The organism is Pseudomonas abieticivorans (assembly GCF_023509015.1).
GTDB classification, from domain to species: domain Bacteria; phylum Pseudomonadota; class Gammaproteobacteria; order Pseudomonadales; family Pseudomonadaceae; genus Aquipseudomonas; species Aquipseudomonas abieticivorans.
Genome location: NZ_CP094975.1, coordinates 1540725 through 1596010, shown reverse-complemented (window position 1 = coordinate 1596010; position 55286 = coordinate 1540725). Strand labels below are relative to the sequence as shown.

Below are 55286 nucleotides of genomic sequence, written 5' to 3'. Positions count from 1 at the left end.
ACCTGTTCTGGACCACGGTGCTCAGCGTGATCATCGGCTTTATCCTGGCGTCGGCCTTCTCGGCCATCGTGGTGTTCGCGCAAGAGTTGGTACCGGGTAACGTCGGCATGATCGCCGGGGTGTTCTTCGGTCTGATGTTCGGCTTTGGCGGTATTGGTGCCGCGCTGCTGGGGCACCTGGCGGACATTCACGGTATCGAATACGTGTACACGCTGTGTTCGTTCCTGCCGCTGTTCGGGATACTGACGGTTTTGTTGCCCAATACAAAAAAGGCTTGAACCGGTAGGCCCGCCTGATGCGGGCCTTTTCAATTCCCGTTACACCTCTTCGATAGTCGCAGGCCTGCGGCAGCCCTACCATCGACCTTCCCCTGACTCACACCATGGAAGGTCTGATCATGTTGAAGCGGCTCTCTCTGACAGGCGTCGGCCCGGCAGCCACGTTCGGCCCGGTGGATTTCGCGCCCAGGCTTAATTTCATCACCGGCGACAACGGCCTGGGCAAAAGCTTTTTACTAGACGCTGCCTGGTACGTGTTGACCCGCACCTGGGCGCGGGATGTACCGATCGTGCCGCGGGTGAACACGGCTGATTGCCTGATCACCTATGGCCTGGAGGGCCAACCGGAACGCATGATTCGTTGCCACGCCGGGCGCTGGAGCGCCGGGCAGGACCCGCAAGCGGACCCTGCCGTGGTTATTTATGCCGGGAACGATGGCAGCTTTTCTGCGTGGGACCCACAACGCAATGCGGCGGCCGATACCTCAGCGCCCGATCAGGAAGCCATCCACGCCTTTCACTTCAGTGCAGAACAGGTCTGGCAGGGCGCGCGCTCTGCCCGTGGCACCAACCTGTGCAATGGCCTGATCCACGACTGGGTGCGTTGGCAGCAAGCCGGCAGCCGGCCTTTCGAGGAACTGGTGCGGGTGCTGGGGGCGCTGTCACCCTCGGAGCATGAGCAACTGACCCCCGGCGAGCCCTGTTACCTCGGCCCCCTGGATGAAACCCAATACCCCACGTTGCGCCAGGCATATGGTGAGGTCCCGCTCAACCAAGCCTCGGCCGGTATGCGCCGCATCGCGGCACTGGCCTACATGCTGGTCTGGACCTGGAACGCGCATTTGCGGGCTTGTCGCCTGCGCTCGGTGTCGCCTGCCAGCCACGTGGTGTTTTTGATGGACGAAATCGAATGCCACCTGCACCCACAGTGGCAGCGGCGCATCGTGCCAGCGTTGCTCGCGGTGGTGAGGGCCATGACCGGTTCGCAGGTGGCGGTTCAAATCATTTTGGCGACCCATTCGCCGTTGGTGATGGCTTCGGCCGAGCCCGACTTTGAAGAGGGCCTGGATGCGGTGTTTACGGTGCAACTGGAACAGGGCCGGGCGAAAGTCGAGCAGGCCATCTGGGCCAAGCAAGGCGACGTGGTGAACTGGCTGGTGTGCGATGTGTTCGGGTTGGACCAGGCCCGCTCGCTCGAAGCCGAACAGGCTATCGCCGCGGCCGACGCCTGGATGCTGGGCGAGTACGAGCAATTGCCGCCAGGCTTGGACAGCCGTGAGGCCATCCACGATGAGTTGCTGCGGGTATTACCCAGTGGCGACCACTTCTGGCCCTGCTGGATCGTATCTGCCGGCGAGCACGTCTTATGATCCCGGTCACCGCAACCGAAGAGCCGCCTGATTTCGACCAGCGCTGCCGCCAGCGCGGCAACGCCTGGCTGGACCAAAACCCAGACGCGCGACGGCCCAAGGACCTCTGGTCGCCCTTCAGGCCGCGCCTGGCCGATAGTTTCAACAACCGTTGTGCCTTCGCCGCCATGTACATCCCCAGCGGCACGGTGGACCATTTCCTCAGTTGCGACGAAGACCGTACGCGGGCTTATGAATGGTCGAATTTTCGCTATGTGGATAACTGGATCAACAGCGCCAAGGGCAACAAGAAAGTGGCCGACATCCTCGACCCATTCGACATGCAGCCAGGCTGGTTCGAGATTTCGCTACCGTCGCTCCAGTTGGTACTGACTGATCGCATACCGGCCAAATATCGGGAGCGGGCCGAGAAGACCTTGCATACCCTGCCGATTCACGATGACGAGCGACTGCTGCGGGTGCGCCGACAATGGTTGCGCCTGTACGAAGAGGGGCGGCTGAGCCTGGACGGGTTGCGAGAGATGGCGCCGCTGATTGCCGAGGCAGTGGAGCGGCGCAGTATACCCGGTGTTGAACAGTGATCTTTTCACGGATGAATCCGCTCCTAACGGGTATCGAATGCCTCTTTGTAGGAGCGGATTGATCCGCGAAAGGCACAGCGCCAATATCACTGAAGCAACGGCGAAGGGCATCGTTTGAACCACTGGCTGGCCTGTTCATAGGCATGGGCGATCTGCAGCACGGCCATGTCCGCATGGTGCTTGCCAATGATCTGCAGGCCCATCGGCAACCCCTGTGCATTGAAGCCTACCTGCACGTTGGCCACCGGGCAGCCCGACAGCGTACCGGGGATCACCACTTCCATCCAACGGTGATAGGTGTCCATGCTCACGCCGTTCACCGACTGTGGCCAGGCTAGGCTTTTGTCGAACGGGAATACCTGGGCGCTGGGCAGCAGCAGGTAATCGTAACGTTCAAACAGGCGGCTGATGGCGCGGTACCACTCGGTGCGTGTCACCGACGCCTGGTACACATCGCTGGCGCTCAAGCGCAGGCCGTTTTCCACTTCCCAGCAAGCTTCGGGTTTTAACCGTGAGCGTTTATCCGGGTCGTTGTAATGCCGCCCCAAAGAACCCGCCACCATCCAATGGCGCAGCGTGCGCCAGCAGTCCCACAGGCGCTGCGGGGCGAAGTCGCAGGCCGCCTGTTCGACCGTGCAGCCCAGGCTTTCGAAGTGGGCGAAGGCTTTTTCACACAGTTCGAGAATGCCGCCTTCCATGGGCAGGTAGCCATTGAAATCGCCCAGCCAACCGATGCGGCTGCCTTTGAAGTCACGTGCCAGTTCGCCGGCAAAACCTGCCCCGGACTCGGCGATAGACAGCGGGGCGCGGGCATCGAAGCCGGCTTGCACCGAGAGCAGCAAGGCGGCATCGCGAACGCTGCGGGCCATGGGCCCTTCGTAGCCGAGTTGGTCGACGAACAGGTCGGCACTGTCGTCAAACGGCACGCGGCCTTGGGATGGTCTGAAACCAAATATGTTGTTGAACGCGGCCGGGTTGCGCAGTGAGCCCATCATGTCGCTGCCATCGGCCACGGGCACCAAATGCATGGCCAATGCAGCGGCGGCGCCACCGCTGCTGCCGCCTGCGGTCTTGCTCGGGTCGTAGGCGCAACCGGTGGCGCCGAACACCGGGTTGTAGGTGTGCGAGCCCAGGCCGAACTCCGGGGTGTTGCTTTTGCCGATGATGATCGCGCCGGCTTTTTTCAGGCGTTCGACCATGATTCCGTCATGGTCCGGGATAAAGTCTTTGTACAGCGGCGAGCCCAAGGTGGTGCGAATGCCACGGGTCAGCGACAAGTCTTTCACCGCGTGGGGCAGGCCATGCATCCAGCCATGGTAGATGCCCCGGGTCAATTCGGCGTCGCGAGCGTCGGCCTGGGCCAGCAGGTCATCGGCCGGTTGCAGGCTGATCAACGCGTTCACCCGTGGGTTGAAGCGTTCGATATGGGCCAAGTAGGTGTGCATCACTTCGCGGCAGGACACTTCACGCAAGCGAATTTTTTCGGCGAGTTCATGGGCCTGCAGCAGTACCAGTTCGCTGACATTATTGTGGGTGGTCATGACGTCAAACCTTTACAGCCAAAAGAAACGCCCGGCATGAGCGCCGGGCGCATGAGTCAACGCATCAGGCTGGTCCACAGCCGGTCGGCCAGGCGGATCGCGCCTTCGCCGCAGGTCTGGCTGAACACCACCTTGGTGCCGGTGGGAATGTGCAGCTCAGGTGCGTCTTTCAGGCTTGGGTCCAGGAACGGCTCCACGCCTTTGATCGGGCTCTGGTGCTTGAGAAAGTTCTGGGTCAGCGCGGCGTTTTCCGGCTGGCTCAGGAAGGCGATGAATTTTTTCGCGTTGTCCGGGTTTTTGCTGCCCTTGGGGATGACCATGTTATCCACCCAGGCCATCACGCCTTCCTTGGGGTAGAGGTAGGCCAGGCTTGGCTTCATTTCCCGGGCGCGCAGCGATGAACCACCCCAGAACATCGACATGTCGATTTCGCCCGATGCCAGGTTCTCGCGGATCGAACCGGCCTTGGAGCTGAAGGTCTTGACGTAGGGCTTCTGCGCCTTGAGCAAGGTCAGCACCTGTTGCATCTGCTTGGGGTCTTCACTGCACAGCGGGATACCCAGGTACAGGCTGGCGGTGTCGATTACTTCGCTGGTGGAGTCGAACATGTTGATCCGCCCTTGCAGCTCCGCCGGCGGGTGGTACAGCACGTCATAGCTGTCCAGCGGGCCCTTGTAACGCTCGGTGTTCAGCACCACGCTGGTGGTGCCCCAGATAAAGGGCACCGAGTAGGCGCCTTGCGGGTCCCAGGTCGGCTTTTGCAGGTTATCCACGACGTTGGCGTAGTACGGCTGGCTCACGGGATCAAAGCGCTCCAGCAGGTTTTCCTTGATCAGGATGGGCACGAACTGGTGCGAGGGAATGGCCACGTCATAACCGCCGCCGCCTTGCTTGAGCTTGGCCAGCAGGGTTTCGTTGGAGTCATAGGAGTCGACGGTCACCTTGATGCCGGATTCTTTCTCGAACTTGTTGAGAATGTCCGGCGAAAAGTAGCCGCTCCAGCTCACTACGTTCAATTGTTCGGCGGCCTGCGCGGCACCTGCCACGCTTAATGCCAGTGAAAGCCCTATGGTGCTCATCAACGTCTTCATGCGGTAAATCCCCAGGGTTGAACAAAGGCTCAGGCTTTCTGTTTGCCGAGCAGGAAGGAAAGCGTGACGAACAACACCGACACGCCAAGGATCAGCGTGGAAACGGCGTTCACGTCGGGCGTGACACCCATGCGCAGCAGGCCAAAGATAAAGATCGGCAGGGTGGTGGTGCCGGCCTGGGACACCATCATCGAAATCACGAAGTTATCCAGCGACACGATGAAGGCCAGCATCAGCCCGGAAAAAATCCCCGGCATCAGCAGCGGCAGGGTGACCTTGCGAAAGACCCGCCACGGCGAGGCGTACAGGTCGGCTGCAGCCTGCTCCAGCGACAGGTCCATGTCGTTTAACCGAGCGCGAATCGGCAGGTAGGCGAAGGGAATGCAGAACACTGTGTGGGCGATGATCAGGTTGCCGTAGCCCAATGACACGCCCAAGGTGGAGAACAGCGCCAAGGTGGCGACGCCGACCACGATTTCCGGCAGTACCAGTGGCAGCATGATCGCGCCCATGGACAGCTGCATGCCGCGGAACTTGGCACCCCGCGAGGTGCCCAGCGCCGCCAGGGTGGCGATGGCGGTGGCGATCATGCTGGCGCACACCGCGATCAGCAGGCTGTTGCCGGCGGCCTGGCGCAGGGCCTGGTTGGCGAAGGCGGCGCGGTACCAGTCCAGGCTGAAGCCGGTCCACACGGTGGCCGATTGGTTGGCGTTGAAGGAGTACACCACCAGCACCACGATGGGCGCGTACAGGTACAGGTAGAACAGAAAGCTGAAGCCGCCAAAACCGGGGAAGTCCTGCACGCTGCGCCGGCCACGGGTTAATAGACTCAACATTACAGACCTCCTCGGGCCAGGCGCTGGCGCTCGGCGCGCAGTGCATACAAGGTCAACACCAGCATCACCGCCGCCATCAGCACCAGCGACAAGGCCGCACCGAACGGCCAGTTACGGGCATCGCTGAACTGGCGGAAGATCAGGTTGCCGAGCATCATCTTGGTCCCGCCACCGAGCAGCTCCGGGGCAATCATGGCGCCCAGGCAGGGCACGAAAGTGAGGATCGCACCGGCCATGATGCCGGGCTTGGCGATGGGCAAAACCACTTTGGTCAGGGTGCGCCAGCGCCCGGCGTACAGGTCTTGCGCGGCCTCCAGCAGGCGGATGTCCATCTTTTCCAGGGTGGCGTAGATGGGCAGCACCACGAAAGGCGCGTAGGTGTAGACCAGCCCCAGCAGCACCGCGCCGTCGGTGTACAGCAGCGGCAAGGGTTGCTGGATCAGGCCCAGGCCCATCAGGCCGTTGTTGATGACGCCGGTGTTGCGCAGCAGCAGAATCCAGGCGTAAGTGCGGATCAGCAGGTTGGCCCAGAACGGCACCGTGATCAGGAAGATCAGCAGGCCGCGGCGCCGCGCCGGCTGCATCGCCAGCCACACCGCTACCGGAAAGCCGATCAGCAGGGTAATCAACGTGGTCAGCCCGGCGATGCCGATCGAGCGCAGGGCGATCATCAGGTAGGAGTCGGCGAAGGCCAAACTGTCATCCATCTGCCGCTCGAACAGCAGCGAGGTGTAGGCCTCGGTGCTGAATACCTTGTTCACCCCACCGTAGGGGTTGGCCTCCATCAGCGAATAGCCGATCACGATCACAATCGGCACGATCAGGAACAGGCCGATGGCGAGCAGTGCCGGCGAAACTCCCAGGAACTGCTTGAACGCCTTGCGCCGCTCCAGCACGCCGGGGCGCGCCAAGGTAATGACTTCATTCATGGTGGGTCCCCTGGGTCAGTCGAGCAGCACGCTGGCGCTGTCCTTGTCCAACAGCAGGCCTGCGCGGCAACCGGCGGGGAAACGCTGGCGCTGCCCGGCATTGTTGGGCGAGCGTACGGTCAGGCGGCTGCCGTCGTTGAGTTGCACCTGGTATTGCAGGTCGGTGCCCAGGTAAATCTGGTTTTCCACGGTGCATTGGATGGCGCCGTGGTAGGGCAATTCGGTCAATTGCAGGCGTTCGGGGCGGATCGACAGGTTGACTCTGGTACCTACGCCAGCGCCTTCGGGCATCTGCGCCTGCAGGGGTTCGCCGCCTGGGCCCTTATACAGCGCATGGCCGTTACCCACGTGGCTGACAGTGGCTTCGATGAAGTTGGTTTCGCCAATGAAGTCGGCGACGAAGCGGTTGCGCGGGCGTTCGTAGATGTCGTCGGGGCTGCCCACTTGCTGCACTTGGCCATTGGCCAACACCGCGATACGGTCGGACATGGTCAGGGCTTCTTCCTGGTCATGGGTGACGAAGATAAAGGTGATGCCGGTCTTGGCCTGGATCGCCTTGAGTTCCTCGCGCATGGCCTGGCGCAGCTTCAAGTCCAGCGCGGACAGGGGTTCGTCCAGCAGCAACACCTTGGGGTGGGGGGCCAAGGCCCTGGCCAGTGCCACACGCTGTTGCTGGCCGCCGGACAACTGCGCGGGGCGGCGCTCGGCAAAGCGCTCCATTTGCACCATGGCCAGCATCTCGCGAACCCGCTCGGCGATTTGCGCCTTGCTCAGGGTTCGTCCCATGGGCTGCGACTCCAGGCCGAAGGCCAGGTTTTGCGCGATGCTCATGTGCGGGAACAGGGCATAGTGCTGGAACACCGTGTTGACCGGGCGCTGATAAGGCGGCAGGTTTGCAATGTTTTCGCCATACAGCTGGATCTCGCCAGCGGTGGGGAACTCGAAGCCTGCGATCATCCGCAACAGGGTGGTCTTGCCACAGCCCGAGGGGCCGAGCAGGGTAAAGAACTCGTTGTCGTGGATGTCCAGGTTGACGTGCTTGAGGGCAACGGGACCGGTTTGCGGATCACCATAGACCTTGCGGACCGAGCGGATGGAAACAGCCGGCATTTGACGCGAATGCAGGGCGTTCATGCAGTACCTCCGATTCCCCCATCGTTTTTGCGAGATTCCGGTCAGCCGGAGTCGCATCTAAACGACGGAATATTATTGTTCTGGCAGGATTCGAGAATGATGAAGCGGGTGCTGGGCGGCTTTTGTTTTTCTGCTTTGGCTCGATTATCAAACAGCGATTGCAGGGGAGAAAGATCAATTTTAACATAGCAGCTGTTAAATAATTTAACAGCAAGGTGAGGTGATCCGACCCATGTCCAACCTGCGTTTGCCCCCCCTCAATGCGATCCGTGCCTTTGACGCAGCTGCGCGGTTGGGCAGCTATGTCGAGGCGGCCAAGGCCTTGCACGTTACCCAGCCGGCCGTGGGCCGGCATGTGAAGCTGCTGGAAGAATGGCTCGGCATTCAACTGTTCGAGCGCACTTCGCGTGGCGTGACGCTGACGCCGTCTGGGCGCAAGTACCACCAGAAGATCGCCCGTGCCTTGCAGCAGATCATCGACGCCGGGCAAGAACTGCAGCCGGGCAGCGCCGAGCGCTGGCTGCGCATCATGGCGGTGCCGGGCTTTGCCAAGCGCTGGCTGACTCCAAGGCTTGAGTCCATACGCCACTTGCGCCCTGGGCTGAAAGTGGCGATCGAACCCAACTCCACCTTTACCGAGGTCGACAGCAAGGCCGCTGACCTGGGCATCGGCTATGGCGTCGAGGGCCAGTACCCGCATGTGCGGGCCACGCTGATTCGGCCGCGGGTATTTCCAATTTGTTCGCCGGCGTATCTGGCCAGCATCGAACCCATCCTGCAGCCCCTGGACCTGATCAAGCACAACCTGATTCATTACGACGATGGCGAGTGGTGGAACATGTGGTTCAACGCCTTGGGCATCGATTCGCAGCTCAGTACCGACGTGCTTTACGTCAGTAATGACCATGCGTTGTCGGTGGCCGAAAGCGGGCAGGGCATTGCCCTGGCGAACGAGGTGTTGGTGCGCGACGAATTGAAGGCTGGCACGCTGGTGCGCGCGGTAGATGTTGAGGTGGCGTTGGAGAGTTATCAGTTGATCACGCCGGCAGGTGAGTCCACGGCGGACATTGACTGGTTTGCGCAGTGGTTGGCCGATGCCTTGCGCGATGAGTTTCCCGAGGCGGTTTGATGGCGGTGAGTCAGGGGTGTCGGTGTCGCGTTTTTCGCGGATGAATCCGCTCCTGTAGGAGCGGATTCATCCGCGAAGCCGTCGCCGCCTATCTATCAGTTAAGCGGGAAACGGTAATTCAGCGAGTAGGATTGAATCCCATCATTGGGCTCCTTGATCCCGGCGTTGGAGTAGTGCGTCGCGCGAATGGACACTTCCTGGCCACCGGCAAAGCGCAAGCCTGCGCCGATGCGGTCTTCGAAGTTGAAGGCCGTGCCCAGTTGATCGTCGTCTACCCGCAGGCTGGAAAACACTGAAACGCCGATGCCGGCTTCAATGAATGGCTTGACCGAGTCGCCCGCGAACTCATAAACGAATACCGGCGCAAACGAAAGCGTGTTGCTGTTGGAGCCCTTGCTGCTGTCCCAGTAGGTATAGGCCCCGTCCCAATACCCTGTCAGGCGGCCGGTGCTGGTTTGCCACCAGCTCTTGTCCCAGTTCGACTGCAAGCCCAACCGATACGTCATGGTGGAACCATCGGTGTGCCCTACCGACACCGACGCATCAAGCGCCTGTGCCGTCATGCTTTGCCCCAGGGTGAAGGCCGCAAGCGCGGCCAAACAGAACAGCTTCTTCATAAGAAACATCCTATTTCGAATGCAATTTTTAGTGTTGTGAGTCGCTCGTCAGACGAAACAATAGAAATCGGCAGATCGTTGTAAGTTCAGTGGTACGTAGCGATTTTTATCGATTTTTGTTACCGGCTGAAGCTTCGCACAATGTCAGACGGTTTCCATAGTGTCGGTAGGATGTTTCTGAAGTGTTCCGGGCTGGCGCTGGTCCAGAACTGGGCTTGCCGGGCAGGGCCGTTGGCCAGCAATTGATCCTTTTCCAACAGCCGCTGCAGCTGCCGGGCCACGGCGGCGCCTGTATCAATCAGGATAATCGTGGGCGGGATCATCTGGCTGAGCAGGGGCTTGAGGAACGGGTAATGGGTGCACCCCAGGATGAGTGTGTCGCAACCTGCGTCGAGCAAGGGCTGTACGTAGCCCGCCAACAGTTCGCGCAACACGGGGCTGTGCAGGTCGCCGGCTTCGATCAATTCCACAAGGCCCGGGCAGGGCTGGGTGATCACCTTCACATCATTGGCGAAACGGTCGAGCAGGGCGGCGAACTTGGCGCTTTGCAGGGTGCCCGTGGTTGCCAATACCCCGACCACGCCGCTGCGGGTGGCGGCGGCGGCTGGCTTGACTGCAGGTTCCATACCGACGATGGGCCAGAGGGGGTGACGTTCGCGCAGGTCGGCCACGGCGGCGACGGTGGCGGTGTTGCACGCCAGTACCAGGGCCTTGGCGCCCTGCTCAAGGAAGAAATCGGCCACCTGGGCGCAGCGTTCGCGGATGAACGCCGGAGATTTTTCGCCGTAGGGGATATGGCCGCAATCGGCGACGTACAACAGGGACTCGGCCGGCAACAGGCGGCTTATTTCGCCCAGCACCGACAAGCCGCCGACGCCGGAATCGAAGACGCCGATCGGCGCCTCGCGGCCTTCAGCCATGGGCACTGCCACACACCGCGCAGCCCGGGTCGCGCTTGACCCGCAGCTCGCGAAAGCGCGTGCCCAGGGCGTCGATCAGCAGCAGGCGGCCCACCAACGGTTCGCCGAATTGGGCCAGCAGTTTCAGCGCTTCCAAGGCTTGCAGGCTACCCACCAGGCCCACCAATGGGCCCACCACGCCAGCTTCGCTGCAGGTCAGCTCGGCTTCGCTGCCATGCCCATACAGGCAGTGGTAGCAGGGGCTTTCCGGGCGGCGCGGGTCGAATACCGACAGTTGGCCTTCGAGGCGAATCGCCGCGCCGCTGACCAAAGGTTTGCCGGCCGCCACGCAGGCAGCATTGACTGCCTCACGGGTGCCGAAGTTGTCTGAGCAGTCCAGCACCAGGTCGACCGCCGCCACAGCCGCCGCCAATGAGTCTTCGTCCAACGCCGCGCGGTGGGCCACCAAGGTGACCTCGGGATTGATCGCGCCCAGGCGCTGGAGCGCCGAGTCAACCTTGCTCAGGCCGACGGTAGTGGAGTCATGCAGCACCTGGCGTTGCAGGTTGGTCAGGTCGACCGTATCGAAGTCGGCCAGGTGCAACTCGCCCACGCCGGCCGCTGCCAGGTACAACGCCACCGGCGAGCCAAGGCCGCCCAGGCCGACGATCAGCGCGCGGCTGTTTTTCAGGCGTAACTGTCCGTCGATGTCGATTTGCGACAGCAACACCTGGCGGCTGTAGCGCAGCAGCTCCTGATCGCTCAGCACGACAGGCGGCCCAGGCTGATGCGTTCGTGGCCACTGAGGTCGTCACGGCTTTCGATTTGTTCGAAGTCGTGCTTGGCCAGCAGTTCGCGCACCGCGAAGGCCTGGTCGAAGCCGTGCTCCAGCAGCAGCCAGCCGCCCGGGGTCAGGTGCTGGGGGGCTTGGGCGATGATCAGGCGCAGGTCGTCCAGGCCGTCCTTGCCCGCCACCAGGGCGCTGGCCGGCTCGAAGCGCACATCGCCGGCGGCCAAGTGTGGGTCGGCGTCGGCAATGTACGGGGGGTTGCTGATGATCAGTTGGTAGCGCTCGCCCTGCAGCGCGTCGAACCAGTGGCTGGCCAGCACCCGGGCGTTGTCCAGGTGCAGGCGCTGGCGGTTGCGCTCGGCCAGGGCCACGGCCTCCTCGATACGGTCCACGGCCGTGACCTGCCAGTACGGCCGCTCGCTGGCCAATGCCAGGGCGATCGCGCCGGTACCGGTGCCCAGGTCCAGCACTTGGGCGGTGTCCACGGGCAACAGTTCCAGGGCGGTTTCTACCAGCAGTTCGGTTTCTGGCCGTGGGATCAGGGTGTGCGGCGCCACCTCCAGGTCCAGCTTCCAGAAACCTTGCTGGCCGAGGATGTACGCCACCGGCTCACCGGCGCGGCGGCGGCCCAGGTAGTCGGAAAAGGTCGCGGCCGCTTCGCTGGTTACGATGCGCTCGGGCCAGGTGTGCAGATAGCTGCGCGACTTGCCCAAGGCCGCCGCCAACAGCAGTTCGATGTCCAGGCGGGCGGTTGGCGAGTCGGGAAGCTCGGCGCCACGGAGCAGGCTGGCAATAATCGTCATTTACTCACCCAATGCCGCAAGTTGGTCTGCCTGATACTCGGCCAGCAACGGCTCGATCACCGAGTCGACGCTGCCCGCAAGGATTTCGTCCAGCGAATACAGGGTCAGGTTGACGCGATGGTCGGTCACTCGGCCCTGGGGGAAGTTATAGGTGCGGATACGTTCGGAGCGATCACCGGAACCCACCAGCAGCTTGCGCTCGCTGGCGATGGCATTGGCCGCAGCGCTGGTTTGCATGTCATTGAGCTTGGCTGACAGCCAGGACATCGCGCGGGCACGGTTCTTGTGCTGCGAGCGTTCCTCCTGGCACTCCACCACGATGCCGGTGGGCAAGTGGGTGATGCGAATCGCCGAGTCGGTCTTGTTCACGTGCTGGCCACCGGCACCCGAGGAGCGGTAGGTGTCCACGCGCAGGTCGGCCGGGTTGATCTCGATCGCCACTTGCTCGTCTGGCTCGGGCAATACCGCCACGGTGCAGGCCGAGGTGTGGATGCGGCCCTGGGATTCGGTTTCCGGCACGCGCTGTACGCGGTGGGCACCGGACTCGAACTTCAGCTTGGCGTAGACGTTATCGCCTTCGACGCGGGCAATGACCTCCTTGTAGCCGCCATGCTCACCCTCGTTCTCCGAGAGGATTTCGACGCGCCAGCCACGGCGCTCGGCATAGCGCGAATACATGCGAAACAGATCGCCGGAAAAGATCGCCGCCTCGTCGCCGCCGGTGCCCGCACGGATCTCCAGGAACACATTGCGGCCGTCGTTGGGGTCCTTGGGCAGCAACATGCGCTGCAAGCGGCTTTCCAGTTCGACGGTCTGCTCCTTGCCTTCGCGCACTTCCTCGGCCGCCATTTCGCGCATGTCCGGGTCGCTGTCCTTGAGCAGCGCCTGGGCGCCCTCCAGGTCAGCCTGCACCTTGCGCCACTCTTTATAGGTGGCGACGATGGGCTCCAGCTCCGCGTATTCGCGCGAATAGGTGCGGAAACGGGTTTGCTCGGAAATGACCTCGGCATCGCCCAGCAGGGCGGTCAATTCCTCGAAGCGGTCCTGGATCATGTCCAGTTTATTGAGCAGTGACGCTTTCATTGCGGGGGTTTATCCGTGGGGCCCTCACCGAGGGCAAAGAGTTCCTGGGCCATGGCCAGCGCATCGTGGCGGCCTTCGGCAGACAGCTTTTTAAGCTGCACGCTTGGCGCGTGCATCAACTTGTTGGTCAGGCCACGGGCCAGTTGCAACAATACCTCTTCGGCGTTGCCGCCGTTGGCCAGCAGGCGCTGGGCCTTTTGCAATTCTTCATCACGTAGGCGTTCGCTTTGCTGGCGATAGGCCCTGAGCACATCGACGGCGGCCAGTTCACGCAGGCGGGCCATGAAGTCATCGGCACCCACGCTGACCATCTGCTCGGCAGCCTGGGCCGCGCCCTGGCGGCTCTTGAGGTTTTCAGCCACGACTTCGTGAAGGTCGTCGACACTATAAAGGTAAACGTCGTCCAACTCGCCGACTTCCGGTTCGATATCGCGCGGCACGGCGATGTCGACCATGAAAATCGGTTTGTGCTTGCGCAGCTTCAGGGCGCTTTCCACCGCGCCCTTGCCCAGGATCGGCAATTGGCTGGCGGTGGAACTGATCACGATGTCGCTGTTGACCAGTTCCTGTGGGATGTCGGACAACAGCACCGCGTGGGCACCGAATTGCGCAGCCAGGAGGCTGGCGCGCTCCAGGGTGCGGTTGGCGACCACGATGCGCTTCACGCCCTGCTCATGCAGGTGGCGGGCGACCAGGGTGATGGTTTCGCCGGCGCCGATCAACAGGGCGGTGCTGCGCTGCAGGTCACTGAAAATCTGTTTGGCCAGGCTCACGGCGGCGAAGGCCACCGACACCGGGTTTTCGCCGATGGCCGTGTCGGTGCGCACTTGCTTGGCTGCGCTGAAGGTAGCCTGGAACAGCCGCCCCAGCAGCGGGCCAATGGTGCCGGCCTCGCGCGCCACGGCATAAGCGGACTTCATTTGCCCCAGGATCTGCGGCTCGCCCAGCACCAGTGAATCCAGCCCCGAGGCCACGCGCATCATGTGCCGCACCGCGGCGTCGTCCTGATGCACGTACGCACTGGCGCGCAATTCGTCTACGTTCAGCTGGTGATAATCGGCCAGCCAGCGCAATACCTCATCGGCAGCCAGGCTGTCCTGTTCGATGTACAGCTCGCTACGGTTGCAGGTAGAGAGGATCGCAGCTTCGCGGCTGTCGGTCAGGCGGCAGAGCTGCTGCAAGGCGTCGACCAGCTGCTCAGGGGTAAAGGCCACGCGTTCGCGCACGTCTACCGAGGCAGTCTTATGGTTGATTCCGAGGGCGAGGAAGGCCATTCAAGGTCGCTGATCATATCGAGGAGCCGACAATTGTCCTACTTCGCTTCACTGAGAACAACCACCGCTCTCTATTGTCCTAATAGTCTGTGCCTAGAAGTGGCCTTCCTTATGGGTTTGCCATACGGCTTGTGTCATGATGATCCGACCGCAGGTAAGTCGCCAAATCCCCAATATGAATAGATCCTCCGCGTTGTTCCTCGCATTTGTCATGCTCAACGGCTGCCAGTCCTGGTCTCCGACCCGGCACGACGGGGCTGCTCCCGTTGCCGACAGCACGCCTGCGCCGGTTGCCAAGCCGCAGGTGTACAAGTCGTTCAGTGAAGAAACCGTGTTCAACTTGCTGACGGCGGAGCTGGCGGGCCAGCGCAACCGCTTCGACATTGCCCTGGATAACTACGTCGCGGAGGCCAACAAAACCCAAGACCCGGGGGTTTCCGAGCGCGCCTATCGTATTGCCGAATATGTCGGCGCCGACCAGGTAGCCCTGGATACCTCGCTGTTGTGGGCCAAAAACGCCCCGACCGACCTCGACGCCCAGCGCGCCGCCGCCATCCAGTTAGCGCGCAATGGCCGTTACGACGAGTCGATGGTCTATATGGAGAAGGTGCTCCAAGGCCAGGGCGACACGCATTTCGACTTCCTGGCGCTGTCGGCCGCCGACACCGACCCCGAAACCCGCAAGGGTTTGCTGCAAGGGTTCGAGCGCCTGCTGAAAAAATACCCGGGTAATGGCCAGCTGATTTTCGGCAAGGCCTTGCTCATGCAACAAGATGGCGACGGCAAGGGCGCGCTGACGCTTCTGGAAGACAACCCCCCGCAAGATGGCGAAATCGCCCCGATCCTGTTGCGCGCGCGTCTGCTGCAAAGCCTGGATCGCGGCAAGGAAGCCATCCCGCTGCTGGAAAAGAACATTCGCCAGTACCCGGATGACAAGCGCCTGCGCCTGACCTACGCCCGCACCCTGGTCGAGCAGAACCGCATGGACGACGCCAAGGTGCAGTTCTCAAGCCTGGTGCAGCAGTACCCGGACGACGACGAGCTGCGCTACTCGCTGGCCCTGGTGTGCCTGGAAGCCAAGGCCTGGGATGAGGCGCAGTCCTACCTCAACGAACTGGTGGAGCGGGGCGCCCATGTCGATTCGGCGCACCTGAACCTGGGCCGCATCGCCGAAGTGCGCAACGACCCGAAAACCGCCTTGGGCGAGTACGAACAAGTGGGGCCGGGCACCGACTACCTGCCGGCGCAACTGCGCCTGACCGACATCCTGGTGTCCAGCGGCAAGGCCACCGAGGCCTCCAAGCGCCTGGCCGACGCTCGTGATGCCCAGCCTGACTACGCCATTCAGCTGTACTTGATCGAGGCCGAGACGCTGGCCAACAACAACAAGGAGGCGCAGGCCAACCAGGTGCTGGACCAGGCGTTGAAGATGTACCCCGACGACCTGAACCTGCTGTACACCCGCGCCATGCTCGCCGAAAAGCGCGATGACCTGACGCAAATGGAAAAAGACCTGCGCGCCATCATCAAACGCGAGCCCGACAACGCCATGGCCCTCAACGCCCTGGGCTACACCTTGTCGGACCGCACCACGCGCTACGCAGAGGCCAAGGCACTGATCGAACAGGCGCACAAGATCAACCCGGACGACCCGGCCGTGCTCGACAGCCTGGGCTGGGTGAACTACCGCCTGGGCAACCTCAACGAGGCCGAAGCCTTGCTGCGTCAAGCGTTGCAACGCTTCCCCGATCACGAAGTCGCCGCCCACCTGGGCGAGGTGCTGTGGGCCAATGGCAAGCAGCGTGAAGCCAGGCAGGTGTGGGCCAAGGCCCTGAAAGATCAACCCGATAGCCCTATTTTGCGCAGCACCGTGTTGCGCTTGACCGGATCAGAGACTCTTTAATTTTATGTTTTTGCGCCACTGCATCACTTTCTGCCTGGTTGCCCTGCTGGCCGGTTGCGCCGGCTTCGGCGGCCGTGAAGCCGTCGAAGGCACCGGTAACCCGCAACAATGGAACGCCCACAAGGCCCAGCTCAGCCAGCTCGACGGCTGGCAGATCGACGGCAAGGTGGGTATCCGCGCGCCCAAGGACTCGGGCAGTGGCACGCTGTTCTGGCTGCAGCGCCAGGATTACTACGATATTCGCCTGTCCGGCCCGCTGGGTCGCGGCGCCGCCCGCCTGACCGGGCGCCCTGGCCACGTCACCCTGGAAGTCGCCAACCAGGGCCGCTACGAGGCAGAGAGCCCAGAGACCCTGCTGCAAGATCAGTTGGGCTGGAAGCTGCCCGTTTCGCACCTGGTGTGGTGGGTGCGCGGGCTGCCAGCCCCCGACAGCAAGAGCCGCCTGACCCTGGACGGCGACAGCCGCCTGGCCAACCTGGAACAGGATGGCTGGCAGGTCGAATACTTGAGCTATGCCCAACAGAACGGCTATTGGCTACCCGATCGGATCAAGCTGCACGGTAAGGACCTGGACGTGACCCTGGTGGTCAAGACCTGGCAGCCGCGCCAACTGGGGCAATGACATGGCCCTGTCGCGCCTGACGTTGCCGGCACCGGCCAAGCTCAACCTGATGCTGCACATCATTGGTCGCCGCCCCGACGGCTACCATGAGCTGGAAACGATCTTTCAATTTCTGGATCACGGCGACGAGCTGGAATTTGCCGTGCGCGAAGACGGCGAAATCCGCTTGCACGCCGACATTGCCGGCGTGCCTCACGAAAGCAACCTGATCGTGAAAGCTGCGCGCAAGCTCAAGGCCCTGTCCGGCACCCCGCTGGGCGCCGACATCTGGTTGAAAAAGGTCTTGCCCATGGGCGGTGGCATCGGTGGCGGCAGTTCCGATGCGGCCACCACGTTGCTGGGTTTGAACTGCCTATGGCAGGCCGGCATTGATGTCGATCGCCTGGCCAGCCTGGGCCTTGCGCTGGGGGCCGACGTGCCGGTTTTCGTGCGCGGGCATGCGGCTTTTGCAGAGGGCGTGGGCGAGAAACTCACCCCCGTAGACCCTGAAGAACCGTGGTATCTGGTGCTCGTGCCGCAAGTCTCTGTAAGTACAGCAGAAATTTTTTCAGATCCGTTGTTGACACGTGATTCAGATCCCATTAAAGTGCGCCCCGTTCCCAAGGGAAATAGTCGAAATGACTGTGAAGCGGTAGTCACAAGGCGTTATCCAGAAGTACTTAACGCTTTGAATTTGCTAAAGAAATTTAGTGATGCTAGGCTAACCGGAACTGGAAGTTGTGTGTTTGGGGCCTTCCCAAGCAAAGCGGAAGCTGATAGAGTTTCGCACCTTCTTGCAGATACCCTTACAGGGTTTGTAGCGAAAGGAAGCAACGTTTCGATGTTGCATCGCAAGCTGCAAAGTCTGGCACAGGAAACGAATGCTGGGCATTCGTAGCAACAGATACAGGGGCGTCGCCAAGCGGTAAGGCAGCAGGTTTTGATCCTGCCATGCGTTGGTTCGAATCCAGCCGCCCCTGCCATTTTCCTATACTCATCCAGGTATACCCTCAGCCGGCAGGTACTGCGCGTGTCCAAGATGATGGTCTTTACGGGGAACGCTAACCCCGATCTGGCTCGGCGTGTTGTACGTCAGCTGCATATCCCACTGGGTGATGTCTCTGTCGGTAAGTTTTCCGACGGCGAAATCAGCACTGAGATTAATGAAAACGTCCGCGGTAAAGACGTCTTTATCATTCAGCCGACTTGCGCTCCGACCAACGATAACCTGATGGAACTCGTCGTGATGGCTGATGCCTTCCGTCGCTCCTCAGCGTCCCGAATCACTGCGGTGATTCCATACTTTGGTTATGCCCGTCAGGATCGCCGTCCGCGTTCCGCACGTGTGGCTATCAGCGCGAAAGTCGTTGCTGACATGCTGACCGTGGTGGGGATCGATCGTGTTCTCACGGTTGATTTGCATGCTGACCAAATCCAGGGTTTCTTCGATATCCCAGTAGATAACATCTACGGCTCCCCAGTACTGGTGGACGATATCGAAGATCAACGCTTCGAAAACCTGATGATCGTGTCCCCGGACATCGGCGGCGTCGTGCGTGCACGTGCTGTTGCCAAGTCCCTGGGCGTTGATCTGGGTATCATCGACAAGCGCCGTGAGAAAGCCAATCACTCTGAAGTGATGCATATCATCGGTGATGTCGAAGGGCGTACCTGTATTCTGGTCGATGACATGGTCGACACCGCCGGCACCCTGTGCCACGCGGCGAAAGCCTTGAAAGAGCATGGCGCTGCCAAGGTCTTTGCCTACTGCACGCACCCTGTGCTGTCGGGCAAGGCGATCCAGAATATCGAGAATTCCGTGCTGGACGAGCTGGTGGTCACTAACACCATCCCGCTGTCCGCTGCAGCACAAGCCTGCTCGCGTATCCGTCAACTGGATATCGCGCCGGTGGTTGCCGAGGCGGTTCGCCGCATCAGCAATGAAGAATCGATCAGCGCGATGTTCCGCTAAGGGCCCTGCCTTTAACGGATAGTCCGCTGACGAAAAGCGCCCCGCCCCGACATTTAGGTCGTGGCGGGGCTTTTTTGCCCATATCGCCTGAGCGCTGGTCGCAAACGCTGGGCGAATGTGGTTACTTGGAGATACACAATGAACGATTTTACTCTGAATGCTGAACTGCGTTCCGACCTGGGGAAAGGTGCGAGCCGCCGCCTGCGTCGTCTCGCAAGCCTGGTTCCAGCTGTAGTTTACGGTGGCGAAAAAGCCCCTGAATCCATCAGCATGCTGGCTAAAGAAGTTGCCAAACTGCTCGAAAACGACGCGGCCTACAGCCACATCATCGAGCTGAACGTTGGTGGCACCAAGCAGAACGTCATCATCAAGGCTCTGCAGCGCCACCCGGCCAAAGGCCACGTGCTGCACGCTGACTTCGTACGCGTCGTAGCCGGCCAGAAACTGACCGCTATCGTGCCTGTGCACTTCGTCGGCGAAGCTGCTCCGATCAAGAAAGGCGGCGAAGTTTCGCACGTTACTTCCGAGCTCGAAGTTTCTTGCCTGCCAAAAGACCTGCCTGAATTCATCGAAGTCGACCTGGCTAACGCCGAAATCGGTTCGATCATTCACCTGTCTGACCTCAAAGCCCCTAAAGGCGTTGAGTTCGTTGCACTGGCTCACGGTAACGACCTGGCTGTTGCCAACGTTCACGCGCCACGTGTAGCACCAGAAGCTGAAGAAGGCGCTGCAGAGTAAGCATTTACTCAGCACGCCGGAGTTGCTCCAGTAACATCGCGTAGCGCACGAGTGGTCGAGATCGCGGAGTTTACAATGGTAAATGAGCAATACTTGGCCACCCGTGCCGCAGGTAAACCCTGCGGCGATCTTATTATCAACTCCAAGGAAGAGCCCCTGTCGTGACCGCCATACAACTGATCGTTGGCCTGGGTAACCCCGGCCAGGAATACGAACAGACCCGGCATAACGCAGGGGCTCTTTTCGTTGAGCGTATCGCAGCCAAACAAGGCGTCAGCCTGGTTGCCGATCGCAAGTATTTCGGCTTGGTGGCGCGTTTCAGCCATCAGGGCCATGATGTTCGCCTGTTGATCCCCACCACGTACATGAACCGCAGTGGCCAGGCCGTAGCAGCCTTGGCGAATTTCTACCGCATACCGGTAGAGGCGATTCTGGTGGCCCACGACGAACTCGATTTGCCACCTGGCGTTGCCAAGCTCAAATTGGGCGGCGGCCATGGCGGGCACAACGGCTTGCGCGACATTATCGCGCAGCTGGGCAACAACAACGGCTTCCACCGTCTGCGGCTTGGCATTGGCCACCCGGGTGTAGCCAGTCAGGTGTCCAACTTCGTGCTAGGCCGCGCACCGCGTGCCGAGCAGGACAAACTGGACGCCAGTATCGATTTTGCCCTCGGCGTGCTGCCGGATATCTTCGCCGGCGAGTGGAATCGCGCGATGAAAACCCTGCACAGCCAAAAGGCCTGACTCCGAAGAGGGAATCACCATGGGTTTCAATTGCGGTATCGTCGGCCTGCCCAACGTCGGCAAGTCCACCCTGTTCAACGCCTTGACCAAATCCGGTATCGCGGCAGAAAACTTCCCGTTCTGCACCATCGAGCCGAACAGCGGCATCGTGCCGATGCCCGACCCACGCTTGCAGGCGCTGGCCGATATCGTCAAGCCCAAGCGCATCCTGCCGACCACCATGGAGTTCGTCGACATCGCAGGCCTGGTGGCTGGCGCGTCGAAAGGTGAAGGCCTGGGCAACAAGTTTTTGGCCAACATCCGCGAAACCGATGCCATCGCCCACGTGGTCCGCTGCTTCGAAGACGAGAACGTGATTCACGTCTCCAACAGCGTCGACCCCAAGCGCGATATCGAGATCATCGACCTGGAACTGATCTTCGCCGACCTGGACAGCTGCGAGAAGCAACTGCAGAAAGTCGCGCGCAACGCCAAGGGCGGTGACAAGGACGCAGTCGTTCAGAAGGGCCTGTTGGAGCAATTGATTGCCCACTTCACCCTGGGCAAGCCTGCGCGCAGCCTGATGAAAAACATGGGCGAAGACGAGAAACAGGTCGTTCGTGGCTTCCACCTGCTGACCACCAAGCCTGTGATGTACATCGCCAACGTCGCCGAAGACGGTTTCGAGAACAACCCGTTGCTGGACGTGGTGCGGGCCATCGCCGAAGAAGAAGGCGCGATCGTGGTACCGGTCTGCAACAAGATCGAAGCCGAAATCGCCGAACTCGACGACGGTGAAGAGAAAGACATGTTCCTCGAAGCCCTGGGCCTCGAAGAACCAGGCCTGAACCGCGTGATCCGCGCCGGCTACGACCTGCTGCACCTGCAAACCTACTTCACCGCAGGCGTTGAAGAAGTGCGCGCCTGGACCGTGAAAGTCGGCGCCACCGCGCCACAGGCCGCTGGCGTGATCCACACCGACTTCGAAAAAGGCTTCATCCGCGCCGAAGTCATCGCCTACAACGACTTCATCCAGTACAAGGGTGAGGCGGGCACCAAGGAAGCCGGCAAATGGCGCCTTGAGGGCAAGGAATACATCGTTAAAGACGGCGATGTGATGCACTTCCGCTTTAACGTCTAACCCCGTTAGAGCTACAAGGAAGCCCCGCCAGCCGGGGCTTTTTTGTGGCAGAAGAGATCAGTAATGGCCCAGAAGACTAAGGCGTTGAAAGACTTCATTGACCGGATCGTTTCGGTCTTTCGGCGCGGTCCAAAAGTGGATCAACCCTCTGAGCCCCTCGCAGAAAAGCCGGCGAACGTGTCAGGAAAGCGCCCCACGATCGTTAAACCAGTCAAAGCGCCCCGAACGTCGATAAAAACATCCTTGCCGGTAAAGGCCAAAGTGCCTGGCTGCCCCCACTGCAAAAAGCCCATGGTGATAAAAGTCGCTCGTACGGGCAGCAATGCCGGCGGCAATTTCTGGGGCTGCACGGACTACCCCAAGTGCCGCGGCATACGCGCCATTTTCCCGGGTAAGCCCAATACGCCGTAGCCGAATGCCCTTGGTGTGTCAGACGTTTCTGATTTTCCGCCACCGGGTTGTGCGGCGCACGGCACCTCCATACCCTGTATCCCGTCGCTGCCTATTCAGCGGCCGGATTTGACGATCTGTTAATCAAAGCCCCACAGCGCTCTACCAGGCCCTGCACTCTGGCGTACCATGTCGCCCGCAGCATCCTGTTATGGCAGCTGTGCGTGGGAGGCCCTCGGGCCTGCCGGTTCTTTGATTCCCGGTTCGTCAACCCGCGCACAGCTGCCACCCCATTTGTTTGACGACAATGGATGGCAGATCACCGAATCAAGGATCTCGACCTATGCACGGACACAGCCCCGCCGACAACGAACCCCACGACTCTATCCCCTTCCTTCGCCACGGCCGGTTGCTCAAGGCATTGATGCTGGAAGACCAAGCCTGGTTTTGCCTGAAAGACATCGGCCGCCTTATGGGCACGGGGCTGGAGGAGCGCAACGCCACCAAGCTCGACGCTGATCAACGCCGCATGCTTTGGCTGCGCTACGACGGCCAGCTACGGCACACGGCCATGGTCAGTGAATCCGGGGTGCTGGCCTTGCTGGTGTATCACTACGTGCCGGAAAACCGCGCGTTGCGCCAATGGCTGACTTACGTGGTCATGCCCAGCCTGCGCACCAGGCCCGGGCAGGCACCCGTCCAGGGGCAGATGTGCTGGCGGCGTGCGTCGTTGAGCGTGTTGTATTGGCAGAGTGAGCCGTGGATTCGGTTGCGTGATATGCCGCAGGTTTTGCCGATGGCAATGCCAGAGGAGCAGGGAAGCTGGTGGCGAAAAGTGCTAGGTACCTGACGCTATCGCGCCACAGGGGAAAGTATCGCGCCATCAAAAGTGGCGCGATTCTGTGAATCGCGCCACAATCGCGCCATATTCATTCTAATCGCGCCACGGCCATGACCACAGTTACCGATTTGCTCGCCAGTATTCAAGGGTCCGACCACGGTTTGATCCTTTCGGATTGGCTGGGTGCTCATCCAGAGGTCGCTCGCCGCACTGCACAACGGTGGATCGCGCAGTTAAGCGATGGTGGGCAAATTGTCGCGGTGGGTGAGGCGCGCTCCCGGCGCTACTACGCGGCTGCTGTGCCTGCCCCTGTCGCTTCGCCGGTGGGTGGGCAGTTTCCTGCGTACATCCCGCTGTCTGCCGATAGCCGAGATATTTTGGAGTACATCGATCTGCCACTGCAAGCGCGAAAACCAGTGGGGTATCAGCATGAGTTCCTCGACGCTTATGTGCCGAACGTCACGGCTTATTTGCCCGAACCATTACGCCGGCAGCTCCACCGGATGGGGCGTACCAGTCAGGCAGTTGAACCTGCGGGTACCTACAGCCGCACAACTCTCAAGGCTCTATCTGAAAACCTGCTGCCAAACCCCGCCGATGAAGGCCGTTTACGTCAGCACGCGGTCGAGATCGGACTAAGTGTCTATCGCCCGCTGGCAGCCCCGGCGCAAATTGAAGAAGCGCTTGATCAGGTGCTTGCCAAGGCGAGCGCTATTGTCGACCCGTTCGAGCAGTCCTTTTTCGTCATGGTGCATCTGCCCTACCTGCAGCCGTTTGCCGACATCAATAAGCGCACCTCACGCTTGGCTGCCAACCTGCCATTGTTTCGCGCCAACCTATGCCCCTTAACCTTTCTGGATGTTCCTGAGCAAGCCTACAGCCGGGCGATATTGGGTGTTTATGAGCTGACGCGGGTCGAGTTATTACGCGATTTATATGTATGGGCTTATGAGCGCTCCACTCAGGAGTACTTGGCAATCAGACAGGAGCTGGCCGAACCAGACCCGATGCGTTTGGCATGGCGCAGTTTGATCAAGACCACGATTCATGATGTTGTCTGCCAGCCAGATGCGGATCCCTTGACGGTCATCGAACAGCTTGTAGAGGCCGCCGTGCCGGCTTCGGAACGAGCCAATGTGCAAGCGTTGATTGTCGAGGAGTTGCGCCGTTTGCATGAGGGCGTCCTGGCTCGTTACGGCCTGAGGCTCTCACAGTTCAATATCTGGAAGGCCGTACACTCCACATAGTTGCACATGCACTCAACCGCGAACCGAGCGCCGCGCCACCCAGTGCAACCCCGGCAAGATCATCGCCCACAACAGCCCCAACCCGAACATCGTCGGCCACAGGCCATAGGGGAATGCCACCCCAGCCCACTGGCTGCCAGCGTAATACGACAGCGGCCCGCCAACAGCGCCCAGCGCGGCGGCCAGCCAGGCCGGCTCGGCCGTCCACGCCAAACAATGGCGCAGGGTGCTGGCAAACAGCGGCCACAACAATGCCAGCCAAAGGGGGATGACCATGCCGCTGGGCCTGAAGTCGTAGACCCCGGCCCACATCAGGGCGCTGTCCAGCAGCACCCCTAGCCCAAACGCCTCGATCAACAATCGCGCCTCGCCGTGCCACGCCACGTGCAAGGCCAGCACCGCCAGGGCGAGCAGCAGCCAGGCGCTGTCGCCGCCGATGACGCAGGCAAACCAGCCGGCCTGGAACAGCAGCGCATTGGCCAGTTTTTCAGGCATCGAAGCGCCCGAGTAGCGGTTGTGGCAAGGCCGCAGGTTTGGCCAGCAGCAGTTGCGCGGTGCCGATGGTGCGTTCCAGGAAGCCACCTTCGCAGTAGCACAGGTAGAACTCCCACAGCCGCAGGAAGTAGTCGTCGTAGCCCAGTTCGCGCAGGCGGTTATGCGAGCGACGGAAGTTCTCGTGCCACAGGTGCAGGGTGCGCGCGTAGTGCAAGCCGAAATCTTCCATGTGCAGCATGTTCATGTCGGTGTCGCGGCCGACGATCTGCAGCATCTTCTGCACCGAGGGCAACGCGCCACCGGGGAAGATGTAGCGCTGGATAAAGTCGACGTTGTTCTTGGCCTGCTCGTAGCGTTGCTCGCGAATGGTGATGGCCTGCAGCAGCATCAAACCGTCGTCCTTGAGCAGCTTCGCGCATTTTTGGAAGTAGGTGGGTAAGAAGCGATGGCCGACGGCCTCGATCATTTCGATCGACACCAGTTTGTCGTATTGCCCTTCAAGGTCGCGGTAGTCCTCCAGCAACAGGGTCACCTGGCCCTGCAGGCCCAGTTCATCAATGCGCTGGCGAGTAAAGGCGAACTGTTCTTTGGACAGGGTAGTGGTGGTCACGCGGCAGCCATAATGCTGTGCGGCATACAGCGCCATGCTGCCCCAGCCGGTGCCGATTTCCAGCAGGTGGTCGCTGGGCTTGAGTGCCAGCTTCTGGCAGATGCGTTCCAGCTTGTTCAGTTGGGCCTGTTCCAGGGTGTCGTCGGGGCTGGCGAATTGCGCCGCCGAATACATCATGGTGGGGTCCAGAAACTGCTCGAACAGGTCGTTGCCCAGGTCGTAGTGGGCCGCGATGTTTTTCTGCGAGCCCTTGCGCGTGTTGCGGTTCAGCCAGTGCAGGCCTTGTACCAGCGGCCGGCTCAGGCGGGCGAGGCCGCCTTCCATGGCGTCCAGCACATCAAGGTTGCTGACGAACACGCGCACCACCGAGGTCAGGTCTGGCGAGCTCCAGTAACCGTGGATAAACGCCTCGCCGGCGCCGATTGAGCCATTGCTAGCCACCAGGCCCCAGGCCGCTGCGTCATGGATATGGATTTCACCGAGCAGGGGCGAGCCGCTGCTGCCGAAGACTTGGCGGTCTTCGCCCTCAATCACCACCAGTTGCCCGTGACGCAGGTGCTGTAACTGGCGCAGTACCCCACGGCGCAGCAGGGAACTGGTAAGTCCGTAGGTGCTGAACGGGCTGGCCTTGGCCGAAAAACTATTCATGGCGTCGTTCCTTTGGTTGCGCAGTAGCGGTGCGGTAACGGCCTTCGGCGGCCAGATGATTGAAAATCGGCATGCCCTTCACGGCCAGGCGCACGGCCTGCCAGTAGATGGCCAGGCAGGTTTTGGCGGTCATCCACGGGAAGGTCAGCAGGTGGCGGTGCAGGCTGGCCCGGCTGAGTGCCTGGCGATGCAGGCTGAGGGTGGCGTCGAAGACCTTTTCCGGGCCCTGCCAGTCGCTCATGTGTACGCCCAGGCGCTCGCCCGGCGGGCTGAAGCTCATGTGGTATTCCAGGTCGCGCGGTAAAAACGGCGACACGTGGAACGCCTTGCTGACGGCCACGTGCTCGTGGCCATTGCCCTCGGCGGGCAGCACATAGTGGTAACGCTCGCGCCAAGGGGTGTTGGTCACTTCACACAAAATGGCCATCAGCTTTTCGTGCTCGTCAAAGCAGTAGAAAAAACTGACCGGGTTGAAGGCCAGGCCCCAGCTGCGTGCTTGGGTCAGTAACCGAATCGAGCCCTGTGGCACGGTACCTAATGCTTCGCCGACCAGTTGCCGTACGGCCTCGATCAACGGCTGGCCGGTGCCGGTGTAGGCATGCAGGTAGTCGGTTTCGCGAAAGGCAAATGGCGCCCAGCGGCTGGTGCCGGCCAGGGGCGACAAGCCGAGCACGCTGGCCTGCTCGGCCAGGTCCAGGTACAGCAAGCCGATCCGGTAGCGGAATTCATGCCCCTTGGGCACGAAGCGCCGGTGGCTGATCCAGCCGCTGTACAAGGCGCTGTTCACAGGCTTTCGCCAAAGGCGTGGGCCACGCGCAATGCGCTGGTGACGCCGTCTTCATGGAAACCGTTGGCCCAGTAGGCGCCGCAGTAATAACTGTGGTGCACGCCGTGCAGTTCTTCCCAGCGTGCCTGGGCCTGGGTGCCGGCCAGGCTGTATTGCGGGTGGGCGTAGGTGTATTTGGCCAGGATGCTGCCGGGGGCGATGCGATCGGTCTGGTTGAGGCTGACGCAGAATGTGGTGTCGCTCTGCAGGCCCTGCAGGATGTTCATGTCATAGGTCACGGCCGCGAGGCGCTGGCCGGGTTCACCCAGCCGGTAGTTCCAACTGGCCCAGGCCAGGCGGCGTTGTGGTAGGCGCGAGATGTCGGTGTGCAACACCACTTCGTTGTCGGCATAGGGCAGGGCGCCCAGGATCTGCTGCTCGGCATCGGAGGGTGCCGCCAGCAATTTCAAGGCCTGGTCGCTGTGGCAAGCGAACACCACCTTGTCGAAATGCTCGCTGCCGCGGGGGCTGTGCACGGTCACGCCGTCCAGGTCGCGCTCAACCAAAGACACTGGGCACTGGGTGCGAATGCGCTCGCGAAAGCCTGAGGTCAAAGGCTCGATGTAACGGCTGGAGCCGCCCTCTACCACGTACCATTGCGGCCGGTTGGTGACAGACAACAAGCCATGGTTTTTGAAAAACCGTACGAAAAACTGCAACGGGAAACCCAGCATGTCTGCCAGCGACATCGACCAGATGGCTGCGCCCATGGGCACGATGTAGTGGTCGACAAAGCGTTTGCCGTAGCCATTGGCTTTCAGGTAATCGCCCAGGGTGGTGTCGGCGGCGATGCGCTCGGCTTGCAGGTCGATCACCGCTTGGCGGTTGAAGCGCAGGATATCGCGCAGCATGCCCCAGAAGCCCGGCGACCAGAGGTTGCTGCGCTGGGCGAACAGGCTGCTCAAGTTATTGCCGTTGTATTCCAGGTTGGCGGCCGGGTCGCTGACCGAAAAACTCATCTCGGTGGGCTTGAACGGCACGCCGAGTTGGCCCAGCAAGTTGATGAAGTTGGGGTAGGTCCAGTCGTTGAATACGATAAAGCCGGTGTCGATGGCGTGGCGTTCGCCCTGGTGCTCGATGTCCAGGGTGTGGGTATGCCCGCCCACCCATTCGCCGGCTTCGAACACGGTGATGTCGTGCGTGCGGTTCAGCAGCCAAGCGCAGGTCAGCCCTGCGATGCCGCTGCCGATGATGGCCACCTTCATCCTTGTTCTCCTTGGCGCACCATGCGTTTGGCAATGCCCAGTTGCAGCCGCATGGGCAGCCACGCCAGCACGCGCAGGATGCTGATAAACAGCGTCGGGAAGGCGATCTCCAAGGGGCGCTTGTGCAGGCGCTCGGCGATGTAGCGGGCACCGGTATCGGCGCTGACTTTCATGGGCATGGGGAAGTCATTCTTGGCCGTCAGCGGCGTGTCGACGAAGCCTGGGCTGACCACCGTGACATCGATCCCTTCATGGGCAAGGTCCACGCGCAGGGATTCGTACAGGTAACGCAGCGCCGCCTTGGAGGCACCGTAGGCTTGCGAGCGTGTCAGCGGCAGGTAGGTGACCGAGCTGCTGACGCCGACCAAATGCGGCAGGCTGCCCTTGCGCAGCAATGGCAGCGACACTTCGATGCAATAGGCACTGGCCATAAGGTTGGTTTTGATCACCCGTTCGATGATGCCGGCATCGAACTGGCGGGTGTCCATGTATTCGCAGGTACCGGCGTTGAGGATGACGCTGTCCAGCGCGCCCCAATGCTCCTCGATGCGTTGGCCGATGGCCCCGACCTGGTCGCGGTCGGTCAGGTCCCCGGCGACCACCAGGACTTGGCCTGGGAATTGGCGTTCCAACAACTTGAGTGGCGCCAGGGAGCGCGCGCTGATCGCCACTTGGTGACCCTGGGCCAACAGGGCCTGGGCCAATGCGCCGCCCAGGCCACTGCTGGCTCCGGTGAGCCAGATACGCCGCGCCGTGCTCATGCCATTCTCCTTTTCAACCAACTGACGGCAGAGCCCAACACGGGTACATGTTCGTAAAGCAGGGCGCCAGCATCGAAATAATCACGGTGCTGGTACACCTTGTCGTGCCAGCGCACGTGGGAGCAGCCTGGCACCTGAATGCGCTGGCCCTTGTTCAGGCGTGGGTGGGCGAAGGTCATGCACCAGCGCAGGTAGCCTTCGCCTTCACGCACCTGGTCGATGTGCTCGAAGTCGAAATGCAGCTGTTCGACATTGGCGTACAGCTCGCCGAAGTAACGGCGCAGCTCGGCCATGCCGCGCACCTCGTGCAGCGGGTCGCGAAAATGGATGTCGTCGCTGTAGATCAGCGACAACTGGTCGAGGTTGTCCTTGTCCAGTTCGCTGAACGTGTCGGCGAAGCGGTACAGGAATTCAGCCACGCTGACCCCCGACTTGCTTGAGTGTGGGCAAGTTCTTGAACGCGGCCAGGGCGCGGTCGCGGCTTTTGCCCAAGTCGACGATAGGGGCCGGATAGTTGGCGCTGCCAAACAGGCCACCGGTGGCTGGCGCATGGACTTCTTTTTTGCCCAGTTTGGCCAGCTCCGGCAGCCACTGCTTGAGGAACACGCCTTGTTCATCGAACCGGCTGGACTGGCTGACCGGGTTGAAGATGCGGAAGTACGGCGCGGCGTCGGTGCCGGTCGAGGCACTCCATTGCCAACCACCGTTGTTGGCCGCCAGGTCGCCGTCGATCAAGTGGCGCATGAAAAACCGCTCGCCTTCACGCCAGTTGATCAGCAAGTTTTTAGTCAGGAACATCGCCACCACCATGCGCAGGCGGTTGTGCATCCAGCCGGTCTCCAGCAGTTGGCGCATGGCCGCGTCGACGATCGGGATACCGGTGCGGCCTTCTTGCCAGGCCTTGAGGTCTTCAGGGGCGTCACGCCAGGCCAGGGCCTCGGTTTCCTGGCGGAAAGCCTTGTGCCGCGATACGCGCGGGTAGCCGACCAGGATGTGTTTGTAGAAATCCCGCCAGCACAGCTCGTTGACCCAGGTGGCGACGCCGACGTTACCGCTTTCGAACTCGCCGTGGTTGCGGGCGATTGCGGCATGCAGGCATTGGCGCGGGGAGATCACGCCCGCCGCCAGGTACGCCGACAGTTGGCTGGTGCCCGGGCGCGAGGGGATGTCGCGTTCGTTTTGGTAATACTCGATGGGCTCGTCGACAAAGGTGTCCAGGCGACGTTGCGCCTCGTCTTCACCGGCAGGCCAGAGTGTTTGCAGGGCCTGGGTGGGGGTGGCAAAGCCCTCGACCAGTTGGGGCACGGTGTCGGCCTTGATCGGCAACGGGGCCTGCGCTTTTGGCCGTGCGACGATGGCCGGCAGGGCGCGATGCAGGTGCTCGTAGCACACTTTGCGGAACTGGCTGAACACTTGGAACACGCTACCGCTTTTGGTCAGGATGCTGCCGGGCTTGAACAGCAGTTGGTCGGTGTAGTGGTTAAAACCGATGTCGGCACCTGCCAGCGCCTCGGCGACCGCTGCGTCGCGACGGGTCTCGTTGATGCCGTACTCGTCATTGCAGTGCAGCGCTTGAATGCCGTGCTGCTGGCACAGCTCAAGCAGCACCCTCGGCGCCTGGTCCCAGGTCTGGGCCACGCGGATCAGCAGGGGAATGTGCAACTCACCGAGGGTTTTGCTCAGGATGTGCAGGTTGCGCAGCCAGAAATCGACTTTGCAGGCGGCATCGTCATGCCGTTGCCATTGCTGCGGGCTGATCAGGTACACCGCGACCGTCGGGCCCTGCTCGCAGGCTGCGGCCAGGGCGGTGTTGTCATGTAGGCGCAAATCGCTGCGCAGCCAGATCAATTGCATGGGATGTCCTGTTTCAGAGTCGTGTCGTTTCATGAAGGTCTGCCTTGAAGAAGTCCCAACTGCAGAAGGCGCTGCTGGGCAGACAACGGGTCGTCGACCAGACTCAGTTCGTCGATTTCTGAGCTATGTACGAGCAACTCCGCTTTGTGGATGCATACCGCTGGTCCGGCGATCACCACCGGCGTGTGACAGCCGGCCAGTAGCCGGGGGAGGTGTTGAACGTTGAAGCTTCTGCTGGCGTACAGCACCACTGCACGGGCTTGGAGGCGGTCACAGGCCATGGCCAGCTCGCCCACCGGCAAAGGCCAGTCGAACACTTCGACCGGGCAGTCGGCGCTGCTGGCCAGCCATGCGGTCAACCACAACGAAGGCTCCAGTGGCAGGTCGCTATGGTTGATCAGCAATAGCGGTGGGCCGCTGAGCTGGCGGTTGTTGTGGTAGATGCGCGCGCCCAATTTGCTGCGCAGCCAGGAGTAAAAGAACACCCGTTCCATCTGCGCGCCAAACTGGCCCTGCCAGCGTTGCTCCAGGTCGGCCAGCAGTGGCATCAGCAACTGCTCGCACAAGGTCACTGGCGGGTACAGGGCCATGGCCTGGTTGAACGTGTCGTCAACCCGCCGCTCGGCCAGTTCGCTGATCGCTTGCAGCAAGGTGTGGCGCAGCGGCAACCAATCGTTGGCACCACGCTCGGCGATGGCTTGCTGCGGTGCATCCAGCAGGTCGCGCACCTGGCTCACTGACACGCCGCGGTTCAGCCAGATCAAAATAGTGTGGATGCGTTGCACGTGTTCCAGGGTGTAGAGCCGGTGGCCCTTGGCCGTGCGATGCGGCACGATCAACCCGTAGCGGCGCTCCCAGGCGCGTAAGGTCACGGCATTCACGCCGGTTTGCCTGGCGACCTCACGGATGGGTAGCCAGCCTTCGGCCAGTGGCCCCGCGCGGTCGTCGAGGTGTTCGGGGGAAGCATCCATGAGGTCAGATCGCATTGCGCAGGCTTAGGTTTTCCGGGTGCGGCTGCAGGTACACCTGCTGGCTGACATACGGGTCGGGGTGCAGGCGGAACAGGTGCTTGAGCAGGGTCAGCGGCACCACCAGCGGCACGATGCCCTCGCGGTACTGAGTGATCAGCTGCTGTACTTCCTGCTTGTCATCGGTACTGATGGCTTGCTTGAGGTAGCCACTCAGGTGCAGCAGCACATTGGTGTGGGTGCCGCGGGTAGCGCAGCGCTTGAGGGCCGCCATCAACTGGCTGAAATAGGCCGGCCCCACGTCGTTGGCATCGCTGCGGCCCATGCTGCCCAGCAGTTTGCCGAGCACTTTGTATTGCAGTGGGTTATTGGCCATCAGTTGGTATTTGTAGCGCGAGTGAAATTCCATCAGGCCGCGACGGGTCAGCCCCTGAGCGCACAGTGCCTGGTAGTCGGAATAGGCGTACACCCGCACCAGAAAATTTTCGCGCAGCACGGCGTCACACAGACGGCCGTCTTCTTCCACCGGCAAATCCGGGTACTGCGCGCAGAAGGCCTGGGCATAAATGCCGCGGCCACCGTCTTTTTGCGGGGCACCGTTGTCGCGGTACACCTTCACTCGCTCAAGGCCGCAGGACGGCGATTTGTGCATGAAGATGTAGCCGCTGATGTCGTCGAGTTGGGTGGCCATGCTGCGGCCGTAGTCAGCCAGCAATTGGGTGACGTTCAGGTCGGGGTTCACGCTGCCGACTGCTTGGGGGCGTGCGGGGTCGCCCACCAGGCGAATGGGCTCGCGGGGGATACCCATGCCGATGGCCACTTCCGGGCACACCGGTATGAAATCGAAGTGCTCGGCCAAGGCATGGCTGCACAGCCGCGACTCTTTGTGCCCGCCGTTGAAGCGCACTTCGACACCCATCAGGCAGGCGCTGATGGCGATTTTCGGTTTGTGGCCAGCGGGCGGATCGAACATGTAGCACCTCGTGCAATCTTGTACATGCAATGATTTGTGTACAACTCTACTCATCATAGGAGCGTAGCTGTACAAGTCAAATTATTTGTACAAGATTTGCAGAGGGTTCTACTTCCAGCCCATCAGCCACTGCTCGGCGTTGGCCAGCTCCTGCCAAGGCAGGCGACGGGTGCCGTGGGTGAGCACCGCTTGCAATTCGATGTCGATGACGGTGCCGTCCTCATCGCTGAACAGTTCGGTGACCAGGAAATGTTTTTCGCGTTTAACAGGATGGGCTGCTGTCCACTTGGACAGCAGCAACTTGCGCGGGTTGAGACGATGGCCGGCCTTCACTCCAGGTGTTCGATCAAGCGGCGGGCAGCATCCTGGCCACTGAGCCAGGCACCTTCGACACGGCCCGACAAGCACCAGTCGCCACATACGTACAGGCCCAGATCGGCGTCGGCCAGCGCGCCCCATTCATGGTTGCCGGCAGGGCGGGCATACAGCCAGCGGTGGGCAATACTGAAGGCCGGTGCCGGCATGGCGCAGTTGACAAGCTCGGCAAAAGCGCCGTGCAAGTGCTCGATGACCGCTTCCTTGGGCAGGTCGATATGCTGCTTGCTCCATTGACTGGTGGCATGCAGCACCCACGTATCGGGGCTATCGTTGCGGCCCGGTTTGCTGCGGTTTCGCGCCACCCAGTCGAGCGGGCTGCCTTGTACGAAACAGCCCTGCATCGGGGTTTCCAGCGGCGTGTCGAAGGCCAGCGCGATGGCCCAGGTCGGTTCCATCTGCACGCCCGCGACTACGCCGGCAAGCTTCGGCGCGGCCGCCAGCAAAGCGGTCGCCTGAGGCGCTGGCACGGCAACGATCACGTGGCTGAAGGGGCCGTGGCTGCACCCCTCGGCATCCAGCAGGTGCCAGTGATGGGCGCCGCGAAAGACTTCGGTAATGCGGCAGTTGAAGGTGGTGAACTCTTCGACGGCCATGGCCTTGGCGATCGCGCCCATGCGCGGGGTGCCGACATAGCGCACCTGCTCGTCGGGCGATGGGCTCAGTTGGCCTTCTTTGGCGTTGTAGAGCAGGGGGGTCCATTCGGCGACCAGGCCCTGGGCCTTCCACTGATTGACCTGGTCGACGAAGCGCCGATCACGCGCGGTGAAATACTGCGCGCCCAGGTCCAGCGAACCGGCTTCGCTGCGCTTGCTGGACATGCGTCCGCCGGCGCCGCGGCTCTTGTCGAACAAGCGGTAGGCATGGCCGGCCTTGTGCAGCGCCTGGGCAGCTGCGAGCCCGGCGATGCCGGTACCGATGATGGCAATAGGTACAGTCATAGTGGCCTCGTTACTTCTATGCACAGACTACGCCGATGGACAAACCTGTACAATAATCATTTTTGGTATAAGTTATCGTTATCCTTCAACGGTCGTTGTCCTATGATTTATCTGAGAGCAGTCCATCGGCAAAAGTGCCTCTCTCTTAAAAATAGACTAGCGATGGCCAATTAACGCCACAAGAGGAAGCCGTCATGCGCATATTGCTGACCGGCGGTACAGGTCTGATAGGTCGCAAGCTCTGCCAATACTGGCTCAAGCAGGGTTTTCAGCTGACGGTGTGGAGCCGACGGCCGGACAGGGTCGCGGCCCTTTGTGGTACTTCGGTGCGCGGTATTGCCCGGCTTGAAGAGCTGGGCCAAGAGCCGCTCGATGCGATCGTCAACCTGGCCGGCGAACCCATCGCTGACCGGCCCTGGACTGGCAAGCGCCGGGCTTTGCTGTGGGCCAGCCGCATCACCCTCACCGAACAATTATTGGCGTGGCTTGAGACGCGCCAGCAACGCCCCTCTGTGCTGATCTCGGGTTCGGCCGTGGGCTGGTATGGCGACAGCGGCGAGCGGGAAATCACCGAGCAATCGCAACCGGTGACCCAGGATTTTGCCAGCCAACTCTGCCAGGCCTGGGAAGAAACCGCGCAACGCGCACAGGCATTCGGCCTGCGCGTGGTGTGCGTGCGAACCGGCCTGGTGCTGGCCAGCGAAGGCGGATTTTTGACCAAGCTGCGCCTGCCTTTCAAGCTGGGCGTGGGCGGGCCGATTGGCAACGGTCGGCAGTGGATGCCGTGGGTCCACATTGACGATCAAATCGCCCTGATAGATTTTCTGCTCAAGCACGATGATGCCAGCGGTCCTTATAATGCCTGCGCGCCCACGCCGGTACGCAACCGTGAGTTCGCCCGGTTGCTGGGCAAGGCGCTGCATCGGCCAGCCTTCATGCCCTTGCCGGCGTTGCTGCTTAAAGCCGGGCTGGGCGAGCTGTCTGGTCTGCTGCTGGGTGGCCAGCGTGCGCTCCCACAACGTTTACTGGCGCAAGGTTTTACCTTTCGTTTTACCGATTTGCCAACGGCGCTGGACGACCTGTCCAGGCGCCTCTGAAATTAGGACGCTGCATGACCGATCATGCCTTGCTGATGGTTAACCTGGGCTCGCCCGCCTCGACGTCTGTCGCTGATGTGCGTAGCTACCTCAATCAGTTCCTCATGGACCCGTACGTCATCGACTTGCCCTGGCCGGTGCGGCGCTTGCTGGTGTCGCTGATCTTGATCAAGCGCCCCGAGCAGTCGGCGCATGCCTACGCATCGATCTGGTGGGAGGAGGGCTCGCCGCTGGTGGAGCTGACCCGCCGCTTGCAAACCGCCATGCACCGCCAGTGGACCCACGGCCCGGTGGAAATCGCCATGCGTTACGGCGAGCCTTCCCTCGATACCGTGCTCACCCGCCTGGCCGGGCAGGGCATCAAGAACATCACCCTGGCGCCACTGTACCCACAGTTTGCCGACAGCACCGTGACCACGGTGATCGAGGAAGCGAGGAAGGTGGTGCGGCAGAAAAAACTGCCCGTGCAGTTCTCTGTGCTACAGCCGTTCTACGACCAGCCCGAATACATCCAGGCGCTGGCCGACAGCGCCCGCGCGCACGTGGAACAAGACTTCGACCACCTGCTGATGAGCTTTCACGGCCTGCCCGAACGGCACCTCACCAAGCTCAACCCCGGCCATTGCCTGAAAGACGCCGACTGCTGCCGCACCGCCTCCCCCGAGGTGCTCGCCACCTGCTATCGCGCGCAGTGCTTGCGTGCGGCACAAGCCTGCGCAGAGCGCCTCGGCTTGCCTGATGGCAAGTGGTCGGTGGCCTTCCAGTCGCGCCTGGGCCGTGCGAAATGGATCGAGCCCTACACCGAGGCACGCCTGGACGAGTTGGCCAAGCAGGGGGTTAAAAAGCTGCTGGTGATGTGCCCGGCGTTCGTGGCCGACTGCATCGAGACGTTGGAAGAGATCGGCGACCGCGGCCGCGAGCAGTTTATCGCGGCGGGGGGGCAGGAATTGGTGCTGGTGCCTTGCCTGAATGATCGGGCAGATTGGGCGCAGGCGTTGAAGGTGTTGTGTGAGCGGGCGCCGGTGATGCTCTAGGGCAGCGCGGCGCGTTCTTCGCGGATAAATCCGCTCCTACAAGAGCTGGGTCTGTAGGAGCGGATTTATCCGCGAAGTGCATGCCACGGTGCCTCAGGCTGGCTGCGTTACAACACCGTATCGGTCTTGTCCTTCTTCCAGCCATCATTGCCCGGCAAGATCAGGTTCAGCGCAATCGCCACCACGGCGCACAGGGCAATGCCTTTCAAGCCAAAGTCGCTCGGCCCGGTGCCGGTGCCGATCAGCACGCCGCCGATACCAAACACCAACGTCACCGAAACGATCACCAGGTTGCGTGCTTCGCCCAGGTCGATCTTGTGGCGGATCAGGGTGTTCATGCCCACCGCCGCGATCGAACCGAACAGCAGGCACAGGATGCCGCCCATGACCGGTACCGGGATGCTTTGCAGCAGCGCGCCGAATTTGCCGATGAAGGCCAGGCTGATGGCGAAGACCGCCGCCCAGGTCATGATCTTGGGGTTGTAGTTCTTGGTCAGCATCACCGCGCCAGTCACTTCCGCGTAGGTGGTGTTGGGCGGGCCGCCGAACAGGCCGGCAGCGGTGGTGGCGATGCCGTCACCCAGCAGCGTGCGGTGCAGGCCGGGGTTTTTCAGGTAGTCGCGACCGGTCACGCTGCCCACGGCAATCACGCCGCCGATGTGTTCGATCGCCGGCGCCAGGGCCACCGGTACGATGAACAGGATCGCCTGCCAGTTGAACGCCGGCGCTGTGAAGTGCGGCACGCCCAGCCAAGGGGCGGCGGCGATCTTGGCGGTGTCGACCACGCCGAAGTAGAACGCCAGCGCAAAGCCGACCAATACGCCGGAGATGATTGGCACCAGGCGGAAGATGCCTTTGCCAAACACGGCCACGATCAGCGTGGTCAGCAATGCCGGCATGGAGATCAGCATCGCGGTGCTGTACGGGATCAGTTCCGCGCCATCGCCAGCCTTGCCCATTGCCATGTTGGCGGCAATCGGCGCCATGGCCAGGCCGATGGAGATGATCACTGGGCCGATCACCACCGGTGGCAGCAGGCGGTCGATGAAGCCGGTGCCCTTGACCTTAACGGCCAGGCCCAGAAAGGTGTACACGAAGCCAGCCGCCATGACCCCGCCCATGGTCTCGGCCAGGCCGAACTGGCCCTTGGCGAGGATGATGGGGGTGATGAAGGCGAAGCTTGAGGCCAGGAACACCGGCACCTGGCGCCGGGTGACAATCTGGAACAGCAACGTGCCAAGGCCTGCGGTAAACAGCGCCACGTTGGGGTCGAGACCGGTGATCAGCGGCATCAGCACCAGGGCGCCGAAGGCCACGAACAGCATCTGCGCGCCAGAGAGAATCTGCCGCCAGAGCGGGTCGTTGAACTCCTCGGGCATGCTCAAGCGTCCTTCTGCTTGGTGCCGAAGATCTTGTCACCGGCATCGCCCAGGCCCGGGATGATGTAGCCGTGTTCGTTCAGGCGCTCATCTACGGATGCGGTGTAGATCTGCACGTCCGGGTGGGCTTTCTCGACGGCGGCGATGCCTTCCGGCGCGGCTACCAGCACCATGGCGCGGATGTCTTTGCAGCCGGCTTTTTTCAGCAGGTCGATGGTGGCGACCATGGAGCCGCCAGTGGCCAGCATCGGGTCGATGATCATGGCCAGGCGCTCGTCGATTTCCGGGACGAGTTTTTCCAGGTACGTGTGCGCTTCCAGGGTCTCTTCGTTGCGGGCCACGCCCACGGCGCTGACCTTGGCACCGGGGATCAGGCTGAGCACGCCTTCGAGCATGCCGATGCCAGCACGCAGGATCGGTACTACAGTGATCTTCTTGCCGGCGATTTTCTCGACCTGCACGGTGCCGCACCAGCCTTCGATGTCATAGCTTTCCAGCGGCAGGTCCTTGGTGGCCTCGTAGGTCAGCAGGGCTCCGACTTCCTGGGCGAGTTCGCGAAAGTTCTTGGTGCTGATGTCGGCGCGGCGCATAAGGCCGAGCTTGTGGCGGATCAGCGGGTGGCGGATCTCACGGATTGGCATGGGGAAAGGCTCCGAGGCGGGCAAAAAAACGGCGCTAGATTAATCTATTCAGCTGGCAGTGTCGTCAGGACATCATGCACGTTAGTCCAGAAATGCTTGATCTGTGCCGAGCGGATGCGTACCTTTGCCCGCTTTTCTTGAACCGCACCCCCTGGAGAGCGACATGTCCGCTGATCTCGAGCACATCCGTCAAGTCATGCGCGAGGCTGACTGCCTGTACACCGAAGCTGAAGTCGAAGCGGCGATCGCCCGTGTCGGTGCGCAAATCAACGAACAGCTGTCGGAAAGCAACCCGGTGGTGTTCTGCGTGATGAACGGCGGGCTGATTTTTTCCGGCAAGCTGCTCACGCATCTGAACTTCCCGTTGGAAGCGTCCTACCTGCACGCCACCCGCTACCGCAACCAGACCAGCGGCGGCGATCTGTTCTGGAAGGCCAAGCCTGAGGTGTCGTTCATTGACCGTGACGTGCTGATCATCGACGACATCCTCGATGAAGGCCACACCCTGAGCGCGATCATCGACTTCTGCAAGCACGCCGGTGCCCGTGCCGTGCACACTGCCGTGCTGATCGACAAAGACCACGACCGCAAGGCAAGCCCGGACCTGAAAGCCGATTTCGTCGGCCTGCCGTGCATCGACCGTTACATCTTCGGTTATGGCATGGATTACAAGGGCTACTGGCGCAACGCGGCCGGGATCTATGCTGTGAAGGGCATGTAAGACCGCGTTGCTCGGTTCGCGGATAAATCCGCTCCTACAGAACGTTCAGCCACCTTGTAGGCGCGGATTCATCCGCGAACCAGACGCCGCCACCCGTAGGAGCGGATTTATCCGCGAAGCCCTCCCCGCTAAACCCCGCCATGCTAGAGTGCGCAGCTGCCCCCAAGGAGCTCGCCCATGCGCATGATGATCGCTGCCCTCGCTCTGTCTACAACTTTGCCGTTGGCCGCCGCGCCGATGCATTCGCAGTTTCTGCCCCCCGATGACCTGGCCCTGCGCCAGGAAAAGCCCGAACAACAACAGTTGCTGCAAGTCACCGACTTTGCCGTGGTGGTGGGTGATCAGCGCCAGTCCAATCAGCAACCGATCCCGGTGACGTCCTCGCTGTTTATTCGCCTCAAGGGCAAGCCCTTGAACAAGGGCGCCAGCGTTAGCGAGGTGTTGCTGACCTTTGACGCCGAAAGCAAAAGCTTGAAAAAGCCGGTGTTCGATGACGCCACCAAGCGGCTGACGCTTAACTACCCCCTGACCCAGTACCGGGTGATCATGGACCTTTTGCGCAACGACACCGTGTACGTGCAGTTTCTGACCTACGCCAACGGCCATATCTGGGCTGACTTGCATACCGGCAGCGTACGCGCGCGTTGAGCCTGCGCCCTTGAGGGGGGTAAACTGCCCGCCCCGTGAAAAACCGTGATAGCGAGTTGGAGTCGGCAATGCGTAAAGACAAAAAGCAGTTGATTGGTGACGAGATCGGCGATGCGCAGATCAAGTTGTTCCTGGATTTCGAACCGGTCGATGCCACTTCGCCGTCGCTGCACAAGCTGATCAAGGCCTACCGTGGCCTGCGTGTCGATGATTTCGCGCGCTTCCTGGTGTTTTTCAAGGAGGCCGGCCTGGACCTGGACGGTAAGGACGAGCACGGCAATGACTTCGTTGCCCTGATCAAGGACCAACGCAATGCCGAGGAATACATCGAGCTGATCGCCAACGCTCGCGGCTGAAGCCGATATTGCAGGCATAAAAAAACGCCCCGCAGGGCGTTTTTTTATGGGCGTTGCTTAAGCGTAGCTTTCAGTCGGGCTGTTGTGCTCGACCAGCTCCAGGCACTTGTTGCTCTGGGTACTGACCCGGCGATACAGCGCCGCATCGGTTTCCAGGGCTTTTTCACGGGCCGGGAAGATTTCCTTGAGCTTGGTGGTCCAGGCTTCGCCGCGGTACTGCTCGGGGAAGCAGCGCTCGATCAAGTCCAGCATGATCGACACGGTGACCGAGGCGCCGGGGGAGGCGCCCAGCAGGGCGGCGAGGGAGCCGTCCTTGGCCGCCACCAGTTCGGTACCAAATTGCAGCACGCCGCCTTTCTTTGGGTCTTTCTTGATGATCTGCACCCGTTGGCCGGCCACTTCCAGGCGCCAGTCTTCGGCCTTGGCCTCGGGGTAGAAGCGGCGCAGGGAGTCCAGGCGCTGTTCCATGGACTGCATCACTTCGCTCATCAGGTACTTGGTCAGGTCCATGTTGTCCCGCGCCACGGCCAGCATCGGGCCGATGTTGCCGGCACGAACGGACTTGGGCAGGTCCAGGAACGAGCCATGCTTGAGGAACTTGGTGGTGAAGCCTGCGTACGGGCCGAACAGCAGCGACGTCTTGCCGTCGACCACGCGGGTGTCCAGGTGCGGTACCGACATGGGCGGTGAACCCACCGCAGCCTGGCTGTAGACCTTGGCCTGGTGGCGCTTGACCACTTCCGGGTTGTCGCAACGCAGCCACTGGCCGCTGACCGGGAAGCCGCCGAAACCCTTGCCTTCCTCGATGCCCGACAGTTGCAGCAGCGGCAGGGCTGCGCCACCTGCGCCCAGGAACACGAAGCGGGTATCGACTTCACGGCTGTTGCCGCTGTTCACGTCCTTGATGGTGACGGTCCAACCGGCGCCCTTGCGGGTCAGGTTGGTGACACGCTTGCTGTACTTGACCTGGGCGTCGGGGGCGCTGGCCAGGTGTGCGAGCAGCTTGTTGGTCAGGGCGCCGAAGTTCACGTCGGTGCCGCCCATCACGCGGGTGGCAGCGATGGCTTGGTCCGCCGGGCGGCCGGGCATCATCAGCGGCATCCACTCGGCCATCTTGGCCTTGTCTTCGGTGTATTCCATGTCGTCGAAGGCGTGGTGCGGCTTGAGGGCCTCGTAGCGCTTCTTGAGGAAATCGACACCCTTGTCACCTTCCACGTAGCTCAGGTGCGGCACTGGGCTGATGAAAGACTTGGATGAGCCGAACGTGCCTTTCTGGGTCAGGTACGCCCAGAACTGCTTCGACACCTCGAATTGGGTGTTGATGTGCACGGCTTTCTTTATGTCGATGGAACCATCGGCAGCCTGCGGCGTGTAGTTCAGCTCACAGAGGCCAGCGTGACCGGTACCGGCGTTGTTCCAGGGGTTGGAACTTTCCGCGGCACCCGAGTCCATCAGCTCGACGACTTCCAGCTTGATCGCCGGGTCGAGCTCTTTGAGCAGTACTGCCAGGGTGGCGCTCATGATGCCGGCCCCAACCAATACCACGTCCACTGCTTCGTTATGCGCCATTAACGCGTCTCCAAAATCTTCAGCACCAAATTGACAGCACAGGATCCCGATACTCTCAGCAGGCCAGGATCGCCATATCCGACTCTTCGCAATTTTTTGCAGCTTCAGCGGACGCTACCAACCGGCCCATGCAGCTCATATGAACGCATTTTCGGGGCTGGTGGGCAATTCGACTTAGGTCAATGCGCCCGCTGCTACTTGCCGATCGCTATCACGACCCTGCCAGGCAGGAGCCGCAACGCCGATCGCCGTGGGCTGATCTGGACGTTAATGAAGCATTTACTGATGCAAAACTGTTCATTTGCTCGCCACACTCTTGTGAAGTTGTGAAAACCGTTTTTTTTCACGCTCTTTTGGAGCCGTGAACCTCAAAAAAGCTACCGGAACGAACAGGCAGCGGCAGGTCCAGCGAGGGGCGAGGGGTGCCGAAAACGCGGGCACACCGGCATCAATGGCCTGTGTGGGCGGCTCTCTGTGGGGCGTGCGGGGGAGCTGAAGCAGTGCATCAGCGGTACTGCGAGGCCCGATCAGGAGACGTCCTTATAATCGGGGGGAGATTATAACGATGAAACGAGGAGAATTGATCTTAATTCGGGAGTTTTCTTTTTCAGCGCGTCAAGAGGGCAGGGCGTGGTGGATCCGCGCACCCCTGCAGGGCACGTGAATGAGGGCTTGCAGCGGTAATGGCCGGTCCAGCCAGCCGAGGCGGATTTCGTCGGTTTCTACCCAATGGCCGCCGGTGGGCATGTGCAGGCACTGCTTGAAGGCCTGGCAATGGCCCTTGGCATCCAGGCGCACGAAGTAGCGAGTACGGGGGGTGGAGAACAACCAGGACCAGAGCGCTGTCATGCCGGCGTACCTCGGTAGGGAATGTATCGAAGAGTGCCACCCAGGGATGACACAGGCGTTACAGGAACGCTTGCAAACACATCCGGTCAAAGTTTTGTTCACTGGTTTGGCGGGCCTTCGGGCCGCTATACTGCGCAGCTATTAGTGCCTATTCCAGGAGAGATGAGCATGTTGCAACGCCTGTTGTTCGGTTTGATCGCGGTGGCCACCCTGACGTTGGCCGGTTGTGCCAACAGCCCGCAACAACTCAGCCCCCAACCCAAGCTGACTTCGCAGCTGGCAGCCGTCGGCCAAGGCCAGCAAGTGACGGTGCGCGTGGTCGATGGGCGCAAATCGCAAACCCTGGGCACCCGCGGTGGCCTGTACCCTGAAACCAGCGCCGTGACGGTCAATGGCAGCGACGTGTTGCCCAAGCTGCAAGCCCAGGCCGAAGCCGCCGTGCGCCTGCTGGGCTATACCCCGACGCAGGGCGCAGGCCCCCAGTTGACCGTGACCCTGGCCGACCTCACCTACCAGTCGCCTAAAGAAGGCATGTACGTGACCCAAGCCACCATCGCCGCCACCTTCCGCGCCGATGTGAACAACAACGGCCGTCACTACAGCGGCCGTTACGGCGCGTCCCTGGACCAGCGTTTCGGCATGGCTCCTAACCAGGAAACCAATACCAAGCTTGTCAGGCGACGTGTTGAGCGATGCGTTGACCCGCTTGTTCAAGGACCCGACCGTGGGGCAGATGCTCGGTCAGTAAGTCGTCAGAAATACAAAAGCCCGCGGATTGCCAGCGGGCTTTTTTTTGACTGGTTCGCGGGGCAAAATCCGCGAAATGACCTGGGCTCAGGCCGCCTCCACATACAAATCCAACATGCTGATCCCCGTCCCGGCATCCAGCTCCGGCCAGTCCGTGTGCTGGTGCCCACCCAATGCGCAATACACCAGCCAGTTACGGTCCTGCACATTGAAGGCCAGGCCATCGATCAAGGCTTCTTGCTCATCGCTCTGGGCGATCAGGTAAAGGCGGTCCTGGTTCTGTGCATGCAGCATGACAAACTCCGTGTCGGGTCCATGTGGGTGGTGCAACAGCCTGTCCTGTTTAGATGACGTGCGTGTGACGGCGGGAATTAGTCTTTCTGGCCGCAATGAAAAAGGCGTCCCGAAGGACGCCTTTTTAACCAGCCCGTTGCGTTTACAGCGCCAGCCCTGCCTTGACCCGGTACTGGTTGCGTACGGGTGTGGCGTACTGCAGCACCAGGTACGGCCGATGTTCCGCCGGGCAAGCTTGCAGGCGGCGATTCCATTCTTCGCGGGCCTTGGCCAGTTCGTCGGCCGGGAACAGCGTCTCGGCTGCAGGCACCTGCACGTTGGCGTCGGCGTCAGCCCACTGGGCGTAGGCCAGGTAGTGCGCCGGAAACAGGCGGTAGCCCGCCAGGATCTGCCGGTCGATTGCCACGGCCAGTTGCTTGGTGTCGTCGAACGCTTGGCTGATCGGCGCGGCAAAGTTGACGTGCACCCGGCCCTTGTAGCCGGTGATGCCCTGGGCAATGCTCACGTCGTCTTCGCCCGGCGCCTTGGCATAAGTGCCGGTGGTGGCGCGGATGTACAGCTCGCGTGCCTTGGCCTGGTCGCACGGGTCGTATTCGTAGCTGATCGACACCGGCGTCAGGTTCAGCGACTGGATGACTTCGCCAAACGGCTCGTCCTTGCGGCTCATGTGGAACATCTTCAGGATCGCCGAGTCGGTACGGTCATCGCCGTCCTTGGCCCGACCCTCGGCCTGGGCGATCCAGATCGAGGCGCAATCGGTGCGGATCGAGTGGTTGATGTAAGCCGACAGCAGTTGATACGCCGCCAGTTTTTCACGCCGGCCGCTGATGGAGCGGTGCACGATAAAGCTCTTGTTCAGGCGCATCAGGTCGCTGACGAAGGGCTTTTGCAGCAGGTTGTCGCCGATGGCGATGCGCGGGGTGGGCAAGCCTGCGTGGTACACGGCGTAGTTGACGAAGGCGGGGTCCATCACGATGTCGCGGTGGTTGGCCAGAAACAGGTAGGCACTGCCCGACCTGAACTGCTCGACACCGGTGTAGGTCACACCATCTGTGGCCCGGTCAATGGTGTGGTCCACGTAGAACTCGACTTTGTCCTGCAGCGTGGACACGCATTTCACCCCGGCGAACTCGCGGCGCAGCCGATGAGCTATAAGAGGTTTGAGCAACCAGCCGAAAGCACCGGCCAGGCGCGGAAAGCGAAAGTGGGTGAGGATGTCGAGAAACGCCTGATCGCTGAGCAGTCGTGCCAGCACGGCAGGCACCTCGGCGTCGTTGTACGGTCGGATGGCATCGAATTCGCCCATCATGCTCTCTTGTTGGAAACGGCTAGTGTAATGATAAGGGGCGCGGATAATGCCCTTCAAATAGACCGGCGATTATACGCACAAGTCACCATGGGGAGACGGCCATGCTCTTTCAGGAAAGTGAAGCGGTAGAGTGTCCATATTGTGGTGAGACCATCGAGGTGATGATCGACACATCCGGCGGTGATCAGGAATACATCGAGGATTGTTCCGTGTGCTGCAAGCCCATACGGTTCATATTGCAGGTAGGGGGCGATGAATGGATGCTCGAGGTTAAAGGCGAAAACGATTGATGCAGCGCATATATGATCCGGAAAGCCTGATGGAAGCGGAAATGTTGCTGGGCATGCTCGACAGCGAGGGCATCGTCGCGCACCTGGTGGGCCGCGACCTGGTGGGGGGCATTGGCGACCTTCCGGCCATCGGCCTGTTGGGCCTGACCGTGGCCAATGACCAGGCCGGGTACGCACGGCAGTTGATCGCCGAGTACAATGCCGCCTTGCCGATGCCGGGCGAAGAGCCGGACAGTTTCCCCGGCACCCTGGTCTGCTGACAGGCAGGCCAGCCATTTGAAGAGTTTTTTGCCTAATGTGTGGACGTTTTGCGCTGTTTCGTTGGTCACCGGCTTTCGCGGCCCTGCCTGGGTTCCCGCAGGACCAGCAGGCCCAGTGGAACATTTCACCGGGTGATTCGGTGCTGATGCAGCGCAACATCGGCGGCGAACTGCAATTGGCCCGTGCCCGTTGGGGCCTAACCCCGCCCTGGCTCACCGATATGTCCCGCACGCCGGCCCACGCCCGGGCCGAAACCCTGGCCGAGCAGCCGATGTTGTCGCGAGCCACTGCGCCTGCGCCGTTGCCTGTTGCCTGCCAACGGCTTTTACGAGTGGCGCGGCACGGTGCGCAAGCGGCCCTACTGGCTGACGCCGGGTGAGGGGTCGTCCCTGTTTTTTGCAGCATTATGGGAGGCTTATCCCGTGCAGGAGCAGGTGTGGCTGAGCACGGCGGTGGTCACCCAGGCTGCGGTCAACCAGCGCCGGCCCTTGATATTGGACGCCGCAGGCCAGGCCGCCTGGCTGGACCCGGAAACGCCCCTGCCGGTGCTGCAATCGCTGCTGGCTGGTAATCCCGCGCCCCTGCGCGAGCGGGCGCTGGCCAACCTGGTCAACGACCCCAAGCTCAACGCCCCTGAGTGCCTGACGCCGGGCTGAGTGTAGATTTTCCGATGCAACTGGCTTGGCGCTTTGCGCCAATCGCCTCATCAGTCTGCACCCGGCGTCCGCCAGCCGGATTACCTCGTTGCAAGCGGCCGCTCCCCACCCTGTGGGAGCGGATTTATCCGCGAAAAGAACGACGCGATCGCTATGGCACCCAACCGCTAACCTCCATCGCCTTGTAAACCGCGACCACCGCCAGCACGAAGAACGCGGTCGCGGCCAACCGGCGGATCATGGTCAGCGGCAGCTTGTCGGCGGCAAAGTTACCTGCCAACACAACGGGCACGTTAGCGATCAGCATGCCCAGGGTGGTACCGATGATCACCAGCAACAGGTGCGGGTACTGCGCTGCCAGCATCACCGTGGCCACTTGGGTCTTGTCGCCGATTTCGGCCAGGAAGAACGCGATCAGGGTTGTCAGGAATGGCCCGAAGCGGCGGGCGTTGCTGGCTTCGTCGTCATCCATCTTGTCGGGCACCAACGTCCACAGCGCGGTGGCGGTAAAGCTCGCGGCCAAGATCCAGTGCAACGTCGCATCCGAGAAGAAACTGCCAAACCAGGCCCCCACGGCCCCGGCTGCAGCATGGTTGGCCAGGGTGGCGGCGACGATGCCGGCGATGATCGGCCAGGGCTTGCGAAAGCGCGCGGCCAGGATCAGGGCAAGCAATTGAGTCTTGTCGCCGATCTCGGCCAGGGCCACGATCGCGGTAGGGACAAGTAGAGATTCCAACATCAGGGTTTCCTATGGGGGCGGGATCGACACGGCTATGACACGTACAGCCTCCCCGCCCCGGGTAAGGTGTTCGTGTCATAGGTCTTGTCAAACCCTGAGCCCGTCTGATGCGGGCTGTGGGTCGCACGCGCCATGGCCTGTGGGCCAAGTATGTTGACGCGTGCCGGACGAGCATGGCGCTCGTGGGAGACTACTCCCCTAGGACGGAGCGGATTCTGCCTAGGCAAAACCGATTCGGCAAGCCTAATTTTTCAACCGCGTTTTGCGTTATAGATTTTGAAGCCCTGGCCCTCGGCAACGGTTGTGCAGTTGCCCAAGTGCGCCTCGATCAGTGGCTGATAGCGCAGGAAGCTGTTGGCCACGATGCGCAGTTCACCGCCTTTTTTCAGATGTTGGGCAGCTTTTTTCAGCATGTTCTCCGACGCTTGGTAATTGGTGTGCACCCCGGTGTGGAACGGCGGGTTGCTCAAAATGGCGTCCAGGTACAGCGGTGCGGCGTCGATACCGTCGCCGGTGATCACCTCGGCTTCCAGATTGTTGGCGGCCAGGGTCAAGCGGCTGCTGGCGGCGGCAAAGGCGTCCACGTCCAGCATCGTCACGCTGTTTTGCGGGTAGCGGCGTTTGAGCGCTGCGCCGAGTACCCCGGCACCGCAGCCGAAGTCCAAGATGTGACCGGCTGGCAGCTTGTCGAGGTGTTGCAGCAGCAATGCGGTGCCGCGGTCCAGGCGACCGTGGCTGAACACCCCGGGCAGGCTGATGATGTTCAACGGGCCTTCGGGCAGTGGCAGTTCGTAGTGTTCGGCCAGGCTTTGCAGCTCTACCGCCACCGGTGGGTTTTCGACGGTGACCTGCCACAGCTGGCAGTGGCGGGCGCTGTCGAGTTTGCGTGGGCGACCAAAGGCGTGCAGCTGCTTGGCCGCGCCCTCGATGCCGCCGCGCTTTTCGCCCACCAGGAACAGCTCGCGCCCACCCAGGCGCGAAGCCAAGGCGTTGAGCAGGTAATTGGCCAGGTCGCGAGACTTGGGCAAGAACAACACGGCACCTTCGAACGCTTGCGTCGGGGCGTTCACGCCGAAATGGCTGCGCCCGGCAAAGCGTGCGTCCAGCGCCGCCTGATCGCCGGCGTGCCAGCACCAGCCGTTGGCCGCAGGCAGTTTGCCCAGCAAGTCATCGGCAGGCAGGCCGGCCAACAGCAGTTGGCCTTGAAACAAATCAGCCTGACGAAGCAGGACTTCACTGCGCGGGTCCATGGGCGGCTCCTGAAAAAAGGGCGCAGTCTACCAGAGCCGTTGGCCTCAGCTGACCACTCGCTGCGGCGCCCCGGCGAAAAACCCCGAGGCGTTCTCGCTTAACTGGCCGACGATGCGCTGCCGGGCTTCGCGGCTGCCCCAGGCGCTGTGCGGGGTGATGATCAAACGAGGAATATCGTCGGCCAGCAAGGGGTTGCCATTGACCGGCGGCTCCACGCTGAGCACGTCGGTGGCTGCGCCTGCCAGGTGCCCGCGGCGCAAGGCATCGGCCAGCGCCTGTTCATCGATCATGCCGCCGCGGGCGGTGTTCACCACGAACGCGCTGGGCTTGAGCAGGGCCAGTTCGCGGGCGCCGATCATGTTGCGGGTGTGCTCGTTCAGCGGGCAGTGCAGGGTCAAGGCGTCGATCTGCGGCAGCAACTCGTCCAGCGCCAGGCGATCTGCACGCGGCGGGCGCCCCGGCAATTGGCCCAGCAGCACGCGCATGCCGAACGCTTCGGCCAGTCGCGCCACCGCGCTGCCCAACTCGCCATGGCCAAGCAGGCCCAGGGTCTTGCCTTCCAGCTCGACGATGGGGAAGTCCAGCAGGCAGAACTGCTTGGAGCGTTGCCATTGGCCGTCGGCAATCGCCTTTTGATAATCGGGCAAGCGGGTGGCCAGGGCCAACAGCAACATCAGCGTGTGCTGGGCCACCGACGGTGTGCCATAGCCCTGGCAATTGCACACGGTGATGCCCTGGGCGCGAGCGGCGGCCAGGTCGACGTTGTTGGTGCCGGTGGCGGCAATCAGGATCAGCTTCAGGTCCGGGCAGGCCTTTAGCGTTTCGGCGGTCAGCGACACCTTGTTGCTGATGGCCACCTGAACACCCTGAAGGCGCTCGACCACTTGCTCCGATGCGGTAGCACCGTACAGTGTCAGGTCGCTGAACTGTTGTTCGAGGGCCTTGAAATCCAGGTCACCCAGGTCCAGCGAGGTGTAGTCGAGGAACACGGCACGGCGGTCAGCACTCATCAGCATCAGCTCCTTTTTGATTGCGAAAAATCCTACATGATTAAACCCGGATTTGCCGTGAAAGGACATCAAGCTTGGCTTTATGAAAATTAGCTGGTAGTTTTTCATGAAATAAATCGACTTATATTTCATGTGAGCCGCTGATGTTCAAACAGTCCGCGCAGCACCCGCAAACCTACTACGCCGCCAGTTACCCTGGCGCCATCGCGCTGCGGCCCCGATTGCGCGGCGAGTTGCAGTGCGACGTGCTGATCGTCGGCGCAGGTTTCAGCGGCTTGCACACGGGGCTTCGGCTGGCGCTGGCCGGCAAGCGCGTAGTGATCCTGGAAGCCAGCCGCGTGGCGTGGGCGGCGTCGGGGCGCAACGGCGGGCAGGCATTGCTGGGTTGGTCGTGTGACATGCCGCCCCTGGCAAAGGCCTTGGGCCAGGAGCGTACCCGGCAATTGTGGGACAGCATGTGCTGGGCCGCCGAAGAGCTGCGCGAGCTACCACAACGTCACGGTTTCGAGGTCGATTACCGGGTGGGCAGCCTCTGGACGGCAGTGCGCAAGAATCGCGTGCACGTGCTGCAAGAGGCCCAGCGCGAATCCCGTGACCTGTGGGGCTATGACCAGTTGCGCTTTATAAGCCGCGAAGAAATGCCCGAATGGATCGCCAGCGAGCGCTATCAGGCTGCGCTGTATGACCCACAAGGCGCCCACCTCAACCCACTGAAGCTGGCGCAGGGGCTTGCCAGCGCGATAGAGACAGCCGGCGGGCAGATTTTCGAACAAAGCCAGGTGCTTGGCTACCAGGCGAATGCCGGCGGTTTTATCGCCAACACCGATGCCGGCAGCGTGCGCGCCGGGGTTTTGGTGCTGGCCTGCAATGCTTATGTCGACACACTCGACCGGCAACTGTCACAGCGCCTGTTGCCGGTAGGCTCTTATCAAGTAGCGACTGCGCCGCTGAGCCCCGACTTGGCTCGTTCGCTATTGCCGCGCAACAGTTGCGTGATCGACAACCAATTCGTGCCCGACTATTTCCGCCTGACCCCCGACCATCGCCTGCTGTTCGGCGGTGGCTGCACCTACCTGGGCGGTATCCCCAAGGACGTGGCCAAGGCCACCCGGCCTTATCTGGAACGGGTATTCCCGCAATTGCGCGGGGTGGCGCTGGACTATGGCTGGGGTGGGCATATCGACGTCAGCATGAAACGCACGCCGGATGTCGGCCGTGCGGGCAATCGCTATTGGCTGCAGGGTTTTTCCGGGCACGGCGTGTTGCCGACCCTGGCCGCTGCGCGTGCGGTCAGCGATGCCATCCTGGGTGACCAGGCATTGCTATCGCTATACCAGGGCATCGACAATCCGCGCTTTCCTGGCGGCTCGTTGCTGGCCGCTCCGCTGGAGGCGGCGGGCAAGGCCTGGTACCGCCTGCGTGATGTGATCTGATGGACACCCCCATGAACCTGCAAGAAGAAGTCGAAAGCCTGGCGATCCTGATTCGCGACCTGCGCAAGCACAAGAACCTGACCTTGGGCGAACTTGCGAAAAAGATCGATCGCTCGGTCGGGTTCCTGTCTCAGGTGGAGCGCGGCATTTCCCGGCCCACGGTGGCAGACCTCACGGCCATCAGCGAATGCCTGGGCGTGCCCACCACCTATTTCTATGCGCTGGACAGGCCGCGCACGACACCCTGGGTGACCCGCCCGGGCGAGCGACGCACCCTTCACTACGCCGGTGGCATTACCGATGTATTGGCGTCGCCGACCATCGCGGGCGGCTTTTCGATGCTTGAGAGCCATCTGGAGCCGGGCGCCACCAGCGGTGACGGCCACTTGAATGACAGCTCCGAGCAGGGCGGCTTTGTGCTCGAAGGCCAGTTGACCCTGTGGCTTGAAGGCAACGAAGCGCCTGTCACCCTAGGTCCCAACGACAGTTTCCAATTACCGGCCCATGCCCAGTTTCGCTACGCCAACCTGACCGATACCCCCACGCGAGTGCTCTGGGTGTTCAACTAAAGCCTAAGCCGAACACGGCACCGGCCTATAAGGATAAAAAGATGACCCCCGCCTTTCCCGACCTGCTCAGCGAAGTGCGTGCCTTTCGCGCGCAACATCCCCAGGTGAGCTATGTCGATCTGATTGCCCTGGACATCCCCGGGCATTTCTACGGCAAGCGCTACCCGGTGGACATGTTGGAAAAGGTCGCGGCCGGCAGCCCGCTGAAATTGCCGCAAAACTGCGTGCTGCTGGGCGTGCAGGGCGGGTTGCACCCGATTGGCGACTACTGCTTTAACGATGGCGACCCCGATGCGCCGCGTCGGTTGATCCCGGGCACGCTCAAACCCGTGCGCTGGGAAGGGCAGCCCCTTGGCCAGATGCTGATCAGTTCGGACGGCACCGCGTCACCCATCGAGTTCGAGCCAAGGGAGGTGCTGGCCCACGTGCTCAAGCGCCTGGAACAACGAGGTATTCGCCCGGTGGTCGCGTTTGAACTGGAGTTCTACCTGTTCGACCGCAAGCTCAAGGATGGCCTGCCGCAATTCCCCCGCGACGGCTATACGGACGATGAAGACAACCAGCCCAACATGCACATCGAGCGCCTGACACGCTTTAGTTCGGTATTGCACGAAATGGTCGAGGCGGCCAACGAGCAAGGCGTTGAAGCCAACGTGATCACCGCCGAGCTGGGCCCCGGGCAGTTTGAAATCAATTTTGCCCATAACGAAGATGGCTTGCAGGCGGCCGATTGGGCCGCGCTGTTCTGCCGCAGCACGCGGGGTGTGGCGCTCAAGCACGGCCACCGGGCCAGTTTCATGAGCAAGCCCTACCTCAATGCGCCCGGCAGTGGCATGCACGTGCATGTCAGCTTGTATGACGCTGCGGGTAACAACCTATTGGCGGCCGACGGCCAGCGCCCACTGCGCCACGCCGTGGCCGGTTGCCTGGCACTGCTGCCCCATTGCATGCCGATCTTTGCCGCCAACCACAATGCTTTCCGCCGCTATGGCGCCATGGTCAACGCTGCCAGCCGCGCCAGTTGGGGCTTGGAAGACCGCGATGCGTGCATCCGCATACCAGAGTCCGACCCACGCAATTTGCGCATCGAGCACCGCCTGGCCGGTGCCGACGCCAACCCATACCTGGTGCTGGCCGCCATCCTCACGGGCATTGAGCATGGCCTTGACGCCGGGCTTGAACCCATCGCGCCACTGAACGATGACCGCCAGAGCGGCATCGATTTTCCCAAGGACATGCTAAGCGCGGTGGCTGCCATGCAGGGCCACCCTGCCGTGCGCGAAGGCTTGGGCGAGGAATTCGTGATGGTGTACTGCGAGAACAAGCGCCAGGATCACCTGGCGTTCATGGATGAAGTCAGCGCCCGTGAATACCGCTGGTTCCTGTAGGCGCGGTCTTTATCCGCGAGAAGCGCACTGCGGTTTCCCTGACAGACCGCAGCGATCTTTTCGCGGATAAATCCGCTCCTACGGGGTATTGTGTTGGCTTTGGAATCTGCTGTGGGAGGCCCCCGTGTACTGGACTGAATTCTTGACCGTTGCCCTGATTCACCTGCTCGCCGTTGCAAGCCCCGGCCCTGATTTTGCCGTGGTGGTGCGCGAAAGCGTGACCCATGGCCGCCGCGCCGGTACCTGGACGGCATTGGGTGTGGGCTCGGCGATCTTCCTGCACGTGGGCTACTCGTTGCTGGGCATCGGCCTGATCGTGTCGCAGTCGATCGTACTGTTCAACGTGCTCAAATGGCTGGCCGCCGCCTACCTGCTGTACATCGGCTTCAAGGCCATCCGCGCCAAGCCGGCGGCGCCTGCCACCGAGCAACTGCACGCGGAGCCTGCAGTGCGCACCCCCAAGGAGGCGTATGTTGCCGGGTTCATGACCAACGGCCTGAACCCCAAGGCCACGTTGTTTTTCCTGTCGCTATTCACGGTGGTGATCAACCCCCATACCCCGTTGTGGGTGCAGGCCGGTTACGGCGTTTATTTGGCGGTGGCCACGGCCGTGTGGTTCTGCCTGGTGGCCATGCTGTTCAGCCAACAGCGCGTGCGGGCGGGCTTTGCGCGCATGGGCCACTGGTTTGACCGCACCATGGGCGCGGTGCTGATTGCGCTGGGCGTGAAAATCGCCCTGACGGAAATGCATTGATTTCACAGGAGTTTGTCGCGGATCGCGACGCACAGTAGTGTTTGCAAATCATTCCACCGGTTGATTTGGGCGTCATGAAGAGGTACAGAGTGTTTAGGTTCTCGCCAAATCCTTGCACTCAGATAAGGGATCTTCATGATGCAGACTCGCGTTATTCCGCCAGCTGATGGCGCCTACGAATATCCTTTGTTGATCAAGCGGCTGCTGATGTCTGGCAGCCGCTATGAGAAAACCCGCGAGATCGTCTACCGCGACAAGCTGCGCTATAGCTACCCGACGCTGTTCGAACGGGTACAGCGCTTGGCAAACGTGTTGACCGAGGCGGGCGTGAAGGCCGGTGACACCGTGGCAGTGATGGACTGGGACAGCCATCGCTACCTGGAATGCATGTTCGCCGTGCCGATGATCGGCGCGGTCATCCACACCATCAACGTGCGGCTGTCGCCCGAGCAGATCCTGTTTACCATGAACCATGCCGACGACCGGCTGGTATTGGTCAACAGCGACTTCATCGGTTTGTACAATGCCATTGCGCCGCAACTGACCACTGTCGAGAAAACCCTACTGCTGACCGATGGCGAGGACAAGTTGGCCGACCTGCCTAACCTGGTCGGTGAATACGAGCAATTGCTGGCCGCTGCCAGCCCCCTCTACGATTTCCCGGATTTCGACGAGAACTCCGTCGCCACCACTTTCTACACCACCGGCACCACCGGCAACCCCAAGGGCGTGTACTTCACCCACCGCCAGTTGGTGCTGCACACCCTGAGCCTGGCCACGGTGATCGGCAGCGTCGACAGCACGCGGTTGATGGGCACCAACGACGTGTACATGCCCATCACGCCGATGTTTCACGTACACGCCTGGGGCGTGCCCTACGTGGCGACCATGCTCGGGATCAAGCAGGTGTACCCCGGCCGCTACGAGCCGGACATGTTGGTGCAACTGTGGCAAAACGAGAAAGTCACGTTCTCCCACTGCGTGCCGACCATCCTGCAGATGCTGCTCAACTGCAAGACCGGCCAGGGCGTGGACTTCAAGGGCTGGAAAATCATCATCGGCGGCAGCTCGCTCAACCGCGCGTTGTACGAAGCCGCCAAGGCCCGTGGCATTCAGCTGACCGCAGCCTACGGCATGTCTGAAACCTGCCCGCTTATTTCCGCGGCACACATTAACGAAGAGCTGCTGGCCGGCAGCGAAGACGAGCAGATCACCTACCGCATCAAGGCCGGCGTGCCGGTGCCGTTGGTGGAGGCGGCGGTCATCGATGCCGAAGGCAAGTTCCTGCCCGCCGATGGCGAATCCCAAGGCGAACTGGTGCTGCGCGCCCCCTGGTTGACCATGGGTTATTTCCGCGAGCCGCAGAAGGGTGCCGAGCTCTGGGAAGGCGGCTGGCTGCACACCGGTGACGTCGCGACGCTGGACACCATGGGCGTGATCGACATTCGCGACCGCATCAAGGATGTGATCAAGACCGGCGGCGAGTGGGTGTCGTCCCTGGACCTGGAAGACCTGATCAGCCGCCACGGTGCCGTGCGTGAAGTGGCCGTGGTAGGCATCCCCGACGCGCAGTGGGGCGAGCGCCCGTTTGCCCTGTTGGTGGTGCGCGAAGGCCAGCAGATCGGCGCCATAGACTTGAAGGAGCACCTCAAGCCGTTCGTCGAGTTGGGGGCCCTGAGCAAGTGGGCCATCCCCAGCCAGATCGCCGTGGTCACGGAAATCCCCAAGACCAGCGTCGGCAAGCTCGACAAGAAAAAAATTCGCATCGACATTGCCCAGTGGCAAGCCACCAACAGCAGTTTGCTGTCTACGCTTTGAGCCCCGCCCGCCGTGCCCGACCGGGCACGGCACCGCCAATAAGAAAACACCGTTCAGGACGATCTCTATGCGCATCAGTCACCCTCTGCTGCACGCGTGTGTGCTTGGCTTCTCATTGCTGGCAGGCGGGGTAATGGCCGCAGTCTCTGCACAGGACGCGGCCCAATTGGGTGCCACGCTGACACCCATGGGCGCTGTGAAGGCTGGTAATGCCGACGGCACCATCACCGCCTGGAGCCCGATGGCCAAGACCGCGGGCACGGTCGACGCCAGGGGCTTTCTGGCAGACCCCTATGCCAATGAAAAACCACTGTTCACCATCACCGCGCAAAACGTCGATCACTACCAGGCCAGGTTATCGCCGGGCCAGGTGGCGATGTTCAAGCGCTACCCGGACAGCTATCGCATGCCGGTGTACCCCACGCATCGTGGCGCCACCGTGCCGGACGAGGTAAACGCCGCCATCAAGCGCAATGCCACCGAGTCGCAACTGGTGGCGGGCGGCAACGGCCTGGAAAACTTCCACACGGCCATCCCGTTCCCCATTCCGCACAACGGCCTGGAGGTGATCTGGAACCACATCACCCGTTATCGCGGTGGCAGCGTCAGCCGCCTGGTCACCCAGGCCACGCCGCAGCAGAACGGCTCCTACAGCCTGGTGTACTTCCACGACCAGTTTGTGTTTCGCGACAAAATGAAGGATTTCGACCCGAACAACCCCGGCAACGTGCTGTTCTATTTCAAACAGGAAGTGACCGCCCCCTCGCGCCTGGCCGGTGGCGTGCTGCTGGTTCACGAAACCCTGGACCAGGTCAAGGAACCGCGCCTGGCCTGGATCTACAGCGCCGGCCAGCGCCGCGTGCGCCGCGCCCCGCAAGTGTCCTACGATGGCCCGGGCACCGCC

At 61.6% G+C, this 55286-nt stretch carries 58 protein-coding genes, 1 tRNA gene, 2 pseudogenes and 1 riboswitch (2 of these 62 cut by a window edge); of the genes and pseudogenes, 30 read left to right on the top strand and 31 right to left on the bottom strand.

What is annotated here, in order from left to right:
• The 3 genes from L9B60_RS07240 to L9B60_RS07230 form a co-directional block, all read left to right on the top strand.
• Positions 1-278: the 3' end of an MFS transporter gene (locus L9B60_RS07240; protein WP_249677639.1), read on the top strand. Its footprint begins 940 nt before the window's first position; only the last 278 of its 1218 coding nucleotides appear in the window; its start codon lies beyond the left edge, outside the window; its stop codon occupies positions 276-278.
• 119 nt (positions 279-397) lie between these two features.
• Positions 398-1648, top strand: a complete 1251-nt coding sequence (locus L9B60_RS07235) for an AAA family ATPase (protein WP_249677638.1) — start codon at positions 398-400, stop codon at positions 1646-1648.
• Complete coding sequence (locus tag L9B60_RS07230) at positions 1645-2229, top strand: hypothetical protein (RefSeq protein WP_249677636.1); 585 nt, start codon at positions 1645-1647, stop codon at positions 2227-2229. The genes L9B60_RS07235 and L9B60_RS07230 overlap by 4 nt, the downstream gene beginning before the upstream one ends.
• An 86-nt stretch (positions 2230-2315) precedes the next feature.
• Here the strand turns inward: L9B60_RS07230 and L9B60_RS07225 are convergent, their stop codons facing one another.
• The 5 genes from L9B60_RS07225 to L9B60_RS07205 are packed head-to-tail and all read right to left on the bottom strand — an operon-like array spanning position 2316 to position 7760.
• Positions 2316-3770, bottom strand: coding sequence for an amidase (locus tag L9B60_RS07225; RefSeq protein WP_249677634.1), 1455 nt, complete (start codon positions 3768-3770; stop codon positions 2316-2318).
• A gap of 56 nt (positions 3771-3826) precedes the next feature.
• Complete coding sequence (locus L9B60_RS07220; protein ID WP_249677631.1) at positions 3827-4861, bottom strand: ABC transporter substrate-binding protein; 1035 nt, start codon at positions 4859-4861, stop codon at positions 3827-3829.
• A 29-nt stretch (positions 4862-4890) separates the two neighbouring features.
• The gene (locus tag L9B60_RS07215) at positions 4891-5697 is read right to left on the bottom strand and encodes an ABC transporter permease (RefSeq protein ID WP_249677630.1); all 807 of its coding nucleotides are present in this window, start codon (positions 5695-5697) and stop codon (positions 4891-4893) included.
• Entirely contained in the window at positions 5697-6626 is a 930-nt protein-coding gene (locus tag L9B60_RS07210; RefSeq protein ID WP_249677628.1) for an ABC transporter permease, read from the bottom strand. The genes L9B60_RS07215 and L9B60_RS07210 overlap by 1 nt, the downstream gene beginning before the upstream one ends.
• A gap of 15 nt (positions 6627-6641) precedes the next feature.
• Positions 6642-7760: an ABC transporter ATP-binding protein gene (locus tag L9B60_RS07205; protein WP_249677626.1), complete on the bottom strand. Its 1119-nt coding sequence runs from the start codon at positions 7758-7760 to the stop codon at positions 6642-6644.
• Between the two features lie 232 nt (positions 7761-7992).
• On the opposite strand from L9B60_RS07205, the gene L9B60_RS07200 reads away from it, so the two are divergent.
• Positions 7993-8889, top strand: a complete 897-nt coding sequence (locus L9B60_RS07200; protein WP_249677624.1) for a LysR substrate-binding domain-containing protein — start codon at positions 7993-7995, stop codon at positions 8887-8889.
• 95 nt (positions 8890-8984) lie between these two features.
• Here the strand turns inward: L9B60_RS07200 and L9B60_RS07195 are convergent, their stop codons facing one another.
• From L9B60_RS07195 to hemA, 6 genes are all read right to left on the bottom strand, one after another.
• Positions 8985-9506: an acyloxyacyl hydrolase gene (locus tag L9B60_RS07195; RefSeq protein ID WP_249677622.1), complete on the bottom strand. Its 522-nt coding sequence runs from the start codon at positions 9504-9506 to the stop codon at positions 8985-8987.
• A 119-nt stretch (positions 9507-9625) separates the two neighbouring features.
• A complete protein-coding gene (murI, locus tag L9B60_RS07190; RefSeq protein WP_249677620.1) occupies positions 9626-10426 on the bottom strand; it encodes a glutamate racemase in 801 nt (266 codons plus the stop codon).
• Complete coding sequence (locus tag L9B60_RS07185; protein ID WP_249677618.1) at positions 10419-11174, bottom strand: molybdopterin-synthase adenylyltransferase MoeB; 756 nt, start codon at positions 11172-11174, stop codon at positions 10419-10421. Before L9B60_RS07185 ends, murI begins: the two co-directional genes overlap by 8 nt.
• The gene (prmC, locus tag L9B60_RS07180; protein WP_249677616.1) at positions 11168-11998 is read right to left on the bottom strand and encodes a peptide chain release factor N(5)-glutamine methyltransferase; all 831 of its coding nucleotides are present in this window, start codon (positions 11996-11998) and stop codon (positions 11168-11170) included. The genes L9B60_RS07185 and prmC overlap by 7 nt, the downstream gene beginning before the upstream one ends.
• Positions 11999-13081 (bottom strand): peptide chain release factor 1, encoded by a 1083-nt coding sequence (prfA, locus tag L9B60_RS07175; RefSeq protein ID WP_249677614.1) that lies wholly within the window; start codon positions 13079-13081, stop codon positions 11999-12001. It abuts the gene before it with no gap.
• Positions 13078-14355, bottom strand: a complete 1278-nt coding sequence (gene hemA, locus L9B60_RS07170; protein ID WP_249677612.1) for a glutamyl-tRNA reductase — start codon at positions 14353-14355, stop codon at positions 13078-13080. Before hemA ends, prfA begins: the two co-directional genes overlap by 4 nt.
• Positions 14356-14530: 175 nt before the next feature.
• On the opposite strand from hemA, the gene L9B60_RS07165 reads away from it, so the two are divergent.
• The 11 genes from L9B60_RS07165 to L9B60_RS07115 all read left to right on the top strand — a co-directional run bounded on the left by L9B60_RS07165 (position 14531) and on the right by L9B60_RS07115 (position 23913).
• A complete protein-coding gene (locus L9B60_RS07165) occupies positions 14531-16258 on the top strand; it encodes a tetratricopeptide repeat protein (RefSeq protein WP_249677610.1) in 1728 nt (575 codons plus the stop codon).
• Positions 16259-16262: 4 nt separating this feature from the next.
• Positions 16263-16880 (top strand): lipoprotein insertase outer membrane protein LolB, encoded by a 618-nt coding sequence (gene lolB / locus L9B60_RS07160; protein ID WP_249677608.1) that lies wholly within the window; start codon positions 16263-16265, stop codon positions 16878-16880.
• A gap of 1 nt (position 16881) precedes the next feature.
• Complete coding sequence (gene ispE, locus L9B60_RS07155; protein ID WP_249677606.1) at positions 16882-17757, top strand: 4-(cytidine 5'-diphospho)-2-C-methyl-D-erythritol kinase; 876 nt, start codon at positions 16882-16884, stop codon at positions 17755-17757.
• Between the two features lie 10 nt (positions 17758-17767).
• Positions 17768-17842 (top strand) — tRNA-Gln (locus L9B60_RS07150).
• Between the two features lie 47 nt (positions 17843-17889).
• A complete protein-coding gene (locus tag L9B60_RS07145) occupies positions 17890-18831 on the top strand; it encodes a ribose-phosphate pyrophosphokinase (RefSeq protein ID WP_249677603.1) in 942 nt (313 codons plus the stop codon).
• 138 nt (positions 18832-18969) lie between these two features.
• Positions 18970-19569: a 50S ribosomal protein L25/general stress protein Ctc gene (locus L9B60_RS07140; RefSeq protein ID WP_249677601.1), complete on the top strand. Its 600-nt coding sequence runs from the start codon at positions 18970-18972 to the stop codon at positions 19567-19569.
• Positions 19570-19730: 161 nt separating this feature from the next.
• Positions 19731-20315 (top strand): aminoacyl-tRNA hydrolase, encoded by a 585-nt coding sequence (pth, locus tag L9B60_RS07135; RefSeq protein WP_249677598.1) that lies wholly within the window; start codon positions 19731-19733, stop codon positions 20313-20315.
• A 19-nt stretch (positions 20316-20334) separates the two neighbouring features.
• Entirely contained in the window at positions 20335-21435 is a 1101-nt protein-coding gene (gene ychF, locus L9B60_RS07130; RefSeq protein WP_249677596.1) for a redox-regulated ATPase YchF, read from the top strand.
• A 63-nt stretch (positions 21436-21498) separates the two neighbouring features.
• Entirely contained in the window at positions 21499-21846 is a 348-nt protein-coding gene (locus tag L9B60_RS07125) for a topoisomerase DNA-binding C4 zinc finger domain-containing protein (protein WP_249677593.1), read from the top strand.
• A 322-nt stretch (positions 21847-22168) separates the two neighbouring features.
• Positions 22169-22675, top strand: coding sequence for a BRO-N domain-containing protein (locus L9B60_RS07120; RefSeq protein ID WP_249677591.1), 507 nt, complete (start codon positions 22169-22171; stop codon positions 22673-22675).
• Between the two features lie 101 nt (positions 22676-22776).
• Positions 22777-23913, top strand: coding sequence for a Fic family protein (locus L9B60_RS07115; protein ID WP_249677589.1), 1137 nt, complete (start codon positions 22777-22779; stop codon positions 23911-23913).
• A gap of 12 nt (positions 23914-23925) precedes the next feature.
• Here the strand turns inward: L9B60_RS07115 and L9B60_RS07110 are convergent, their stop codons facing one another.
• The 11 genes from L9B60_RS07110 to L9B60_RS07060 all read right to left on the bottom strand — a co-directional run bounded on the left by L9B60_RS07110 (position 23926) and on the right by L9B60_RS07060 (position 33569).
• Positions 23926-24408, bottom strand: coding sequence for a DUF2878 domain-containing protein (locus L9B60_RS07110; protein ID WP_249677586.1), 483 nt, complete (start codon positions 24406-24408; stop codon positions 23926-23928).
• On the bottom strand, positions 24401-25666 hold the full coding sequence (locus L9B60_RS07105; protein ID WP_249677584.1) for an SAM-dependent methyltransferase: 1266 nt from the start codon (positions 25664-25666) through the stop codon (positions 24401-24403). The genes L9B60_RS07110 and L9B60_RS07105 overlap by 8 nt, the downstream gene beginning before the upstream one ends.
• Complete coding sequence (locus L9B60_RS07100; RefSeq protein ID WP_249677582.1) at positions 25659-26453, bottom strand: DUF1365 domain-containing protein; 795 nt, start codon at positions 26451-26453, stop codon at positions 25659-25661. Before L9B60_RS07100 ends, L9B60_RS07105 begins: the two co-directional genes overlap by 8 nt.
• A complete protein-coding gene (locus L9B60_RS07095; RefSeq protein ID WP_249677580.1) occupies positions 26450-27697 on the bottom strand; it encodes an NAD(P)/FAD-dependent oxidoreductase in 1248 nt (415 codons plus the stop codon). The genes L9B60_RS07100 and L9B60_RS07095 overlap by 4 nt, the downstream gene beginning before the upstream one ends.
• Positions 27694-28458 carry an SDR family NAD(P)-dependent oxidoreductase gene (locus L9B60_RS07090; protein ID WP_249677578.1) on the bottom strand — a complete coding sequence of 255 codons (765 nt, stop codon included), beginning with the start codon at positions 28456-28458 and terminating at the stop codon, positions 27694-27696. The genes L9B60_RS07095 and L9B60_RS07090 overlap by 4 nt, the downstream gene beginning before the upstream one ends.
• Complete coding sequence (locus tag L9B60_RS07085; protein WP_249677576.1) at positions 28455-28877, bottom strand: nuclear transport factor 2 family protein; 423 nt, start codon at positions 28875-28877, stop codon at positions 28455-28457. Before L9B60_RS07085 ends, L9B60_RS07090 begins: the two co-directional genes overlap by 4 nt.
• Complete coding sequence (gene phrB, locus L9B60_RS07080) at positions 28870-30312, bottom strand: deoxyribodipyrimidine photo-lyase (protein WP_249677572.1); 1443 nt, start codon at positions 30310-30312, stop codon at positions 28870-28872. The genes L9B60_RS07085 and phrB overlap by 8 nt, the downstream gene beginning before the upstream one ends.
• A gap of 29 nt (positions 30313-30341) precedes the next feature.
• A complete protein-coding gene (locus tag L9B60_RS07075; protein WP_438866074.1) occupies positions 30342-31298 on the bottom strand; it encodes a MerR family transcriptional regulator in 957 nt (318 codons plus the stop codon).
• The gene (locus tag L9B60_RS07070; RefSeq protein ID WP_249677569.1) at positions 31288-32253 is read right to left on the bottom strand and encodes a YbgA family protein; all 966 of its coding nucleotides are present in this window, start codon (positions 32251-32253) and stop codon (positions 31288-31290) included. The genes L9B60_RS07075 and L9B60_RS07070 overlap by 11 nt, the downstream gene beginning before the upstream one ends.
• Positions 32254-32361: 108 nt before the next feature.
• On the bottom strand, positions 32362-32586 hold the full coding sequence (locus L9B60_RS07065) for a TIGR02450 family Trp-rich protein (protein WP_249677567.1): 225 nt from the start codon (positions 32584-32586) through the stop codon (positions 32362-32364).
• The gene (locus L9B60_RS07060) at positions 32583-33569 is read right to left on the bottom strand and encodes an NAD(P)/FAD-dependent oxidoreductase (RefSeq protein ID WP_249677565.1); all 987 of its coding nucleotides are present in this window, start codon (positions 33567-33569) and stop codon (positions 32583-32585) included. The genes L9B60_RS07065 and L9B60_RS07060 overlap by 4 nt, the downstream gene beginning before the upstream one ends.
• A 194-nt stretch (positions 33570-33763) precedes the next feature.
• On the opposite strand from L9B60_RS07060, the gene L9B60_RS07055 reads away from it, so the two are divergent.
• Entirely contained in the window at positions 33764-34666 is a 903-nt protein-coding gene (locus tag L9B60_RS07055; protein WP_249677563.1) for a TIGR01777 family oxidoreductase, read from the top strand.
• 14 nt (positions 34667-34680) lie between these two features.
• The gene (hemH, locus tag L9B60_RS07050; RefSeq protein ID WP_249677562.1) at positions 34681-35700 is read left to right on the top strand and encodes a ferrochelatase; all 1020 of its coding nucleotides are present in this window, start codon (positions 34681-34683) and stop codon (positions 35698-35700) included.
• Positions 35701-35807: 107 nt separating this feature from the next.
• Here hemH and L9B60_RS07045 read toward each other — a convergent pair whose 3' ends face one another.
• Positions 35808-37079 (bottom strand): uracil-xanthine permease family protein, encoded by a 1272-nt coding sequence (locus L9B60_RS07045; RefSeq protein ID WP_249677561.1) that lies wholly within the window; start codon positions 37077-37079, stop codon positions 35808-35810.
• A gap of 2 nt (positions 37080-37081) precedes the next feature.
• Positions 37082-37720, bottom strand: coding sequence for a uracil phosphoribosyltransferase (gene upp / locus L9B60_RS07040; RefSeq protein ID WP_249677560.1), 639 nt, complete (start codon positions 37718-37720; stop codon positions 37082-37084).
• A gap of 163 nt (positions 37721-37883) precedes the next feature.
• Here upp and L9B60_RS07035 point away from each other — a divergent pair, with 163 nt between their 5' ends.
• From L9B60_RS07035 to L9B60_RS07025, 3 genes are all read left to right on the top strand, one after another.
• Positions 37884-38441 carry a hypoxanthine-guanine phosphoribosyltransferase gene (locus tag L9B60_RS07035; protein ID WP_249677558.1) on the top strand — a complete coding sequence of 186 codons (558 nt, stop codon included), beginning with the start codon at positions 37884-37886 and terminating at the stop codon, positions 38439-38441.
• A gap of 177 nt (positions 38442-38618) precedes the next feature.
• Positions 38619-39089 carry a hypothetical protein gene (locus tag L9B60_RS07030; protein WP_249677556.1) on the top strand — a complete coding sequence of 157 codons (471 nt, stop codon included), beginning with the start codon at positions 38619-38621 and terminating at the stop codon, positions 39087-39089.
• A gap of 68 nt (positions 39090-39157) precedes the next feature.
• Positions 39158-39445, top strand: a complete 288-nt coding sequence (locus L9B60_RS07025; RefSeq protein WP_249677555.1) for a PA4642 family protein — start codon at positions 39158-39160, stop codon at positions 39443-39445.
• 57 nt (positions 39446-39502) lie between these two features.
• On the opposite strand, the gene mqo is transcribed toward L9B60_RS07025, so the two are convergent.
• Positions 39503-41014: a malate dehydrogenase (quinone) gene (gene mqo, locus L9B60_RS07020; protein WP_249677553.1), complete on the bottom strand. Its 1512-nt coding sequence runs from the start codon at positions 41012-41014 to the stop codon at positions 39503-39505.
• A gap of 615 nt (positions 41015-41629) precedes the next feature.
• A complete protein-coding gene (locus L9B60_RS07015; RefSeq protein WP_249677552.1) occupies positions 41630-41863 on the bottom strand; it encodes a hypothetical protein in 234 nt (77 codons plus the stop codon).
• A gap of 168 nt (positions 41864-42031) precedes the next feature.
• Between L9B60_RS07015 and L9B60_RS07010 the strand changes: the two are divergent.
• Positions 42032-42611 (top strand): annotated as a pseudogene (locus tag L9B60_RS07010) (YajG family lipoprotein).
• An 86-nt stretch (positions 42612-42697) separates the two neighbouring features.
• Here the strand turns inward: L9B60_RS07010 and L9B60_RS07005 are convergent.
• Positions 42698-42904: a hypothetical protein gene (locus L9B60_RS07005; RefSeq protein WP_249677550.1), complete on the bottom strand. Its 207-nt coding sequence runs from the start codon at positions 42902-42904 to the stop codon at positions 42698-42700.
• 142 nt (positions 42905-43046) lie between these two features.
• A complete protein-coding gene (locus L9B60_RS07000) occupies positions 43047-44213 on the bottom strand; it encodes a 1-acyl-sn-glycerol-3-phosphate acyltransferase (RefSeq protein WP_249677549.1) in 1167 nt (388 codons plus the stop codon).
• A gap of 101 nt (positions 44214-44314) precedes the next feature.
• Here L9B60_RS07000 and L9B60_RS06995 point away from each other — a divergent pair, with 101 nt between their 5' ends.
• The 3 genes and pseudogenes from L9B60_RS06995 to L9B60_RS06985 all read left to right on the top strand — a co-directional run bounded on the left by L9B60_RS06995 (position 44315) and on the right by L9B60_RS06985 (position 45420).
• Entirely contained in the window at positions 44315-44503 is a 189-nt protein-coding gene (locus L9B60_RS06995; protein ID WP_249677548.1) for a CPXCG motif-containing cysteine-rich protein, read from the top strand.
• Positions 44503-44763, top strand: coding sequence for a putative signal transducing protein (locus L9B60_RS06990; protein WP_249677546.1), 261 nt, complete (start codon positions 44503-44505; stop codon positions 44761-44763). The genes L9B60_RS06995 and L9B60_RS06990 overlap by 1 nt, the downstream gene beginning before the upstream one ends.
• A gap of 35 nt (positions 44764-44798) precedes the next feature.
• Positions 44799-45420: pseudogene (locus L9B60_RS06985) on the top strand (SOS response-associated peptidase).
• A gap of 151 nt (positions 45421-45571) precedes the next feature.
• Here the strand turns inward: L9B60_RS06985 and L9B60_RS06980 are convergent.
• From L9B60_RS06980 to L9B60_RS06970, 3 genes are all read right to left on the bottom strand, one after another.
• A complete protein-coding gene (locus L9B60_RS06980) occupies positions 45572-46159 on the bottom strand; it encodes a TMEM165/GDT1 family protein (RefSeq protein ID WP_249677545.1) in 588 nt (195 codons plus the stop codon).
• Between the two features lie 89 nt (positions 46160-46248).
• Positions 46249-46371: riboswitch (yybP-ykoY riboswitch) on the bottom strand.
• 39 nt (positions 46372-46410) lie between these two features.
• Positions 46411-47409 (bottom strand): methyltransferase, encoded by a 999-nt coding sequence (locus L9B60_RS06975; RefSeq protein ID WP_249677543.1) that lies wholly within the window; start codon positions 47407-47409, stop codon positions 46411-46413.
• A gap of 45 nt (positions 47410-47454) precedes the next feature.
• On the bottom strand, positions 47455-48420 hold the full coding sequence (locus tag L9B60_RS06970) for a 2-hydroxyacid dehydrogenase (RefSeq protein WP_249677542.1): 966 nt from the start codon (positions 48418-48420) through the stop codon (positions 47455-47457).
• Between the two features lie 143 nt (positions 48421-48563).
• Here L9B60_RS06970 and L9B60_RS06965 point away from each other — a divergent pair, with 143 nt between their 5' ends.
• From L9B60_RS06965 to L9B60_RS06940, 6 genes are all read left to right on the top strand, one after another.
• Positions 48564-49853, top strand: coding sequence for an NAD(P)/FAD-dependent oxidoreductase (locus tag L9B60_RS06965; protein WP_249677540.1), 1290 nt, complete (start codon positions 48564-48566; stop codon positions 49851-49853).
• An 11-nt stretch (positions 49854-49864) separates the two neighbouring features.
• On the top strand, positions 49865-50422 hold the full coding sequence (locus tag L9B60_RS06960; RefSeq protein ID WP_249677539.1) for a helix-turn-helix domain-containing protein: 558 nt from the start codon (positions 49865-49867) through the stop codon (positions 50420-50422).
• A 41-nt stretch (positions 50423-50463) separates the two neighbouring features.
• On the top strand, positions 50464-51810 hold the full coding sequence (locus tag L9B60_RS06955) for a glutamine synthetase family protein (protein WP_249677538.1): 1347 nt from the start codon (positions 50464-50466) through the stop codon (positions 51808-51810).
• Positions 51811-51934: 124 nt separating this feature from the next.
• Complete coding sequence (locus tag L9B60_RS06950; protein WP_249677536.1) at positions 51935-52564, top strand: LysE family translocator; 630 nt, start codon at positions 51935-51937, stop codon at positions 52562-52564.
• A 135-nt stretch (positions 52565-52699) separates the two neighbouring features.
• Positions 52700-54382: a fatty acid--CoA ligase gene (locus tag L9B60_RS06945; protein ID WP_249677535.1), complete on the top strand. Its 1683-nt coding sequence runs from the start codon at positions 52700-52702 to the stop codon at positions 54380-54382.
• Between the two features lie 67 nt (positions 54383-54449).
• On the top strand, positions 54450-55286 hold the 5' portion of the coding sequence (locus L9B60_RS06940) for a DUF1329 domain-containing protein (protein WP_249677533.1). 528 nt of this gene lie beyond the right edge of the window; the window shows 837 of its 1365 coding nt (coding positions 1-837); the start codon lies at positions 54450-54452; its stop codon lies beyond the right edge, outside the window.

Coding starts and splice junctions, on each gene's coding strand:
- L9B60_RS07235 (WP_249677638.1), top strand. CDS start 398: ATGTTGAAGCGGCTCTCTCTGACAGGCGTCGGCCCGGCAGCCACGTTC.
- L9B60_RS07230 (WP_249677636.1), top strand. CDS start 1,645: ATGATCCCGGTCACCGCAACCGAAGAGCCGCCTGATTTCGACCAGCGC.
- L9B60_RS07225 (WP_249677634.1), bottom strand. CDS start 3,770: ATGACCACCCACAATAATGTCAGCGAACTGGTACTGCTGCAGGCCCAT.
- L9B60_RS07220 (WP_249677631.1), bottom strand. CDS start 4,861: ATGAAGACGTTGATGAGCACCATAGGGCTTTCACTGGCATTAAGCGTG.
- L9B60_RS07215 (WP_249677630.1), bottom strand. CDS start 5,697: ATGTTGAGTCTATTAACCCGTGGCCGGCGCAGCGTGCAGGACTTCCCC.
- L9B60_RS07210 (WP_249677628.1), bottom strand. CDS start 6,626: ATGAATGAAGTCATTACCTTGGCGCGCCCCGGCGTGCTGGAGCGGCGC.
- L9B60_RS07205 (WP_249677626.1), bottom strand. CDS start 7,760: ATGAACGCCCTGCATTCGCGTCAAATGCCGGCTGTTTCCATCCGCTCG.
- L9B60_RS07200 (WP_249677624.1), top strand. CDS start 7,993: ATGTCCAACCTGCGTTTGCCCCCCCTCAATGCGATCCGTGCCTTTGAC.
- L9B60_RS07195 (WP_249677622.1), bottom strand. CDS start 9,506: ATGAAGAAGCTGTTCTGTTTGGCCGCGCTTGCGGCCTTCACCCTGGGG.
- murI (WP_249677620.1), bottom strand. CDS start 10,426: ATGGCTGAAGGCCGCGAGGCGCCGATCGGCGTCTTCGATTCCGGCGTC.
- prmC (WP_249677616.1), bottom strand. CDS start 11,998: ATGACGATTATTGCCAGCCTGCTCCGTGGCGCCGAGCTTCCCGACTCG.
- prfA (WP_249677614.1), bottom strand. CDS start 13,081: ATGAAAGCGTCACTGCTCAATAAACTGGACATGATCCAGGACCGCTTC.
- hemA (WP_249677612.1), bottom strand. CDS start 14,355: ATGGCCTTCCTCGCCCTCGGAATCAACCATAAGACTGCCTCGGTAGAC.
- L9B60_RS07165 (WP_249677610.1), top strand. CDS start 14,531: ATGAATAGATCCTCCGCGTTGTTCCTCGCATTTGTCATGCTCAACGGC.
- lolB (WP_249677608.1), top strand. CDS start 16,263: ATGTTTTTGCGCCACTGCATCACTTTCTGCCTGGTTGCCCTGCTGGCC.
- ispE (WP_249677606.1), top strand. CDS start 16,882: ATGGCCCTGTCGCGCCTGACGTTGCCGGCACCGGCCAAGCTCAACCTG.
- L9B60_RS07140 (WP_249677601.1), top strand. CDS start 18,970: ATGAACGATTTTACTCTGAATGCTGAACTGCGTTCCGACCTGGGGAAA.
- ychF (WP_249677596.1), top strand. CDS start 20,335: ATGGGTTTCAATTGCGGTATCGTCGGCCTGCCCAACGTCGGCAAGTCC.
- L9B60_RS07125 (WP_249677593.1), top strand. CDS start 21,499: ATGGCCCAGAAGACTAAGGCGTTGAAAGACTTCATTGACCGGATCGTT.
- L9B60_RS07120 (WP_249677591.1), top strand. CDS start 22,169: ATGCACGGACACAGCCCCGCCGACAACGAACCCCACGACTCTATCCCC.
- L9B60_RS07115 (WP_249677589.1), top strand. CDS start 22,777: ATGACCACAGTTACCGATTTGCTCGCCAGTATTCAAGGGTCCGACCAC.
- L9B60_RS07110 (WP_249677586.1), bottom strand. CDS start 24,408: ATGCCTGAAAAACTGGCCAATGCGCTGCTGTTCCAGGCCGGCTGGTTT.
- L9B60_RS07105 (WP_249677584.1), bottom strand. CDS start 25,666: ATGAATAGTTTTTCGGCCAAGGCCAGCCCGTTCAGCACCTACGGACTT.
- L9B60_RS07095 (WP_249677580.1), bottom strand. CDS start 27,697: ATGAAGGTGGCCATCATCGGCAGCGGCATCGCAGGGCTGACCTGCGCT.
- L9B60_RS07090 (WP_249677578.1), bottom strand. CDS start 28,458: ATGAGCACGGCGCGGCGTATCTGGCTCACCGGAGCCAGCAGTGGCCTG.
- phrB (WP_249677572.1), bottom strand. CDS start 30,312: ATGCAATTGATCTGGCTGCGCAGCGATTTGCGCCTACATGACAACACC.
- L9B60_RS07075 (WP_438866074.1), bottom strand. CDS start 31,298: ATGCGATCTGACCTCATGGATGCTTCCCCCGAACACCTCGACGACCGC.
- L9B60_RS07070 (WP_249677569.1), bottom strand. CDS start 32,253: ATGTTCGATCCGCCCGCTGGCCACAAACCGAAAATCGCCATCAGCGCC.
- L9B60_RS07060 (WP_249677565.1), bottom strand. CDS start 33,569: ATGACTGTACCTATTGCCATCATCGGTACCGGCATCGCCGGGCTCGCA.
- L9B60_RS07055 (WP_249677563.1), top strand. CDS start 33,764: ATGCGCATATTGCTGACCGGCGGTACAGGTCTGATAGGTCGCAAGCTC.
- hemH (WP_249677562.1), top strand. CDS start 34,681: ATGACCGATCATGCCTTGCTGATGGTTAACCTGGGCTCGCCCGCCTCG.
- L9B60_RS07045 (WP_249677561.1), bottom strand. CDS start 37,079: ATGCCCGAGGAGTTCAACGACCCGCTCTGGCGGCAGATTCTCTCTGGC.
- upp (WP_249677560.1), bottom strand. CDS start 37,720: ATGCCAATCCGTGAGATCCGCCACCCGCTGATCCGCCACAAGCTCGGC.
- L9B60_RS07035 (WP_249677558.1), top strand. CDS start 37,884: ATGTCCGCTGATCTCGAGCACATCCGTCAAGTCATGCGCGAGGCTGAC.
- L9B60_RS07030 (WP_249677556.1), top strand. CDS start 38,619: ATGCGCATGATGATCGCTGCCCTCGCTCTGTCTACAACTTTGCCGTTG.
- L9B60_RS07025 (WP_249677555.1), top strand. CDS start 39,158: ATGCGTAAAGACAAAAAGCAGTTGATTGGTGACGAGATCGGCGATGCG.
- mqo (WP_249677553.1), bottom strand. CDS start 41,014: ATGGCGCATAACGAAGCAGTGGACGTGGTATTGGTTGGGGCCGGCATC.
- L9B60_RS07015 (WP_249677552.1), bottom strand. CDS start 41,863: ATGACAGCGCTCTGGTCCTGGTTGTTCTCCACCCCCCGTACTCGCTAC.
- L9B60_RS07005 (WP_249677550.1), bottom strand. CDS start 42,904: ATGCTGCATGCACAGAACCAGGACCGCCTTTACCTGATCGCCCAGAGC.
- L9B60_RS07000 (WP_249677549.1), bottom strand. CDS start 44,213: ATGATGGGCGAATTCGATGCCATCCGACCGTACAACGACGCCGAGGTG.
- L9B60_RS06995 (WP_249677548.1), top strand. CDS start 44,315: ATGCTCTTTCAGGAAAGTGAAGCGGTAGAGTGTCCATATTGTGGTGAG.
- L9B60_RS06990 (WP_249677546.1), top strand. CDS start 44,503: ATGCAGCGCATATATGATCCGGAAAGCCTGATGGAAGCGGAAATGTTG.
- L9B60_RS06980 (WP_249677545.1), bottom strand. CDS start 46,159: ATGTTGGAATCTCTACTTGTCCCTACCGCGATCGTGGCCCTGGCCGAG.
- L9B60_RS06975 (WP_249677543.1), bottom strand. CDS start 47,409: ATGGACCCGCGCAGTGAAGTCCTGCTTCGTCAGGCTGATTTGTTTCAA.
- L9B60_RS06970 (WP_249677542.1), bottom strand. CDS start 48,420: ATGAGTGCTGACCGCCGTGCCGTGTTCCTCGACTACACCTCGCTGGAC.
- L9B60_RS06965 (WP_249677540.1), top strand. CDS start 48,564: ATGTTCAAACAGTCCGCGCAGCACCCGCAAACCTACTACGCCGCCAGT.
- L9B60_RS06960 (WP_249677539.1), top strand. CDS start 49,865: ATGAACCTGCAAGAAGAAGTCGAAAGCCTGGCGATCCTGATTCGCGAC.
- L9B60_RS06955 (WP_249677538.1), top strand. CDS start 50,464: ATGACCCCCGCCTTTCCCGACCTGCTCAGCGAAGTGCGTGCCTTTCGC.
- L9B60_RS06945 (WP_249677535.1), top strand. CDS start 52,700: ATGATGCAGACTCGCGTTATTCCGCCAGCTGATGGCGCCTACGAATAT.